The following is a 57,671-nucleotide window of genomic DNA, read 5'->3' on the forward strand; positions in this document are numbered from 1 at the left end:
TTCAGCCATAACCAGCGTGCCATTTTCAATTGTTTAATCTTGAACCATATAAGCTTCAATACCAGCTTGCAACCGTTTTAGACCATCCGTTAATTCTGCCGTTGGACAAGCGATGTTAATTCTCAAGAAGTACTTGCCATCACCACGATAGACATCTCCCGCAGAAAGAAATAACCCAGTTTCCGAGCGAATAAATGTGGCTAACTCACTCGCATCCGCTGCGACCGCGCTGATGTCTAGCCAGATTAAATAGGTTGCCTGAGCTTCGATGACTTTAACAGCTGGTAGATTTTTAGCCACAAAAGTCTGCAGTTGACGCTGATTGTCTGCAATCTTAGTCCGTAGTTCAGCAACCCACGCATGTCCCTCACGATAAGCCGCGATACTCCCCGGAATCGCAAATGAGTTGGGCTCAGCGAGTTCGTCATTGTTAATGGCTCGACTCACACGCTCGCGAATTGCCTGGTCTGGCATGATCAAAGTCGCCGCATGAAGTGCCGCAACATTGAAAGTTTTGCTAGGTGAGATGCAGCTAATGCTATTTGCGGCCACTGGCGCACTTAATGATGAAAATGGCGTATAGTCCTGACCATTCAACGTTAAATCACAATGAATCTCGTCAGCTAATATTAAAACGTGATGCTTCAAAGCCAGTTCACCAATATGTTGTAAGTCGGCGCGGGACCACACGATTCCAATCGGATTTTGCGGATTGCACAGAATCATCATCGTTGTTAATGGTTCCGCCAACTTTTGCTCTAAATCGGTAAAATCAATCGTGTACTGACCATCATTTTCAACTAAATCACTGGAAAGTGTGTGTCGGCCATTATTTTCAATTGAATGATAAAACATGTTATAGACTGGCGCCTGTACCAGCACGTTATCCCCTGGTGCAGTCATTTTGCGCACAATTGATGAAATAGCTGGCACAACCCCAGTACAAAACATCAGCCAGTCCAATTGTGGTCGAAAATGGTGCTCAGTTGCCCACCAATCAGCTACTGCTTCATAATAACTCGTTGGAATTTCTTCATAACCGAAAATGCCAAAGGCCGCCCGCTTTTTCAGTGCTGTGATAATTTCTGGTGCCGTTTGAAAGTCCATGTCGGCAATCCACATCGGTAATTCCCCAGGCTTGACGTTCCACTTAGCTGAATTCGTATGACGCCGATCGATAATTGTTTCAAAATCATACTGCATGGCGCACACCGCTTTCATTGTCCACTGAAATAGTCGTTTGTTTAGGATCATCCATAATCACTTGTTGAATCGCCTGAGCATGAATCTTACCACTGATTGGATTCTTAACGCTGTCAATACTTGAAACGATGTCGGCATCAATATCTTTACAATATTCAAAGGCCAAGTCAGTATTTAATAATGTGCAGTTTTCAAGCGTCAGTCCATCCATGTAACAGAGGCCTTGATCACTTTCAATCGTACAGTTCACAAAACGTACATTCTTTGAGTTCCAGCCTAAATATTCACCAATAATTTTTGAATCATAAACCGTGACGTTTTCACAATTCCACAAGGCATCTTTCGTCATCAACGTGGCGTTGTGAATTTCGATGTTTTTAGCCCCATCAAAGGCATAGTTGCCGACTAGATTAAAGTCACGAATCTTGATATTTTCACTGTTCATCCCAAAGTAGTTACCGGCAGCCTGAACATCATGAATATCGATATCCCGGCTATTCCATAACGTTTCTTCTGCATGAGGCATGTGAACGTGATCTAACTTAATTCGACTTGCCCGCCGGAATAGTTTAGGCGCTTGTAAGGTACTATTCGTAATCGTAATGTCATCGGTATACCAAATCCCAGACCGTGACATTTCTTCAAAAATCGAGTTATTTACTCGAATATGACGACTGTACCAAAGTGGATATTTCCACTTAAAAATCGATTGTTCTAATTCGATATTTTGGCTTTCCTTTAACGGCGACTCACCGTCTGCAAAAGTACTATTTTCAATGTGTAAATCGCGTGCCTTAAATAAGGCCCGTTCACCGGTTAATAATTGTTGATTAATCATTTTCATTTAATTAAAACTTCTTTCTCTAAGTAACGATGCTAATTAAGATTCAATGATTATTTTAATAGCTTCGAGTTGGTCTAAGGCAACCCCTTTAGCAAAAAAAGTTCAAAAATTCAATCCACCACTCGCTCAGTAACCCTTTGACGACGAAATTCAAGCTGAATTGCAGCAGTCATTAGGATAAGTCCGCCACTCAAAACTAGTAGTCCCCAAATGCCCCACCATTGGACTAGCTGTGGTGCTAAATAAGCGCCCAGCGCGGCAGTACCATCTGTAAAAACCAAGGTTAATGCCAGCAACCGACTGACAAAGTTAGCCGGTACTTGTGTTTGAAAATAGGTATAAAATTTCAGATTAAAACAACCACGTAGACTTCCCAGCAACCATAAACCAACCCCAAACAACGGTGGTAGTGGCACTAACATTAATAGACTTATTAGTGCACCATAGCTCAGTTGAACGGCAGTTAAGCGCGGCAACCAGCGTTTAAGCAGTGGTGCCATAATGATGCCACCCGCTTCACAACCGAGATAAAGTGATAGCGCAAGCTTCGAGTGCCAAGTCGTTAAAACTAGCCACGGTACAAAGACCGCGACGACCGCATCCACTAAACAGCCGATGATTGCTAAACTTGTCAACTTGATTAGGTCTGGCCGTTGCCGAAATAACCGCCAAGCTGGTGACAGCTTTGGTCGTTTCACTGACTGTTGAACTGCCAAGGGCCGCAATTGGAATCGCTGATCTAACCATGCCGAACATAAGAAAGCGCCCCCCATTATCAGGATCAAACTCCGGGCGGGGACCCAGATCAGCAAACTCGCAATTAACATCGAAGCACTAATAATTGCGACTTGGCGAATTTGGGTTTGAAACCCATTGACACGGGTAATCTGCTGCGGGGCAAATAAGCGTGGCACGATGGTCTTATTACCTAATTTATAAAAGACACCAATAGCTTTATTCACGACCGAAACCGTCGCCAACGTGACCACTTGCCAAGTTGGATTCGTCATCACTAACGCCGCAGCAACAAATAATAATCCCGTCAGCAGATCAGTAACGAGCATCACAATTTTCGGATTGGTCCGTTCAATCAGCACTCCAGCCACTAAATTTAATATTAATGCTGGTGCCATCGTCAGTGCTAAGACCTGCCCTAATAACTTAGGACTGCCAGTCGCTTCAATTAATTGGACCGATACTAAATACATAAACCCATAAAAACCAAAGAATGTAATTGCCATACTGACTAAGTAGTAACTGAAATTATGTGAATGTGTTTCTCGCAACCACTTTTCATCCCCTTTGGCTGAATACTCATGAAACTATTACCAGTGTTGTACATGAGTGAGTCAAACAACTAATTTGTTTTATCCTAATTGTACCCGTCTCGACTGCCGAAAACTAGCGCGTTTATTTTTATATTCTTTCAATTTTTTAATAATTAAAGTTTGAAAGACTCAAAAGCATCACAAATATTGCAGTAACAGTAACCAGTGCGCCTAAAGTAGACTCACCTAAATTTTAGCGCTCCGTCAGTCAAAACCGGTGTGCTGTGAGGGGACGGCGCCAGCCAAGGTACGGTCTCAAAGCCGACAAAACACGTCTTTGAATTGCCCCGCGAGATTAGTCAGCCAGGAACGCAGACTAATCTCGCCGACACTGCACACCGATTTCGACTGACTCCGCTAACCGTAACTAACTGATTGATTGGAGGTCATTGCCGATAGTATCGGACGTGCAGGTGGCGTTTGACCGGCGTTCCTTTTGCCGGCCTTACACCATGGACAGCTCGGAGATTTGCGGTCTTGGCAAAGCTTCTGGGCGAGGTTCAAGACGTTTCTTAGGCTTGGACCGGTTCCTCGTCCGCATGCTATCGACAACAACCGGAAGTAGCAGTGATCGACTAGTTTTCATTACCTGATTGTTGACTTAATGGTGCAGACCAGTAATTTTCAACTTTCAATTTTTTGATAATAAAAAAACAGCGACCCATTAATGCAGTCGCTGTCTTAGCTTACTTCAATTTGATTTTAATTTTTAACTTTTTAGGATACGCCGACTCACGAAGTCGTAAGACCGCAATCACCAAATTCAACCCACTCAACAAGCACATTAAGCCAGCTGTTAACACAGCACCTTTTCGTAACATGTGCGCCACCTCGCGTTTATTTACATTCAGCTTAACACAGTTTACTTGGCATGCGCCGAATTTTGTAATTGAATCATATCATAGTAGTACCCTTGTTGGGTCAGTAACTCATCATTTGTCCCACGTTCCACAATTTTTCCTTGATGTAACACTAAAATCAAGTCAGCATTTTGAATCGTCGATAACCGATGAGCAATCGCAATCGTTGTCCGATTTCGTTGAATGCGACTCAATCCAGTCTGAATCATTTCTTCGGTTTCCGTATCCACATTGGCCGTCGCTTCATCCAAAATTAAGATTTTGGGATCAGTGACGATCGTCCGTGCAAATGAAATCAGTTGGCGTTGACCAGAGGAATAACTTGCCCCGCGTTCAATCACTCGCGACTCATAATTTTGTGGCAACTCATCAATAAATTCATTGGCCGTCACAAACTTAGCCGCCGCTTCAACTTGTTCATCTGAGATTGACTCGTCAAACATCCGAATATTTGATTTAATATCACCATAAAACATGAATGGCTCTTGTAAAACCAGCCCCAGTTTCTGGCGTAATTCTTTCGCTGGATAATCACGAATATCACGATCATCAATTAAGACTTCACCAGATTGGAATTCATAGAACCGCATTAAAACATTGATAGTTGAAGTTTTGCCACTCCCAGTCTGACCAACCAAAGCAACCGTTTGACCAGGTTCAGCGACAAATGACACATCATTTAAAACTGGATGTACCCCATCATAAGCAAAGGTCACATGTTTAAACTCAATCTTCCCACGCGTAATTTTTGCATCCGGATCGGCATGTTGCGCTGGTGCGATCGTTTGATCATCCATAATCCGCAAAACCCGTGATCCCGCAACGACCCCATCTTGAAAATCGGAGAGATTATCCATCATTTGAGTCATTGGATTGTAAAAGTTATCCAGGTAAGTAATGAACGCGTAAACAACCCCAGCCGCCACGTAACCATTTAAGCCACGAACACCGAAGAAACCTAGAATCATGACCGTTCCTAAAGCGTAAAACAAGTTGATGATGGGACTCAAAAGTAACGAATTGGTTCGAATCATCGCCTGTCGCGTCTTAAAATAAGCATCATTGGTGTGATCAAATTCATCGTTGATTCGCCGTTCTTGTCGGAACTGCTGAATAACGCTAATGCCAGTAATGGCTTCACTTAACTTCGTATTTAATTCACTCAACCGTTCCCGCATCCGTCGATAAACGCGTGAACTATACCGTTGATAATACCAAATCGAAACAGCCAAAAATGGCATGAATACGAGTAACCACAAAGCAATCTCGTGGTCCGTAAAATACATGGCTAAAAATGACGAAATTACGGCAAAAAAGGCCGTAAATAAGGTATTGAATAGCGCCCAGAAATTAGAAAATGACATCGTATCGTTGGTCAACCGTGACAAGATTGAGCCACCAGGTACTTGGTCAAAATACCGCATGCCCATCCGATGCAACTTCTGGAACAACTGACGCCGGACGTTTTCCAACATGTACTCGGCACCCATCGTACTCGTGTAATTCTGGAAGAACTGCATCGCCGCACGAACGATCATGCCAAAGAAGTACAGGCCAGCAAAATACCACAGAATTGCAATCGTTGCCTGACCCGTTCGTAAATAACGGTCAATAAACAGTTGCAGTACCTTTGGTAAATAGATATTAACTAGGCTAATGAGGCCTGACATCATAATCGTCGTGATAAAGAACCATTTGAATGGCTTGGCATAGGGCAATAATCGCCGAATGACCGTCAACTGTTCCTTGACCGGCATGCTTCGCGCCCAAACTGATTGACGTTGTGCCATTATTGCACCGCCCCTTCCACTTTAGTTTCTAATTGTTGGCGCTCAAAAATTTCTTGATACCAACCATGTTGTTGCATTAATTGTGAATGCGTTCCGCGTTCGACAATCCGACCTTCATCCATCACGATGATTTCATCCGCGTTCATGACCGAACTCAAGCGATGAGCGGCAATAATCGTGGTCTTGTCGGCCCGTTCCGCCTTCAAATTAGCGAGAATCTCCGCTTCCGTTTCTGCATCCACGGCTGATAACGCATCGTCTAAAATCAATAACTCTGGGTTAATCAACAGGGCCCGCGCAATGGCTAATCGCTGCCGTTGTCCACCAGAAAGCGAAATTCCTTGTTCGCCGACTTGCGTATCATAGCCTTCAGTCATGCCAGCAATTTGACCGCTCAGATCACTTTTGTCGGCAACTGCCTCAACTGTCTCCTGTGAAACCTTAGGATCAGCGAATCGAATATTCTCTCGAATTGTATTAGAAAACAGAAAACTATCCTGTGGCACATAGCCAATCGCTGGCAAATAACTGTCGAGTGCATAGTGCTTGATATCATGACCACCATATTGAATCTGACCGTCATAATTATCAAACTCCCGCAAAATCAAGCGCATAATCGTCGACTTACCAGAACCGACTCGACCAACGATTCCAAGAGTCTGGCCAGCTTTCAAGTCAAAATGCACTTGGCTCAAGCTAGTTCCGGCATCGTTAGGATAATTAAATTTATCAACGGCATAGTGCATCCCACCGGTTGGCCGTTGTTCAAGACCGTTCTTACGGTCAATAATGGCACTCTGCTGATTCAATAATTCCATGACGCGGTCGTAAGACGCATTCCCACGTTCCATCGTGTTAAATAGCATGCCGACCGCAAACATCGGCCAAACCATCATGCCCAGGTACGTGATAAATGAGACCAGATTACCAATCGTAATCACGTGATTCATCACATACATCCCACCTAAAATGATTGTCGCTGCGTATGATAACGCAATAATCAAGGTGATGGCAGGGTCAAATAATGAATCTAGAAAGTTGACGTGTCGATTAATTTTAATTGTTTGATCAATCTGATCGTTAAAATCGGCCACATCGGCTTTTTCTTGACCGAGCGCTTTAATCACTTTGATACCACTAATACTCTCTTGCGCTTTATTGTTTAATCGTGAAAAAGCGGCTTGTGAAGACCGGAAAGCCACATGGATCTTCTGACCTAAATACCATGAAACCACGGCTAATAATGGAAATGGTACGACCGCAATCAACGTTAAACGCCAATCGATCAGCATCATCATGGCAATCAGCGTCGTCCCACCAGTAATGATGGAATCGGCAAATTGTAAGATTCCCCCGCCAGCGACCCGTTCAACGGCGGTCAAGTCATTAGTAGCATGGGCCATCAAGTCCCCAGTACGATACTTTTGATAGAAAGTGGCGTCCATTTTCATAAAATGCCAAAAGAGTCGTTCCCGCAACGTGCGTTCAAGGCCGGCCGCGCCGCCCCAGATGGCATTTCGCCATAGGTACCGTGTTAAGTATTGTCCGACCGCTGCGGCGGCAATAATGACTAAATAAATTGTCAGTGATTGAGCCGTCAACTTATGCTGGTTAATGCCATCCACGACATCCCCAATGATTCGTGGCGGCACAATCCCGATAACGGCCGTCAAAATAAGACCGATAACCCCCGCCAGATACAGCTTCCATTCGCGGCGGAAATACCAGCCTAACTTCAGAAATATGCTCACAATTGCGCCTCCAAAATAAGAAAATTAAAATTCACTGTGATATTGACTAATATAACACACTCAACGAACAAACGACGCTTTGCTGTTCGTATCGGGCCAAACGAAAAACGCCTTAGCAGATTTGCTAAGACGCTTTTGATTAACCCTTATTTGCCAGCTTTCATTTGAATTGGTGCTTCAGCTGGTTCTTGCATGTTATGCTTCTTCAAGAATACCATTGATGCCCATAAGAGGATCAAGGCCACGATAGCAAAGATCGCTAAGATGACGATTGATGACACAAACGTCTCGTTGCCCCAGCCACCAGTTAAGGATTGCCGGAATGCGAGAATCGAGTACGTCAATGGTAAGAATGGATGAATCACGTTGAAGAAATGGTTCGTGATTTCCATTGGGAAGGTCCCACCGGAACCACCCAGTTGTAACATCAGTAAGACCATGGCCACGAATCGACCAGGGTTATCGAATAGCATCGACAAGAACATGACTATAAACATCGACGCCAGTGCAATCATAATCGCCGTGGTAAAGTAACCAGCCATGCTGATTGGCTTCAAGCCAACGATGAGTAAGGCTACACATTCGATAATTGCCATCAAGACGGCAACCGGTGCACCAACCGCAATCTTGCTTAAGAACCATTGTGTTGGTGTTCCATCATCGTCAGACATCCGCCGAATTGGGTAAGCGAAGTTGAAGACGATTGCGCCAACATAAAGCGCTAATGACAAGACATATGGTGCTAACGCATGACCATAGTTAGGCACATAACTGTAGTTAGAATGTGTCAACTTAGAAGGCGTTGCAAACATTTGCGCATTCGCATTCTTCAATGGCGTAGCATTAACCTTGTCTGCACCACTCTTCAAAGACTTAGCTAAAGTTGCATTACCATTCTTAATCTTCTTGTTACCACTCAATAATTGTGGTGTGTTTTCATGTAATTGGTCCGCACCATCTGTCAACTTTTGAACACCGGTAACTAACGTTGGTACTTGAGCATTCAAAGCATTCAAGCCCGTTGTAACTTGGCTAGAACCTCTGAATAACTGTTGTACACCACTAACAAGTTGTGGGACTTGTGTGTTCATCGAGTTCAGACCGCTTGTTACTTGACTAGAACCATTGAACAAGGCTTTAACACCAGCAGCTAACGTTGGTACTTGACTATTCAATGAATTTAACCCATCACTAACTTGAGTAGACCCAGCAAATAACGCTGAAACACCTGAAACTAGAGTTGGTACTTGTTGTTGCAGTTGAGTTGTCCCAGCCTCAAGCTGACCTGCACCACTATTTAAAGCAGCAGACTTATCTGTCAAAGCTGTACTACCCTTAAATAGTTGTGCAACACCACTCGTCAAATCAGGTACTTGGCCATTCAATTGATTCAGACCAGCATCAAGTTGATCCGCACCAGTATTTAATGAACCAGATTTTCCAACCAATGTATCAGTTCCAGTGGCTAGTCCACCAATACCACCGACTAATGCTGGAACTTGACCGTTTAAGGCATCTAATCCACTACTTAATCGAGCCGTACCGGATTTTAATTGTCCCAAACCAGCAGTTAAGTTACCAGAGTATGTTGTCAAAGTATTTAAACTGGTTGTCATTGCATTAACATTTGCAATTAGCTTATTAACGCCATCTTCAATTGCCTGGAAATTTTCAGCTAAACTAGTTGCTTTAGTATTATCTGTCGAGCTTGAACTTGCAACAGCTGACTTCAAATTGGCCATACTGGTCTTTAGGTCATTTGCGGCTTGTGTGTTAGTGTTAGTTGCACTTACACTTGCCAAACTATCCTCTAATGCGCTTACTTGTGCATCGGTCAATCCTTGAGAATCCTTCAACCCTTCGATCTTAGCATTTATTTCCTTCGTCAAGGCCTCATTATCATTTGAGCCACTATCAGTTAGAGTATTTACATTCGTCTGCATTGTATCAACTAAACTTGATAGCTTGCTAGAATTAGTAGCAGATTGTGAACTAGCCGAAAGTTGTTTATCAAGTTCGGTCAAAGCTGCATTCATTGCAGTCATACCTGCTTGAAGTTGCTCAATTTGTTGGTTGTTTTCATCGCTTGTCCCCGTAGCATAAAGCTGATTCAAGCCATCAGTAATCTGAGAACTACCATCTTGCAAACTCTTAATACTCTTATCAGCATCAGTGGCACCTTTGTATAAATCATTTGCTTGCTGAGGCAATTCTGACGTTTTTGACTTAAGTTCATTTGCACCATCGTTAGCTTCTGCAACACCAGCGGTATACCTTGCCACGCCATCTTTCAAACCATTTGAACCATCAACCAACTGTTGAACACCAGAAGATAGCTTACCGGTCTTACTATCTAAAGTTCTCAACCCTGTTGATAACGTATAAACACCGTCAGTATATTGGGCAACACCGACCTTTAATGCTTTTGAGCCATCAGCTAACTGAACGACCCCCGATGACAGTGCACCAGTACTGTTATTCAAAACGTTAAGACCACTAGTGACTTGACCAGAACCATCAGCTAGTTTCGCAACACCAGTTGTCAGTGCACCAGTACTACCATTCATAGTTGCTAAACCATTGGTGACTTGGCCAGAACCACTAGCTAATTGTGAAACACCAGAAGCCAATGTTCCAGTTTTACCATTTAAAGTGGCCAAGCCGTCAGTAACTTGACCAGAACCATTAGCTAATTGGTTTACACCACTAGCCAATGCACCAGTACTACCGTTCAAGGTCTTCAAACCATTATCGACATCAGCAACACCATTTGTGTAAGTCACTAAACCAGCTTGTAAGGTTTTACCACCTTTAGCCAATTTCTTGGACCCATCTGCGGCTTTACTAAAGCCTTTACCAGCTGTTTTCACTTGGTCAAACATTGCTAAGGCATAAGCTTTGGTAACTGAGGCCCGCACGTTTTGGTTCAGCTGGGTCGCACCAGCATCACTAATCACTTTAGCAATGTAATTCAGCGACGCGTTGGTTGAGTAATGTAACTTCATCTTTTGTGGATGCTTACTCGTTACCGTCGTTGCGTGTTTTGAGAAATTAGCTGGAATGGTCACAACTGTATAATACTTGTGATCAGCTAAGCCGGCTTGGGCTTCGTCCGCCGAAACGAAATGCCATCCAAGTTGGTCATTTTTCTTGATGTTCTTGACCATTTCTTCCCCGACTGCTAAACGTTTACCCTGATAATTTACCGGTTTATCTTCATTAACTACCGCTACCGGTAAATTCTTTGTATCTCCGTATGGATCCCAAACCGAAGTCAGGAAGAATACACTATACAAAAATGGAATTAAAATCATGACTGCTACCGAAATCCACAAAATCTTGCTGTGGAAAATCGACCGCCATTCCCCACGAATCATTTTCACAACCTGAAACCTTCCTTCAAAAAAATTAAATATGTTGTTCAAGTGAGAACAACGATGCTAACGTTGTCTCAATTGCTGCCTGAATCTTTGGATCGCCACCGTCACGGCGATCGCTGCTTAACCACTGTACGATACTGGTAATGGCCCCGCTGACTAAATATGCCGTCAAATCCGGCTGGCGGGCATTTCGAATCATGACAAATACCCGATCCGTGGCCCCAGAGTGCGCAATTGTTAGAAAACAGTCATTGATAACCTGCTGCGAGCGCGCATTGTCGCCCTCAGTATTCGTCACCAACAAGTGTCGTAATATTTGCGTGTGCGTGCCGATAAAGCGCGACATCACCGCAGACCCTGCGGCATCCGACTGTTCAGCGGCCAATAACTCTTCTAAAGCCTTCATCACCATCTGCGCTAACAAATCAAACTTGTCAGTATAGTAACGATAAAAACTACTGCGATGAATCAACGCACGTTGGCAAATTTGCTCAACGGTAATCTGTGAGATTGACTGCTGTTCCAATAACTCGTACATCGCACGCTGCAAATCTAGCTCCGTCCGAATTGAAATTGCCACCACCCCTTTTTATGGTATTCGTTCATTCGAATATAGGAATATAACAGGCCCAAAACAACGTTGCTCCCGCGGCAACGACTTTAATCCCCTAATGCAAATATGGCTTTAACTTTAAGTCTTCTCGTAAAGTGTGAATTAAGTGTTCAACCTTAGTTAATGGACCATCAAAGGTGACACGATAGTAGTTACGTGTTCCTTGATGCTCGACACTAACAAAGTGATGATCCTTCAACGTTTTCAGTTGATGGGACACAGCTGGCTGCGAGATTTTCATAATTGTGGTCAATTCCCCAACCGTTAATCCTTTAGCATGCTGCGTCAATTCAATCATGATCTGTTGCCGACGCTCATCCGCTAAGACTTCAAAAATCGGAATCGTATCGCGGAATTCTTGCAAAGCTGCTTCGTTTGGATTCATAGCGCTCCTCCTTATATTCTTATATTCAAATATTAGAATATATCAATATTACAGCGATTGCCGATTTTTTGCAACACTTAGTTTAAACTGTCTGATTCTAAGTCAAATTAGTCCAAATGCTCTTCTATCATTTCTAGATAGCGCTTACAATTACATTAAATCTAACTGGGAGGCGCATTCAAATGAAACCATTAAATCAAGATGCCATTATTTTACGCTTAGGCCTGGTCACAGGCTGTTGGCTACTCGTCCAACTGCTATTATTGCCCTCAGTTCTGACTGCGAATGCCACCGTCCTACAATTTTCAGGGGTCGCCTTACTTACAATCATCGGGGCAATTGGCTTATTTGATTGCTACCGCGCCTGGAAACAACGTCTGAATTGGTGTTACAGTGTCACCGATCTTGTTCTACTAATCTTAGTTGCAATTCTATTATGGTAAAAGTCCAGCCAAAAAGTCTCGAGTCTAACTATTTTCAGGTTTAGACGCGAGACTTTCTCTGTTCATTTAATGATTATTTTACATATTCGGCCAAGTAGCAGTCTATTTTCAAAAATCTGAAAAAGTGATGGTTTGCTTGAGCGCATCAACTGCTACCTGTGATCCCAGTGGCGTGCTAATCATCGGAATCGTATGGCAGCTATCGTAATCATAAACAATTGGTAACTGCTGTGCGCCCAAAACTTCTTGTAAAATATCAATAGGACGATAGTCAGTTCTAGCTGGATCAAAGCAAGCATGCTTTCCCAAAATAATTCCTTTAACTTGGTCAAACACACCAGCCAACTTCAACATTGAGAAGTTCTTTTCTACCGTGGCGGCATCTTTTTCAGCATCTTCAATGAATAAAATATCGTCAGTCGTTAACTTAGGAAAGTAGTCAGACTTAAAGAAACCATACATCGTGTCCAAATTACCACCAATCAAACGACCACTCAACATTGACTTGCCAATGTAATGCCACGCATTAGCGTGCTGTTGCTTAGGATGGTCAAAATTTTCCCAATTAGCTTGTTCATCAGTCCAAGTTTTAGGAGCCGAGACTGTCACTGGACCAGTGGCGCTCACAATTTGTTTGAAATAAGCCCAAGTCTGTTCCACATATGGGGACCAATCGCCCAATGACGCTACTAATGCTGGGCCATAAATCACTCGGCAACTTGGCGCCTGCGTCTGCACGGCCAATAGTAAGGCGGTGGCATCTGAGTAGCCCACAACCGTTTTCGGATGTTGTTCCAGATAGGCATAATCTAAATAAGGCAACACGGAACTGGTCACCGTACCACCAATCGTCGCCATGATTACATCAATGGTCGGTTGATGAATCAAAGCATTAATCTCATCAGCTCGTGCTTGAATTGACCCCGAACGATACCCATCTTGCTTTCCAGTCAGGCTACCAGCAACTAACCGGACTCCCCGTTGTTTTAAAAATTTTTGGGCTCGTTGAAACCGTTGCGGCGACAATGCCGTAATCGGCGTTGATCCTGAAAAATAACCTATTTCCATCACACTACGCCTCTATTTCTAATCTTTATTTAATCATACACTTATTTTTCGTGTAAAAAAACGCCTGACAAATTGTCAGACGCTACAAGGGTCTTAATTCCAATCAGACTGATTGAATAGCAATAACATTGGTTGGGAACCAAGTTATTATATGGAAAATCACAGGATTCTGGGAAGGAATGACCAGTGATCAGAGTCTAATTTACTGACAAGCGTTACTTGCTAATTATAAGAGAAAAAAATTGCAATTAACGGCGGTTAAGCAACGCTATGGCATTAGTATAGCCGGTTTTGACTGTTTTGCTAGCACGGAGTCAGCGCGATTGTCGCAGAATACGACAATTTTCAAAGATTGTCCTAATTTTCATAACTAAAAGCCCAATTTGTTGCTAATGGAAACGGTTAATGCGACAATTTGAGGGCAATTAAGTCTATTTCGGAGATGATTACTCATGCAAACTCAATTTTATCCTTACTTAGCTTTTGATAACGCCAAAACCGCTATTGATTATTACCAACGCGTCTTCGGTGCTACCGATGTTTATCGTTTAAGTCCTAAGCCTGAACAAGCTAAAATGTTCGGCTTAGCTGACGGGACTGATCTAAATAATCTCACCATGCACGGCGGCTTCACAGTATTAGGCGTGAAAGTCGAATGTGCTGATGACTTCCGTCACACAGCCAAACCTACCGATCAGATTACGCTGATGATTGATGTCAACAGTGAGGACGCAACAACGGCCCAAGCTGCCGATGAGTTCTATCAACGGCTCGTTGACTCCGGCGAGGTCAAAATCACCATGCCTTTCGCCGAGCAGTTCTGGGGTGGTAAGATGGGTCAGTTCACTGACAAATTCGGTGTCAACTGGAGTCTACACTCCTCCCCTTGGTCCATCGCTTACGATCATCAAAACGACTAATATCGACTAAATCCCGGCTAACCAATTTCAAGTTAGTCGGGATTTATTTTGCTTAATTCAAGGCTTTTTTGACCGTCTTATAACCATATTTAATCAGTTCGCGTTCCACTTGCTTAGACGTGGTCGTGCTACTAGAATGTCGACTCGCTTGTGTATCCGCCGTGCTGGTCACTTTATCTGCGCCAGCGACTTGCATGCTACTATCGGCTTTGCCACGACCAGTTGCATAGTCAAAGCTGACCCCAGGTTCAACGTTCCAAATATAAACGTTGAAGTTGACACTTCCATCCGTCGAGACCGCCTGTGACCAATACCCTCGTGGCATTAGCTCGTTGCCGCGAAAAACGGTCGTCACGCGATAGATCACCTTTTTACCTTGTTCCAGAGCGGTCCGCACTTGATCTTCATAGATCTGCATCGTACGCTGATTAGAGTAGGCCGTTTGGGTGGCCAAATTCTTGGGATTATCCAAGCTACCGTCTTGCCCACTTTGAAATTGGCCATCTTTCGTTAAATTAAATGAAATTGTGTACGCAATTAAATGGCCGCGATTCTGTGGAAAGACCCGTTTGCCATTGACCGTGACGGGCTGATTATGCCACCCCGTCGGACTCCAGGTCTGGGCCGCACGTCCAGCTGAGCGACCCAGATTATCTTTACTCAAATAAGCCGTATCGGTCGTCGTTCGGTTCAAACTGTCCAAATTACCATAATCAATCTTTGAATTCTTCCACAAACTTGACTGTAAGGTACTTTTACCACTGTTAACCTTAATCGCCGCCGGACCGCCAGATTGATAGGTCTGCTTGGCTAAGTTCGCATAAGTCGTCTGATCATTACCACTGGTGTTCGTTGCGGTGGTTTTCTGACTGCTAGTACTCGACTGGCTGACCGAAGTCAGCTGATTCACCGTACTACAGCCACTCAACAAGGCCACTAATCCCACAAGCCCCATTAAACGCGCTAAGCGCATTCGTTTCATCATTTCAATTCCGCCCCATCCGTTTTAGATTACATCATCCATGATAACGTACTTTTGTGAGGGGAACAAATGTTTTTTGATTAGATTTTGGGGTGGTGACTCAACCAATCTGAACGCAAAATACCATACTTTACGGAATCATAATACTGGCCTTGCCAATATCGGACTTGGGGAATCCGTGCTTCTAAATTCAAGCCAATTGCCGCAGCTAAATGACTCATTCGCGTATTGCCAGACCAAGTCGTTAAGCCAATATGCGGTAAGGTCGTTTCGACCGTAAATAGCTGTGTCAACCATTGCGTTAGGGCCTGTTGCCCAACGTGTTGCCCCCAATGTTGCTCATCATAAATTAAAATGCCAACTTCTAGCCAGCGTCTTAAATTCCCATCCACAAAATGCTGATTGACGTTGCCAACGATCTGGTCATCCACGGTGATCACCCAATTTTTCGGTTGAATTAGCCAATCTCTGGGTCCAATCACGGTTTCAAAATCTCGTTGACTCGGCAACACATCGTGAAAATAGGGCCCGTTCCATTTGGTCCAAGCCGCTTGTGGATTACTAAAGCCACGTTGCCAGACTTCGGTTAATTCAGTCTGCTGAACCGGCCTAATTTTGACAGTCAACATGAATTCATCTCCGTTTTTAAATTAAATTTAGTATAACGCGTAGAGCTAGTATAGAAAAAAGCCACTCTAGTAACAACTAAAGTGACCGTTGGATTAACTTGCATGATGCATTAAGACCGTTTTTTCGACAGGCCGAATGTGCTTTGTCCGCGCCGGCCGAAAGACAAAGATGTTGACTGCCACCCCAATAACCAGCAAAACAAACGCCAACAACATAATATGATGTAACCCAGTGTGCAAAATCGTGCGCATCGCTGGCAACAACCGAGCTGGCAGCCCTTTGGCACTATTCGCATCGCTCAGCTGATTCATCATACTCATTGAGATCTTGCCATCAGATTGCGCCACGCCTTGCGTTAAGGATTGATTCAAAACCACACTGTAAATCGACGACATGAAGGTTTGGCCCAACATCCGCACCAACAAACTGAACGACGTCGCAATTGGAACATCTCGATGCGCAGCCTGTTGTTGCACGCTGACTTGAAGCACGGTAAAGCAAATCCCAATGCCGCAGCCTTGAAACGCTCCTGCCAACAATAACAGCCAATAATTGGCTTGTCGACCAGCCAAGGCGAGTAGCCCGGCGGCAATTAGCATGCCCGCAAAACCAATCATGACGACGGTCCGTGTCGACCATTTACGCTCCAAATTCGAACTCCACTGCGCGCCCATAAAATTAGTGATGGAACCCGGAATCTGCGTCACGCCACCAATCACGGCGGTTGTCCCCAACAAACCTTGCGCCCACATTGGCACATAAACGTTGAACCCGACGAAGAACCCATAAATTAAAAAGAACATCACAAATGACGCCACAAGATAACGATTTTTAAATAAGCGACTCGGAATAATTGGATCAACTGCCCGCGATTCTGCCACCAGTAATCCTGCCAGTAACACTAATGCCAACGCCATAATTGCCCCGACTCCTAGCAGTGGCAATTTACCAATCATTTCAATCCCAACTAGTAGACTGACTAAGCCAGTCGTCAATAACGCAGCACCAAGATAATCGACTTTTGACGCGACCACCTTGATCTTGGGTGCCTGATACAACCATTGGATAATGGCAATCGATGCTAGACCAATTGGTACATTGATATAAAAGACCCAGTGCCAGCCGAAGTTATCGACAATAAAACCACCGACTAACGGTCCAATGATGGCAGCCGTACTAAAGCTGGCGGTAACATAACCGAAAACTTTCCCACGTTTAACGGGATCTTGATAGATTTCCGCATAGATAATGTAAGGAATCGCGGTCATCCCGCCGCTCCCAATACCCATAATTGTCCGAGCAATGATTAAGAAATAAATATTCGGCGCTAAACCTTCAAATAACGCACCCAATACAAATATTGTTGTTGAAATCTGATAAGCACGTTTGTTACCAATCCGTTCGCCAAGCTTACTCCACAGCGGTGTTGTCACCGCACCACCGAGTAGGAAGACGGCGACAATCCAGCCCATCAGTTGAATCCCATGTAAATCACTAATAATTGCGGGTAACGCCGTACTGATAATCGTACTATCCAACCCATTCATCGCATTTGATAGCAGCAACGCTACCGTCACGATCATAACTACTTTCTTGGACACCCTTAATTCCTCCATCTATGTACTAAAAACTAATCTTGAAATAACAACCCTCTACTAGATTACACTATTTAGTGACTATCGACCATGTCATTTTCTGAAAATCGACTAAACAAAAAGTCCCTTCAATCCGGCTGAAGGACTGAAAGGACAACTATTTAGGGCGATTCACTAAAGATTGAAAAGCTCAAAACCATTACAAAGACTGTACTACCAGCAACAGTTACGTCTGAAATAGACTTGCTAATTTCAGCGCTCTGGCAGTCAGAATCGGTGTGCTGTGGAGGACGGTGCCAGCCAGAGTACGGTCTGACACCTCAATTCCAAGCCGATAAATCACGTCTTTGAATTGCCCCGTGAGATTAGTTAGCCTAGAACGCTAACTAATCTCACCGACACTGCACACCAATTCTGACTGACTCCGCTAAGCAATAAATAACTGATTTATCTCTTAAAAAGCACTGATTAGCCGGAGGTTGTTGCTGATAGCATCGGACGTGCAGGTGGCGTTAGGTCGGCATGCTTTTTGCCGATCTTACCCCACGGACGGTCCGGGAGATTTGCGGTTTTAGCAAAGCTTCCGGGCGAGGCTCAAGACATTCCTGAGGCTTGAGCCGGTCCCACGTCCGCATGTTATCCGCAACAACCGGAAGCGACTCAATTTTTAGCTCACAATCCTTAAATGATTTCAGTTAAAGCATACTTCTTGAAACGCGTTCCAGGTCAAGCACTTTTTGCTACTAGCCAATCCTTTTTCGAGAGCACATAACGCATCACGTGCACGACCTCACCGGAATCTAGAGTTTTCGCATGTAGTTCACCTAAATCATGCATCCCCATTTTGGCCATGACGCGACCGGAACGCGGATTGACACTGGCATATCGCGCCTCAATCTGCTGATAATTTAACGTTTCAAAACCATAGGCCATTAAAGCCTGCCCCGCTTCGGCGACATAACCATGTCCCCAAGCAGCCGGACTCAGTGCGTAAGTCAACAAACCGGTCGTGTCCTCGGAATGAAATTCATAAAAGCCGATCAACTGATGATCACTTTTGCGCTCAATTCCAAAGACAGTGTTCGCATCTGCTAAGAAGTGTGTATCAAAAATGGTTTTAAACTGCGCTGGTGTTTTAATCGTCCGATAGCGTAAATACGCCACCACTTGCCGGTCCAAAATAATGGCTTGTAATGCATCCTGATCAGTTGGTTGGATTGGACGCATCAACAAGCGGGCTGTTTCAAATTGGGTCATTTTTTCATCTCCAAAATAAGGTTACAAAAACAAGCCTATTTCAAGCACGCCATTTTTTCAAAGATTTTGTTTGCTAAACGCCCAAAGTTAACCGAGCCGCCCGTGACATCCGCGCAATCGACCAAGCTGGTGACCACACTAAATTAATTTCCACGTGTTGCACCCCCGGCAAGCCTTGCAGTGCCGCAGTAATATCATTAGCCAGCACTTCTGTCAGTGGACAGCCCATCATCGTTAAGGTCATCGTCACCACGCACTCACCGGCATCATCAAGTGTCACGTCATAAATCAAGCCCAGGCCGACGACATCCACGCCTAATTCTGGGTCAATGACTTGTGCTAACGCCGCCATACCTTGATCTTTAAAAGTTGCCATTAGCCAATCGATCCTTCCATTTCAAAACTAATCAACCGGTTCAGTTCCACCGCATATTCCATCGGGAGCTGTTTCGTAAAGGGTTCGACAAAACCCATGATAATCATTTCCGTAGCTTTTGCTTCTGAAATACCACGACTCATCAAATAATACAATTGGGCTTCCGAAACCTTCGAAACTTTGGCTTCATGTTCCATCGAAACATTGCCGTTCAAAATTTCATTGTACGGAATCGTATCACTGGACGACTGATCATCCATAATAATCGTATCGCATTCGACATGCGCGAACGAGCCATCCGAGTGCCGGCCGAAGCGCACCGTCCCACGATAATCCACGGCGCCGCCATCCTTAGCAATCGACTTGGAAACGATCGACGAGGTCGTATTTTTCGCATTGTGAATCATGCGTGCGCCGGTATCTTGATCGACATTATGTCCCGCGACCGCAATCGACAACATGGTCCCGTGCGCGCCTTCACCGTTCAGGTACACCGATGGATATTTCATCGTAATCTTCGAACCTAAGTTACCATCGACCCATTCCATCGTGGCATTTTCCAAGGCTTGCGCGCGTTTCGTTTCCAAACTATACACATTGTTCGACCAATTTTGAATCGTGGTATAGCGGCAAGTGGCATTCGCTAACACGTTCACTTCAACGACCGCCGCATGCAAACTATCCGAATCATAGCTCGGCGCCGTACAACCTTCCACGTAATTGACACTCGCGCCCTCATCTACAATAATCAGCGTGCGTTCAAACTGCCCAGTTTTCTCCGCGTTCAGTCTGAAATAAGCTTGAATTGGGGTCGTTACTTTGACACCCTTGGGGACATAGATGAATGACCCGCCAGACCAGACTGCGGCATTCAAGGCCGCATAACAATTGTCCGTTGGTTGGACCAGTTTGCCAAACCATTTTTTAAACAGGTCTGGATATTTTTGTAATGCCGTGTCGGTGTCGGTAAAAATAATCCCACTCGCTTCAAACGCCTTTTTCATCCGATGATAGACCACTTCTGACTCATACTGGGCGCTTGAGCCCGCTAAATACTGCCGTTCAGCTGCCGGCACGCCTAACCGGTCAAAAGTTTGTTTGATTTTATCCGGCACATCTGCCCAATCACGATACTTTTTGTCCGTCGCTTTTTGGAAATATTTCATATGTGCCATGTCCAAGCCGGACAAGTCTGGCCCGAACTTGGGCACCGGCATTGTTTGATAAATTTTGTAGGCGTTGAGTCGATAATCAAGCATCCATTGTGGCTCGTGCTTTTCAGCCGAAATTTGACGGACGACCGCTTCGCTCAAACCCTCGCCCGTGGAATAAACCGGCGTTAGGTCGTCATGAAAGCCATAATCATACTTTTCAGTCCCACTAACGACAGCATCTACTTTATTGGTCATCGGTTGTCACCTCCGTCAAGGCTTGTGCGGCCGCATGCCAAGCCAGGGTCGCACAACGAATGCGCGTTGGGAATTGAGCGACACTGCCTAAAACGGCGGCGTCACCCAGCTGGTCACGATCATGCTTAGCAATCGGCGTCCCCATAACTAGTTTTGAAAAGGCGGCAATTAAGGCTTGAGCCTCGGAAACTGACTTCCCCAGCAAGACATCCGTCATCACACTCGCCGACGCCTGTGAGATCGTACAGCCGGTACTACTAAACTGCAACGTCGTAATCTGATTTGCCGTCACGACCAACTGAACTGTCAACACATCGCCACAAGTCGGATTGTTCAGCGTCGTTGCTGGCAAATCAGGTTGTAACCCATAATGATGCGGCGCTTGGGCATGTTCTAAGATCACCGTTTTATATAAATCGTTCAGATTTAACAAACTCATTGCTGAAAAAACTCCTTTACTTCCCGCAAGACCACCAAAAAACGGTCAATTTCAGCCGTCGTATTATAAAAGGCCACACTTGCTCGCACTGTGGCGGCAACGCCCAGCGTTTGCATCAATGGTTGAGCACAGTGATGACCGGCCCGCACTTCGATGCCAGCTAAATCTAACCCGGTCGCGATGTCGTGCGGATGGACACCGTTCACATTGAACGCCACCACTGGACCATGTTTCGCCACGGACTCAGGGCCATACACCGTGACTCCTGGTAGGTTCAGTAATCCGTTGAGTAGTTGCGCCGTCAATTGGTTTTCTTGACGCTGAATTGCGGGCCAACCAAGCTGCTGAATCGTTTTGAGCGCCGCCCCCAAGCCGATGACGCCACTAATGTCTGGCGTCCCCGCTTCAAAACGCTGTGGGATCGGCGCAAATTCAGTGCGTTCAAAGGTCACGTTACTAATCATTTCACCGCCAAATTGGACTGGTGTTAACTGTTGCAATAACGCCAACTTACCGTATAACACCCCAACACCGGTCGGCCCATACAGCTTGTGGCCCGAAAAGGCATAAAAATCGACGTCCAGTTCCTGGACGTTAACCGGTTGGTGGGCTACCGTTTGTGCACCATCGACCACGATTACCGCCCCGCGTTGATGTGCCAATTGAGCCAGTTCTCGAATCGGTGTCGTCACGCCAAGCACATTAGAAGTCTGAGCCACCGCCACAATCTTGGTCTTGGCAGTGATTTGTTCCGCCGCGGCCGCTAAATCCAGTTCGCCGTTTGGCCGTAACTGAATCACTTTTAATTGTGCCCGCTTACGCAAGGCCAATTGCTGCCATGGCACCAAATTACTGTGATGTTCAAGGGCAGTGACCACAATCTCGTCACCGGCCTGAATCGTCTGTTCGCCATAAGTCTGGGCCACCCAGTTCAAACTCTCAGTCGTTGACCGGGTAAAAAAGACCGTATCACGTCGCGGCGCCTGAATAAACGCTGCCACTTGATCCCGAACTGCTTCATATTGGTTGGTTGCGCGGGCCGCCAACGTGTAAACACCGCGATGAACATTGGCATTGTCATAAGCATAGTAGTGGCTAATCGCTTCAATCACGGCCTGAGGCTTTTGCGTCGTCGCCGCGTTATCCAGATAAATCAACGGTTCACCATTGACTTTAGTCGTTAAAATTGGAAACGTCCTACGATAATCAGTGCGTGTCATCCGTTAGCCGCCTTTCAATCAGTGCGTTCAGTTCTGTTCGCAATCGTTTTGACTTTAGTTCAGTAATCACGCCAGCTAAAAAGCCGCGAATGACCAATCGTTCTGCCTCAGGTCGCGGAATCCCACGACTTAGCAAGTAATACATCTGCCGTTCATCGACACGGCCAACACTCGCCGCGTGCCCCGCTTCCACATCGTTTTCATCGATCAACAAGATCGGGTCCGCATCTCCGCGGGCTTCGGACGATAACATTAACAGTCGATTTTCCTGATCAGCCTTGGCGCCATGCGCGCCTTTGACAATGTGACCAATCCCATTAAAAATCAGGGCCGCCGCATCTAGAATAATGCCACGTTGGACGATTTTCGCCGTTGTTTTTTCACCGTAATTCGTCATCCGCGTATCAATGCCCTGCGTCTGTTGCCTGTTAGCAATCGCAATTGTTTTGACTTGGGCAGTCGATCCACGCCCTTTTAATTCCGAATCAAAATCTGCGACGACATCACCGGCATTCATTTCCGCCAGTTCCCAATTCAATTGCGCATCCGTGCCTAAAACGCCCCGCCGATTCAAGTACGCCGTCGTGTTGGCACCTAAAGCATCCAGTCCGGCAAAGTCCACCTGCGCGTTTGCCGCCGCGACGACTTCAACTAAGAGATGCACCGCCGTGGCCTGCGTGCCAACTGAACACAGACGCTGAATAACTTGCACCCGACTGTTTTCAGCCGCAAGCATTAAACTGTGATTGAAAAAATTTTGTGTTTGGCGACTATCAACTAATTGCGTAATCTCAATCGGGTCCTGCAGCTGAACATTTGCCGGCACATACAGAAAAAAGCCATTAGTCATGAGCGCCGTATTCAACGCCGTTAACTTGTCAGTACCAAGTTGCAATGCTTTTTTCATCAAAGCTGATTGGACCAAGTCTCCATGAGTCCGAATTGCTGAGCGTAAATCTGAAAGGATGACCCCTTGTTGGATGGCTTCGGTTGGCAAGCTCAGTTGCATCGTCGTATCGCCGACACTATAAAAATGCTGCCCGGCACCTAAATCGCCAGCCGGTTCTGCACTCACCTGCACCCTAGGAACCTTGAAATCAAATAAGGGCCACGAGGCATAATTGATTTTTTCAAACTTAGGCAAAGGCAATTCGTCATAGACTGCAACGGCCTGCTCACGCAATGCCAACAACCAGGCTGGTTCTGCCTGTGAATGCGAATATTCTCGCACAGCCGCTAATAATGTTGTTTTATCCAAATTCAGCCCCCTATGACTCGAGCTCATCATCTGTCAGTGCCACGTCTAACCCAAGTTCGTCACGTAATCCCGCGTAACCTTCTGCTTCCAAAGTCGTTGCTAATTCAGCACCACCAGTTTTCACAATCCGACCGTCCATCATCACGTGAACAAAGTCGGGAACGATATAGTTCAGCAAGCGTTGGTAATGGGTAATCATCAAGGTACCAAAGTCTGGCCCCTGCATTGAATTAACCCCTTTAGCCACAACCTGTAACGCATCGATGTCCAAACCCGAGTCGATCTCATCTAAAATAGCAAATTTAGGTCGAATCATCAGCAATTGTAAAATTCCGTTCCGTTTCTTTTCCCCACCTGAAAAACCTTCGTTCAAGTAGCGTTCAGCCATCGCATCGGACATATTCAGTAAAGCTAAGTTCTTATCTAGTTGCGCGAGAAAGGTCGTCACGGGTAGTTGATCATCCTTAGCACGGCGGGCATTGATTGCCGCTCGTAGGAATTCAATATTAGTCACGCCTTTAATCTCGGCTGGATATTGCATGGCTAAAAATAAGCCGGCCCGAGCGCGCTGATCGACGGTTTGACTTAACAGATCAACACCATCCAAGGTCACGCTACCACTAACGACGTGATAGGCCGGATTGCCCATAATCGTTTCTGATAATGTTGACTTGCCAGTCCCATTTGGTCCCATAATCGCATGAGTCTCACCCGTCTTGAGGGTTAAATTAACGCCTTTGAGGATCAAACGTTCTTGTTCATTTTCGGTGACGGTTACCTTTAAATTTTTGATGACTAATGTTGACATCGTGACTCCCCATTTCTAGCAACGACTACTTTATGTAGTTATTTATTTAGTTTCAACTACTAGTGATTGTGTTTGAGTTAATATTTCTAGTATACGTTATTGTCAGCCATTCTGGTGACTCAATTGCAAACAAGTTACCCGTCTCTAGCCAACACTTTACCCGGTTAGACAAACTCAATCGACAGTCAGTTGTGAGTCAATTGGTGGCCGATGACTGCATGGTTTGGCGCCCCAATCCTAAACTAGTCTAACTATGATCAAAAAAAAGACCGGCAAGATTGCCAGTCACTTTCACGATCACGCCACCGGGTCAGTTGCTAAGGGTTGAAAGACCAAAAAGCATCACAAATATCGCAGTACCAGTAACCGTCACATCCAAATTCAGCGCTCCATCAGTCAAAATCGGTGTGCTGTGGGGGACGCCGCCAGCCAAAGTGCGGTCTGCCGCCTCAGGTCAAAGCCGGAAAACACGTCTTTGAAGTGCCCCGCAAGCTTAGTCAGCCAAGAACACCGACTAAGCTTGCCGACACTGCACACCGATTTTGACTGACTCCGTTAAGCGGAAATAACAGATTCCCCCAAAAAATCACTGATTAGCCGGAGGTTGTTGCTGATGGCATCGGACGTGCAGGTGGCGTTTGACCGGCGTCTTCTTAGCCGGCCTTACACCACGGATGGTCCGGGAGATTTGCAATTTTGACAAATCTTCCGGGCGAGGGTCAAGATGTTTCTAAGGCTTGAACCATTCCCTCGTCCGCATGTTATCAGCAACAACCGGAAGCGGCAGTTTTCACCACCTGATTACTGACGTAGTGGCACAGAGCGACGATCCTTTCTGAAGCCAACAAAAAAGACTTAAGCAATCTGCTCAAGCCCTTACCAACAATGATCGGTTATTCGACTACCAACTTAGGTAGTTGCTATATGTGCCCCGTCATGAATCCTGCCCATTCCGAGAGGTTATTAAGCTGCCGCCAAACTTAACTTGTTCCATCTATGGGGGACCGATCCAACCCAGTGATAGCTAAAATGTTTGGTGCAAAATATGTATAGACCTTTTTTTAACTTAAACTCAGTATAACCGGCTTATATTGCTAAGGAGTGACACAAATGTTACAAACAGATTACATTCTGTATAAAACTCTTAAGAATGAGGTAAATCACTTGCGATTAATTGTTCGTTTTTTGTCAAGTGCCACACGCCATGAAAAAAGGCCCCACCAAAGTGAGACCACTTACATTTCGTTTGTTATGATCCTAAACTAATGTCACCGTCACACACCTATTTCAAGTCTAAAGGTGCTAGATAACGATCGACCTGTGCTTGCATAACCTGGCGCCGTTTACCGGTTAAGAAGAAAATAGTGAGCAAACCGAACACGATTACGGTGAAGAGAATCGTTTGCCACTCAAAAGCATCTGGCTTCGCCATGCTTTGTGAACCAGAAGCCATCATGCTTAAAATATCGACGCCGGCATGAATCAACATTGGGACGAGCAAACTCCCTGAGTATAAATAACTCACCGCTAAAAAGGCCCCAAGTGATGCCGCAAAGATCATTTGTTCCAGTGTCGCCGACCAAGATTGTCCCGCCAGCGTATTCGTGACATGCCAGAGGCCAAATAAGGCACTGCTCAAAGCCACAGCCCAGTCCAGCTGATGACGATGCTGGTCGAACGCTTTCAACAGCAAGGCTAACACCGCAAACCGATAGAGCCATTCTTCCGCGATACCGGGTTCCAAACCCGTCAAAAACATTTTCCAAGAGGCCGCCTGCATTTTAAAGTCAAATTGCGTAAACGTCGTCCGCCAAGAATCACCGACCCCAAACGCATTCCAGATAACAAAAGCTATCCCAGCAATCGCAATCAGGGCAAGCCAGTACCAATTTACCTGCCGATTTAAGCGCCAGGTTGGCCAACGAAAGCCCCAAGTCATCAGCAGGATGCCGACTGTTAGGACAAACCCGAATGCTCCTAAGATACCACTGTCACTGACCATGCCAAACACAGTTGGGGCCTTTAGCACTGGCAAGGCCAAGAAGGTCGCTTGGGCGCCAATCAAACCACTGAACACCGTGGTAATTAGCAATAAGATTCGGCCGATGACGGCCTGCACCGGTCTCATAGTGATATAGATCACCGGCACAAACATAAAAATCATGTAGAAAAACGCCATCGCGATGAGTCCCTGCTCATCCAGTCCTGGTAATTGGCGTAACAAGTCTACTAGCACCATAAGGAAAAATGGCAGAAAAATCAATTGAAAGCTGGCTTGAAAATAATGATTAAAACGCCGAAAGCGGGGCCAGTCACGCTTAGTTGCGTCGAGTTCAAACGCCGGAATCAGACCGCCTAAATACAGCAAAATAATGATCAAGCCACCGCTAGCAAAGTAGGCCCCATTTTTAACGATGAACAGTTCTCCCAGCATGGCCCCCATTAGAACACTCAACTGACCTAGATACCAGCGCCGCAACAGCCGGTCCACTTCTGTGGTCATAAAAAATCCCCCAATCTCGTTATGTTGTAATCATAACAGATTGAAGGATTCAGTTGGTCAGGATTTGTTTGATTTAAGTTTCGCGCTTACTAATATAAATCTTGGACCCGGCCTTGCGTGGCTTCATGGTTCAAATATTCGTCATAAGTGGTGTCGCCACGGTCAACGACCCCTTTGGCACTCACTTCAACAATATGATTTGCAATCGTTTGAATAAATTCGTGGTCATGCGACGTAAAGATAATCGCACCCTTGAAATCAATCAAGCTATCATTCAAGGCAGTGATCGATTCCAAGTCCAAATGGTTGGTTGGGTCGTCTAGTAATAAGACGTTGGCCCGACTCAACATCATCTTCGACAACATCCCACGAACCTTTTCGCCCCCGGAAAGCACGTTGACTTTCCGCGTGACATCTTCGCCAGAGAATAACATCTTCCCTAAGAAGCCTCGCAAGAAGGTATTGTCGCTTTCTTCCTTTGGTGCGTATTGCCGTAACCAGTCGATGATTGTTAAACTGTCATCAGCAAATTGGTCATTGATATCACGTGGCAAGTAAGTCCGTGACGTCGTTTGACCCCAAGTGACGGTCCCAGAATCTGGTTCCATGGCCCCCGCAATGATTTGCATCAATGTGGTCGTAGCCAAGTCACTGCGACTAATTAAGGCCGTTTTTTCATTAGGCCGTAACGTAAAACTAATGTTGTCTAAAATCTTGACGCCATCAATCGTTTTTGACACATTTTCCACCCGAACCAAGTCGTTCCCAATTTCACGGTCCGGCGTAAATTTAATAAATGGATATTTACGTGATGATGGTTTGATATCATCAAGCGTAATCTTTTCCAATTGTTTCTTACGTGACGTGGCTTGTTTCGATTTCGAGGCATTGGCACTAAACCGAGCCACGAATTCTTGCAATTCCTTGATTTGGTCAGCCTTTTTAGCGTTCGCATCCGTCTTTAACTTCGCAGCTAATTGGCTAGATTCCATCCAGAAATCATAATTTCCAACAAATAACGTAATCTTACCAAAATCGACGTCACACATATGCGTACAAACTTGGTTCAAAAAGTGACGGTCATGAGAAACCACGATGACGGTCTTGTTGTAATCAGCCAAGAAATTTTCCAACCAGCTGATTGATTGAACGTCTAACCCGTTGGTTGGTTCATCCAAGAGTAAGACATCAGGACTACCAAATAAAGCTTGTCCCAATAAGACTTTAACCTTTTGAGGTTCAGTTAATTCACTCATTTTTTGGTGTTGCATTGATTCATCGATGCCTAAGCTTTGTAACAGTTGGTCGGCCTCAGATTCAGCATTCCAGCCGTCCATTTCAGCGAATTCGCCTTCTAGTTCAGCGGCCCGAATCCCATCGGCATCGCTAAAATCAGGCTTCGCATAGAGGGCATCTTTTTCGACCATGATGTCATAAAGTTTTTGATAACCACGAATCACCGTTGACAAGACTTCTTCATCTTCAAAGGCGAAATGGTTTTGGTTCAGGCTAGACATCCGTTCGTTTGGACCCATTGACACGTTCCCAGAAGTTGGTTGTAGCTTACCTTCCAAAATTTTCAAGAAAGTAGACTTACCGGCACCATTCGCACCAATAACGCCGTAACAGTTGCCCGGCGTAAATTTCAAATTAACTTCATCATAAAGTTTGCGAGTTGAGAACTGCATACTGACATTACTTACGGTTAACATTCATATACCTCACTTTTTTAAGAGTGTTCTGATCGGCGGGTTGCCAGCGAGCATAGCCTAGCAGCCAAATGACTCGGCGGTTTCCCGAGTGGTTTGGTTGCGTAGCTAAGCGGAGCTGGTAGCCGGTCAGAACACGTTTCGACTATAAAATAACTATTAGCTAGGCCAAGCGGAACCCGCTGGCGCTGCTAGCACGTTTCGACTATCAAATTAAGGACGAGCTTCAACCACTAACTTCCAAAAGCTCAAGCACAAACTAAAAGAGGTCAGGATATCGAATCCCAGCCTCCGTTCGTTTCCATCTAGTTGAAGTGTAGCATGGCGCAAGCCCGTTTGGCAATCAAAACACCGGACTATTTTCAGAAACCAAACGATTATTTTCGTAAAATCTCATTTTCAATGTAAGTTAAGACACCATCTTGTTCATTCGTTTCCGTCACGGTATCGCCTTGCGTTTGCATGCTCATTGGGGCGTTGCCCATGACCACACCGGTTTCAACATAGCGAAGCATTTCCAAATCATTGGTGCCATCGCCGAATGCGACCATTTCTGTTGATCGAATTCCCAAACGATTGCCTAATAATTTGAGCGCACGCCCTTTGTGCATCCCTGGTTGAATCAAGTCCATACTCCCCTGACCGCCAGAAGCTGGGACTGCAATGCCCGCTAATTTAGGCGTTAATTCATAAACCAATTGATCCGTCATCGCTGGTGCACAAATAATATCGAACTTCACCACTGAATCGGTGACGGTTCTTAAATCAGCCACCTTCTCCAATTGATAGTAATAATTTCCCATATCCGCAATAAAACCTGGATCAGCATGCTGCAAGACGTGCACTGTTTTAGTACCACAGAGAGCAATCTGAATTTCAGGATAATCTGCCAAAGTCGTCAGAATTTGTTGCGTGGCTTCGGGAGAGAAAGTTTCCGCCGTCAAACCGGCCTCAGCATTCATTAATTCGGCGCCGTTTCCCCCAATCAACCACATGTCGGGATAATCTTTAAAGAAGTCTATCAATTCAACGGCCTGGTGACCACTCGCAATCACAAATTGAATTCCACGGCGACGCAACTCCGCATATATTTTAGCAAACCAAGTTCGATTATAATCCCCCTGATTATTAAGAAAAGTACCGTCCATATCTGTCGCTATTAATTTGACTGTCATTAACCTCATCCATTCGTTTCCATTTATGTAAGCCTTTACTTTCACAGCGTACCGTTAATTGAACTGGACCGCAAGTCTTTAAACCAATTTCACACTCAAAAAATATTTATGACTCATGGTTTGGTTACTCATTAGGTCAAGGTTATGCCATGTACATGCCTTGATTGAACGATTTATTAGACCAATCACAATTACGGCTAAATCCTCCTAATTAGTACAAATTTCCGTGACGGTTTCGACCTATTTTTATGATTACTAGTGTAAACTATGTATAGAGTCACAGATAGGAGTTTCAGCCTTTTTCTGTCTGCAACTCATCGTTAAAATCAAAAGGAGTGTTGTCATTTTGAAAAAGTCCAAGTCAATCGCTACCACGGTTCTAATTGGGATTGCAGCTGCCGGTGTGGGGGTCGCACCTAGTCTGCAGGCTAACGCCGCAACCACAAGTCATAACAATCGTATCGCGAGTCTGACAACGATTGACGCTACCACACAAGAACAAGCTCAGGCCAATGTCAACCAAGCCAAGGACAATTTGAATCAGTCCCAGGCGAACTTTGATGCCAAGACGCAAGCGGCTAAAGATGCTCAAGCTAACACCAACTTGACTCAACAATCTGTCCAGGACAAACAGAATTCCGTAACCGCTGCTCAAGCCAAGGTGAATTCCGCCCAAGCCATCAAGGATGAAGCGACGCCTGAGAATATTTTAAAGGCTAAGGACAAGGTAAATACTGCAAATACCAACGTCACTGCTGCTCAGAACACGCAAAATACTAATCAAGACGTAGTTAACCAAGCAACTGATGCAGTCAATGCCCAACAAGGTAAGACAGATCAGGCTCAAGCCACTATCAATACCGCTCAAGCTGCCGTTAACGCTGCACAACAAACCGTTGATGACAAGACTAACACTTACAACCAATTGACCCCTGACAATTTAAAAGCTAAGCAAGACCAAGCAACCCAAACGGTCAATCAAACTGAGGCTGCTCAATCTGCCGCCGAAACAAATTTAACCACGGCCAACGCAAATGTTCAATCCACCCAGCAAGCGTCCGACAAAGCTAAACAAGACGCCAGCGCCGCTGCTTCCACCACTGCGGATGCTCAACAAAAGCAAACGGATGCTCAAACAGCTTCTGACAAGGCCGATGCTGACAAGAACACTGCCCAAAGTTCACATGATGGTGCAGTTGATCAAGCAAACAACGAACAAAAGAAGTTAGATGAACTGGACACCGGCAAATTAACCCAAAAGGTGACTGACACCCAAAATAGTATTACCCAAGACAACTCAGATATTGCTACCACGCAACAACAACAGCAACAAACTGAGACTGATAAAGCTAATGCCGATAAAGATGTTCAAAACAAGACTAACAATCAGAACACCGCTAACACCAACCTTTTAAATGCCCAAACTGCGGCTAACACCGCCAATGATAATCTGGTAAATGACCAAAACGATTTGAATCATAAGAACCAAACCGTTAATGACATTCAAAGCCAAATTGATGCTGTGCCTGTTTTGAACGTAGACAAGGCAGCGTGGGAAAAGGCCGTTCACGGCTTGCTTCCATACGACCAATTGGCCAACATGTCACCAGAAGAATATGCGGCCTACGAAAAAGAATGGAATGCGTATTGCAATGACTTCTTGGAAAAGACTGTCTCGGCTAATAAGTTCCAATCCTCTTCCAGGGACCAAGAGACAACAATTAAGAATATTTCTGACTTAACAGATGCTCAATACCAAGAACTAGCGAATTATGCTTTGATTCTAATTAATCAAGCTCGCAATATCTGGCGTGGTGATAACAATGAACTGTTATCTCAAGTCGTTGACATGAATGCAGCACATGACGTTGCTCAAGCGTATTCAGATGCGAACGTTGATATTTCCAAAGACAAGACCCATCTCAGCTCACAAACTCAATCTGTTGCTGATAAATACCATGTCGGTGCTGACAATGAAACATTCTTAGCAGAAAACTGGGGTCAAACTTTCATCAATGGTCTGATTGCGCAAAATGGATATATTTCAATTACTCAAATCAAAGGTCAAATGGTGACAGATATTGAGCTAATGTTATTTGGTGATGGTGGAAATAATGGCTGGGGACATTTCTATTCACTGATGGGTGGTGCGGATACTGATGATACTTATAACAAACAATATTACTTGGGATTAGGATTCGACAAATTTGGTCAACTCCACTTTACAAGCAGATCTGATGCCAATATTAACGGCACCACTCCAGACACAACACCAATTGCAACTACCCCATCTTTGAGCGAATTGAAGACTAACTTGGGTACAGCGACCACCGCTCGTGATTCCGCACAATCTACTTTAGACGCAGCTAATGCCGCTAATGTAACTGCAACCCAACAGCTTCAAGATGCAAAAACGGCACGGACCAATGCACAAAGTGACTTAACTACAGCTCAAAACACTCAGTCAGCTCTGGCCAACAAAATTCAAGCCTTATCAGTGCAACTGCAACAACAGTCAGACAAGTTAAAGACCGATCAGACCACTTTAACACAAGCTAAGTCTGACCTGAATAACCTGCAAGCAGCTCGTGAAGCTCAAATTAAGGTTGTAGCTGACGCACAAGCCAAGGTGAAATCAACTGAAAATACTTTAGCTCAGGCAACTGCTAACGCTGACAGTAAGGCTAAATTACTAGCGGCTGCTAACCAAATTTTAGCTACTGCTAAGCAGACTCAAGCGACTGCGGATGGGAATGCACAATCTGCCGCCACTGCCGCTAAGGATGCCGTGACTAAGGCTCAAAGTGCGACTGATGCTTTAGCTGCCGCCAACCAACACGTTATTGACGCCAAAGCCGAATTAGCAGCCATCACGGCTGAACTAGCTGATTTTACGAACGTGAAGGCCCACGCATTATCTGAATTGAACAGCGCTAAGGAACTTTTAACCAACGCTAAAAGTCAATTGGGCAGCGCTAAGTCTACCTTTAACGATCAACAGAAAGCATTAGATGCCGCTAACCAGACACTTGCCAACGCCAAGACTAGTTTAGAAACTGCGACTCAAGCTGTGAAGGACCGTCAAAACGAATACGAAGCTGCTAAGGCCAAGTTATCACAACTTGAAAATGCGGATGCCAGGCTAGCTACCGCCAAAAGTGCCTTGAATGACGCTCAGGCTGACTCAAAGCAAGCTGAGGATAATTACACTTTAGCTGTTCAAAAACTTAGTGTTGCCCAATCAGCTCTCGCGGAAGCAAGAACAACTTTGTTCAGTGCAAACGCTGATTACAATCACGCTTTAGCCGTGCTTGAAAACTTACAACTAGACGCTAAACTGGCTCAAGAACAAGCCAATGAAGAAGCTGCGGTTCAAGATGCATATGCAAAAGCCAGGACGCTTTATAATCAGTATAAAACTGGAAAGAGCGAATCCAATAATCTCAATCACTCGGCAGCCAACACTTCTGATAAATCAGTGACCTTTATTGGCAATCAAGTTGGTATCGTTCTGCCAACCGCCACTGGTAGTCATCACAATCTCACCCGCTTGCCACAAACGAATGAAACTGATGGTTCGCTCACCACAATCCTAGGATCGTCCATTTTGGGATTATTGTTAGGCGTATTATCATTGGGTGCTATCAAGTCACGAAAACGTCATCACAGCTAAAAGTTTAACAGCCCATTAATTTCACTAAAAAGGCAGCGATGGATTTTCACTTTCCGTCACTGCCTTTTTAGCAATCTATGATAATTTTTTATCTTTAGACCAATTTAAAATGCGCCACCACCGGAACCACCACCAAAGCCACCCGAGCTACCGCCTGAGAAACCACCGGAACCGCCAGATGGTGAACTGGCATTGCTAGAAGCATCCAACGCACTCGAGAAACTATTGCTCAATGACCCTGACAGATCAAAATCAAGTCCATCGTTAGCGAAGAAGATTGGATAGTAAATACCAATTCCAGCGGCCAATGCCGCAGTGCCAAAGTCGACCGCTAACTTATTGGCGACTTTTCCGGCTAAGCCAAACGCTGCCGCATAGGGTAGAATCTGTTCCCAAAGGACTAAGTCACCTATTTCGGCGGTATTAAAATGACCGATATCCTTTAACATTTGACGGAAGCCATTAATTTGATTGACTAAAGTCAGCCCTTCGTCAGTGTTAATAGTAATTTTACGGTAATTGGTAATACCAACAATCCAAGTTCCAGCAGCGATAATCAAAGCGACCACACCGGTAATGGTCGTGACCATTGGGCTAATGAACATGGCCGCGAGAGTTGCCACAATCCCGAGGAGCGTTACTGCCACTCCCATGCCGTTCCAAGTATTACGAATTTTATAGTTGGTCTTATCTTGATAAGTCGCCACGTCTTGGTCAACCGTGGCTTGCCATTCACCGAACCACTTATTCAGCCGGCCTTTTTTATCCTTTTTACCGAACGCTTGTAACTGATCCAAACGTAGTTCATCACGAACCGCGATTTTATCAAAACAATGTGCCAAAAACGAATTTGAAATTGGCCCTAGTTTCGTGATTTTAACCGTGGGCTTCCGCTTACCCGCGATTGGTTCCAAGGTGATCTCTTTCGCCGCCGCGGCTTGTAAAATTTCGGCCGACATCGCTTTCGTATCTGGCGAAGCCGTCTTCCACAACGATTGCGCCACCGCTGGCCCAACCGTTGGCACTTCAAACCAATGATTGATTGGCGTTGGTTTGACATGTACCTGCGCCGGATGCCGCCGTAGCCACCAAGCGAAGCCGATGAAGACGCCGAAAAAGATGGCGACGGTTAGGCCATAGATGCCCCATTTGACGATGATTTGTCGTTGCCGTTTTTGATTAGCCGCGTTGGCTAGTGCGGCTTCTTGTTTTTGAACCGCCGCTTTACGTTTCTTCGAACTCTTCCGAGCATTGAATGGCGTTACGTCTGTTGGAAAAAGCATGTGACTTTCCACAAACGAATTCTCCGGATTACGTGCCAACGTCATGGTTACACGCGCATTTTCTCGATCAACAGTCGTCCGGCCAGCTTGTGGGCCATGTGTCCAAGCCTGTAAATCACCGACCGGCTTGACTGGTAACTGGATGGTTAACCGGACATTTTCCAAAGGTTGATCCCAGCCAGTCCCAATAATTTTCCAGTTCAATTCAGCGGTATCTTGATAATTCGTCACCAAGCCTAATAGCCGATAACGGTAAGTCACGCGTAGTTCATCGCCGTCGCTGACCGATCGATAAAGTTTGACCTGAAATTGTTTTTTAGTTTGCGTTAATTTGTACGTGTTATTGGCACCAGTGTCTGCGGCGCGTACCGTTTCCGTCATGCCACTATTAAGTCGAGTGGTTGCACCTTGAAATTGGGCGCCCTGAATCCCGCGCAAGTCTTGCTTATTAAATACCCCGTGATAGTCATCATCGAAGCGATAAGTCATTGCCTGAGTGACTTCCGCACTGCCGTCTTTTTGGACATCAACGTGCACGTCGTAATCACTGATTTTATAATCCGCGTGAGCCGTTAGCGGCTGCCAGCTGAGTGTGACGACTGCTAAGAAAACACTCGCAATGATCGTCCACCAAAGTCGTTGTTTCATATGCCACCCCTCGTTTCCCTGATTTAGCTTAATTTTACCATACCAATTATGAGTGACCTAATCTTACGATAAGAGCGTTGTGCCCCGTTCGGTAACTGCACAATCTGACGCATATCGGTAATCTGATTGACTTTCAGCCATCAGATTAGAATTAGATTTGAAATTAATGAGAACAAAGCGTATTTTTAGCACTATCCTAATAAAAGGTGGGTGGCAATAATCATGCGTAACGTTACACGAATTTTAACTCTCAAAAATGGCTATCACATTTGGACCCATACCAATAACCTTGGTGGCAAGACCAAATTACTCTGTCTCCATGGTGGCCCCGGTGACACTCATGAAGTCTTTGAACGTTTCGGTCCCGAACTGGCGGATCTAGACATTGAGGTCACAATGTATGACCAACTCGGTTCTTGGTACTCGGATACGCCCGACTGGGATGACCCGGCCGTTAAAGCAGAATACCTCACTGAAGATTACTACCTCAGCGAAGTCAACGAAATCCGTCAGTTACTCGGCTACGACCACTATTTTTTAGCGGGACACTCCTGGGGTGGTATGTTGGCCATGTCATACGCCGCCCTACATCAGGCCCAACTCGAGGGCTTGATCATCATCAGTATGGTCGACAATATTCCAGACTACGTCGAGCACATCAAAGCTATCCGTGCCGCCGAATTTTCACCCGCGGAGAATGCTTTTATGCTGGATATTGAGCGCCGCGGGCAGTGGTCCAATCCACATTATCGGAAAATGATTACACAACTCTATCATGACTATATCAATCGACGACAACCAGCGATGATGTCACACAACGTCGATATTCAATCCAAACCAGTTTATAACCATTTTCAAGGAGATAACGAATTCGTCGTCGAGGGTGATCTCGGTAAATGGGACTTTTCTAATCAGCTCAAAACGATTCAACTCCCGACATTACTCTCATTTGCAGATCATGAAACCATGCCGCTAGCAACTGCGCAACGCATGCAACGTGACATGCCAAATGCCCAGCTGGTTGTGACCCCCGATAGTGGTCACAATCATATGGTCGATAATCCCGCCGTTTTCTTCACTAATTTAAAGAATTACTTCTTAGATTTACGTCATGGCACGTTTAATCAATCAAAAGAGGGATAGCTTATGGCAGTTAATCACGTTCCAAGCAACCACGTCGCGCAACTAAGCGACTTTGGTTATAAACAAGAGCTTGACCGGACCTTATCAGTCAAAGATTTAGTTATTTATGGGTTGATTTTTATGGTACCCATCGCACCCATGGGGATTTATGGCTCCGTCATTTCCGCTTCTCGTGGGATGATCGCCCTCACCTATGCCATTGGGATGGTTGCCATGTTTTTCACGGCTCTCAGCTATGGTCAACTCTCACGCGCCTTTCCAATTGCTGGTTCCGTCTACGCTTATGCTAAGCTCGGCATTAACAAAACGATTGGCTTTTTATCTGGTTGGATGATTATTCTGGATTACATTTTTGTGCCTGCCCTCTTATATATTATCTCTGCCAATTCGTTGAAATCATTGTTACCCGCAGTACCAACTTGGATTTGGCTGGTCGTTTTCATCACGATCAACACCCTGATCAATGTGCGTGGGATTGAGTTCACCGCCATCACTAACCGCATCTTCTTAATCGGTGAACTGATCGTCCTCGCCTTCTTCGTCATCATGGGAGTCTATGGCTTAATGCACGGCGTCGGTAATGGCTTCACGATGAAGCCTTTCTATGATGCCAAGCAGTTCAACTTAAACTTTGTCATGACCGCGACCTCCGTTGCCGTCTTGAGCTTCCTGGGCTTTGACGGCATCAGCACCTTGGCCGAAGAAACAACCGGTGGCAACAAAACCGTTGGTCAAGGGATCATGTGGTCGCTACTGATCGTCGGCGTGCTCTTCATCGTTCAAACCTATTTGGCTGCTTTAATCGTGCCAAACTGGCAGTCATTTGGTGATTTGAACACCGCCTTCTACGTGGTTGCTAGCAAGGTTGGCGGACCATTCTTAATGTACCTGACCACGATTGCGACCATCTTGTCGTGGGGCTTCGCGAACGCTTTAGCCGCCCAGGCAGCGATTTCTAGAATTTTATTCGGAATGTCACGGGATCACAATTTGCCAAAAGTTTTAGCCAAAGTCCATCCTAAATATAAAACGCCCTATGTCAGCACCCTGTTAGTGTCGGTAATCTCACTCATTGTTGGTTTAATCTTCATGAATAACAGTGGCGTGCTGTCCGAAATTGTCAACTGTGGCGCGTTGACAGCCTTCTTGATTATCCACGTAGCCGTTGTTAACCACTTCCTGATTAAGGAACATTCACACGACTACTGGCACCATCTGATCGTGCCGATTATCGGGTTCGCCGTCATTCTCTTTGTCATGATTAATTTGAACATTTTGGCCAAGGAGATCGGCGCCGCTTGGTTAGTCATTGGCCTTGTGTACTACGGAATCTTACGCCTGACACAGCGCAATACTGAAATGGATTTATAATTTAAAAAACCGGTTGATTGCTTAAAAACAATCAGCTGTTTTTTTGCGTAACTAGTCTATGTAACGCTTCAATAATCGGGTGACTTAAAATGCAAGTTTCAAAAGCCTTTCAATTGCGTACGTCAAACGCGTACGTTAAAATTGAATCATTAAAACTAACGGAGGTCCAAATAATGCAAGAAACCTTTACACCAACTAGCGCTCGTAAAGATCTTTATCAGATTTTAAAGCACGTTGCGACTGACCACCAACCAGTTACCATCCAGCAAAAAGACGAATCGCTGGATACCGTTATCCTCAGCAAAAGTGATTATGACGCCTTACAAGAAACACTATATTTAGCCAGTACCGGAACACTTGCTAAGATTGCCGAGCGTGAACAAGACCATTCTGGCTTTACAAATGTTGATGACATCGACTGGGCTAAGCTTTAATGTATACAGTCATTTTGAAAAACTCAGTCAAACATGATTTAAGAAAAATCAAGCAATCCCAATTAGTTGCCAATTTTGAAGCAGTCGTTGATCAATTGAAGCGTGATCCTTACTTTCCGAACCAAAGTCTAGAAAAACTAACCCCACCAGCATCAGGAAAGTATTCACGTCGACTTAATATCCATCACAGAGTTGTTTACACAATTGATGCCCAAAACAGAATTGTGACCATTTACGCTGCCTGGAGTCACGATAATTAATCGTATCGTTCGACCTTCAAACGAACCGTATTTCTTTTTCAAACAACTTATTACTTAATCACTTCACTTTAATTGACGCCCCTCATCTTAGTCGCTACGCTAAGACTATCAATCATATTGGAGGAGATTTTATGCCAATCGCACCAAGCCACGCGCAAGATGTCTGGAAAGATGTCGGTGAACATGCTCAATTCACTGTTTTGAAATTAACTCGTGATAACCAACAACAAGCCCAGGAAGTGTTCCAAGAATTTGCCGATCGTTCTCAGGCCATCATTCGTTCCTTACGCATCCGTGATGCTAAACCCGAAAGTGGTTCACAACTCAAAGTCAGTATTGGGATCAGTAACGCGGCTTGGGATTATCTCTTTCCCGATGCGCCTAAACCGAAAGAATTAGCCACTTATACGACATTAACCGGGCCAAAGTATGAGATGCCGGCTTCCGCTGGCGACTTATTCTTCCATATCCGCGCCAGTAATGAAGCCGTCGTTTATGAGTGTCAAACTCAGTTCCGTCGTGTCCTGGCTGACATCACCACCGTTCTCGACGAGACGAAAGGCTTCCGTTACTTTGAAGGTCGCGCCATCATCGGTTTTATTGATGGCACCGAAGCCCCCGCAGTTGAAGACGCCGCTGACTATGCTTTGATTGGCGACGAAGATCCCCAATTTGAAAATGGCTCATACGCCTTCGCTCAAAAATGGCAACACGATATGCCAGTCTGGGATCATTTGCACACCGAAGAACAAGAAAAAGCCGTTGGTCGTGAAAAGTTCAGTGACTTTGAACTCGCTGACGAGGACAAATTCAAGAATGCGCATAACGTTGCCTCTAAATTCGAAGTCGACGGCGTTGAGCAAAAGATCGTACGCATGAACGTGCCGTTTTCAGACCCAGCAGCTGGTCATACTGGGACTTATTTCATTGGCTATGCGCGCCACTGGACTGTGACTAAAGGAATGTTGCAAAACATGCTGGATCAAAACGACTTTTTACTCACGTTTTCAACCATTTTATCCGGTCAACTCTTCTTCATCCCATCTCGTGATCTGCTCGCCAAGATTGCCGCTGATGACTTTCACTAAAATCAATTAATTTAAAAAGGGCCAATCAAATCGTCAGCTAAACTGACGACCTGATTGGCCCTTTTTGACTAATTACAATTTTTCACCGTTAGTCGCGATGACCTGTTGGTACCAATAGAACGAGTCCTTCTTGGACCGATCCAAGGTGCCTTGACCTTGGTCATCTTTGTCGACGTAAATAAAGCCGTACCGTTTTTCCATCTGACCCGTGCCAGCTGAGACCAAATCGATCACACCCCAAGGCGTATAACCCATTAAATCGACACCATCTTCATCAACCGCCAATTCCAGTTGCTCAATGTGCCGTTTCAGATAGTCGACCCGATATGGATCATGGATACTGCCATCCGCTTCAACTTTGTCCGGGGCACCCATCCCATTTTCTACAATAAACAATGGCAAGTGGTATCGGTCAGTCAGCCAATTCAAACTATAGCGCAGGCCCACTGGATCGATGGGCCAACCCCATTCGGTTGCGTGCAAATTCGGATTCTCGACGTTGAGCGCCTCATTGCGGGTCATAAAGTTGGCTGGTTCATTTTCAGCGGCCTTGATTACGCCGGAAGCATAGTAGGACAGGCCAATATAGTCGACCGTCCCCGCCGCTAACGTCTGTAGATCCGCCGCCGTAATATCCAATTCAAACCCTTGTTTCTCCTGGTAACGCCGCAACCAGTTTGGATAATGTCCCCAAACATGGACGTCTGAGAACCAATAGTTTGCCTGCGCAAAACGTTCGGCTTTCAGCACATCACGCGGATCTGATGAAGCCGCATAAGTCGGCCAAACCGCCATCATACACCCAATTTGCATGTCCGGATTAATGGCATGTCCAATCTGAACAGCCTTCGCACTGGCGACTAACTCATAGTGTCCCACTTGGTAAAGCACCTTTTCCGGATCTTCATCATCTTTCAATAAAACACCAGAGTTGGTAAACAAAGCCCATTTATTTAAACCATTTTGATTATTAATTTCATTAAAAGTCATCCAGTACTTAACTTTATGCTGGTAACGTTCAAACACCGTCGTCGCAAAGTGGACGAAGAAATCAATCACGCGGCGATCACGCCAACCGCCATACGCCTTCACGAGATGATAAGGCATCTCAAAATGTGAGAGCGTCACGACTGGTTCAATGCCATGCGCTAACAAATCATCAAATAACCCGTCATAAAAAGCTAACCCAGCTTCATTCGGCGTCGTTTCGTCGCCATTTGGAAAAATCCGCGTCCAGGCAATCGACGTCCGAAAACACTTCAAGCCCATTTCAGCGAACAGTTCGACATCCTCGTGATAACGATGATAAAAATCAATGGCTTCGTGGTTTGGATAATTTTTTCCTGGAATCACACCATCCGTAATTTGACGATCGACCCCATTAGCTCCGGCAGTCATTACATCCGCAATCGAAACCCCTTTGCCATCAGCGTCACTGCCACCCTCTAATTGATGAGCGGCCACCGCGCCACCCCATAAAAAGCCTTTTGGTAATTTACTCATGCTCAGCCTCGCTTTCCAACTGTTTCTTGATTTGATAAGCCGCGCCAATCAGTCCCGCGTTATTCCGACACTTGGCTGGTTGAACGTGCCCCAACGCAATGTTCTTAATCCGATTCAAACTTTCGTGCCGCGCAATCATTTCATCCAACTTGGCCTGTAACAATTTGATAAAGTCCTCATTGGCACTGATGCCGCCACCAACCAAAATCAACTCTGGATCAAAATTTGCAAACAAATTCAACAACATGATCGCCACGTCTTGAATAAAGCTAGCCACTTCCGTCTGGGCAATCGTCTCGCCAGCTTTTGCCGCCGCTAAGATTTCCCGCGCATCCGTTACTGGAACCGCCGTTGCGTCCACCTGTTGTTTGCTTTGATTGTACCGGTTAACTAAACCGCTTACAACTGCCGCGTGTTGATTTAACGAAAAACTTTCTAGTTCATGGGTTGGATCAATATCATGAATGACATTCCATCCAAATTCACCGGCCATCCCGTGACTACCACGGTAAACATCGCCATTGATGACGATGCCACCGCCAACACCGGTACCTAACACGACCGTCAAATAATTCTGACAACCGATGGCGTTACCCTGCCATTGTTCTGCGATAGCTGCTGCATTGGCATCATTTTCCACAGCCACCGGCAAGCCCGTCTTAGTTGCCATCGTTTGGGCTAACGGGTAGCCATTAAAAGTTTGAATCGCCCCACCTGTGACCATATACCCGTCGTGACGCACGATCCCAGGGGCTGAGAAACCAATTCCTGCTAACGGTTGCTTGGCGGCATAATCTTTCACCACAGCGACCATCTGATTGATCAAGGTCTCGGCATTATCCACGGTTGGAAACGCATTTTTGTCGGTGACCAGCCCCGCATCATCAACCAGTGCATACTTGATGGTCGTTCCACCAACATCAAAACTCATATAAGTTGCCATTGTTAAGCTCTCCTTTTTAAACTAAAATCGCTTGTATTTTCTTGTTTCGTTATAAATCATGATTTGTCCCTGCCACTCTGGTTAACTTACTTTGCCGCCTGCCGGTTGGGACCTAAAATGCTGGAACGCCGCAGGCCATTTTGAAGCCAAAGAACGGTCTTCAAAACTGACCTTGATCTAAGTCCGGACAACCCACCCGAACTTAGATCAATTTCACGGCTGAGCATTTTTGGCCCCAACCTCTCGGCTAAACTTGAGACTCAAGATCAAGCAAAAACCAATTTATGTCCACTCAGACCTTCCGTCAAGACAGCAGTAAAGCCAGCGACGGTCGGTTCAGAATTGGCTCAGTGGTGTCGTTTATCTTAGGTGGTGACTTAAAGCCCGGCTTGTGAGACCGCACTTTGGCTCACAAACGTGGCCACCACGTTCCAGCCAATTCTGGACCGACCAGAGCGCCAACACTAGCACTGTGCCGTTGAGTCTCTGAGCTTTAATTCACCGGGTAAAACTTGTTGCTGCCCCCACTGTTTGGTCGTCAACAACCGAATCAATTCGGTCACGGCGAGTTGCGCTTGCTGGGCAATCGGATTGTGAACTGTCGTCAATGCCGGCTGGAAATAACTGGCAATTTCAATGTCATCGAAACCGATCACACTATAGTCCGTCGGCACATGTTGTCCCGCAGCTTGAATCGCTTTAATTGCACCAATCGCACTCAAGTCATTGCCGGCTAGAAATGCCGTGACCGGCTGCGCAGTGGCCGTCGTTAAATAAGTTTGCATCGCCTCAAAAGAAGCCTTTTCTTCAAATAATCCCTTCAAAACAACCATATCTTCCAAATTTAACCCGGCTGCCAAAATTGCCTGTTGAAATCCCGAAAAGCGTTCGTGGTTATCACGGTTGTTGTCATAACCGGCCAAATAGCCCAGTCGCCGGTGCCCCAATTTGAGCAAATACTGCGTGGCTAAATAACTTTCATTAAACGAATCAAAGACAATACTGCTGAGCCGCTCACCAGACACCGGTCGATCCAACATGACAGCGGGGATTCCTTGACCGGCTAGATGTTCTAAATCGCGATCGTCGACCCGATGATCAAAAATAATCGCCCCGTCACAGGTGTTTCCCAACAATGCGTTCATCAACGCGGTGTGATTATTAGCGAGTGTCACACTGAGTCCATAGTGTTTAGCCGCCACCGCTTGCGAAATTGTTTCAATCAATTGATAAAAATACGGTCCGGCAACACTATCCGTGAAGACGCCAATCGTATTTGTCTGCCCTGAACGTAACTGTTTTCCCATCAAGTTAGGCGAATAGTTCAAATGATGGGCCGCTTTTAAAATTCGAGCCTTAGTCTGTGGCTTAACGACATTGACCCCGTTTAACGCGTTCGAGACCGTCGAAATTGAGACTTTGGCTAACTGCGCCACATCCTTAATTGTTGCTTTTTTCAAATTAATCACCTTAAATAAAAACGTTTTTATAACTATCATTGTATCCGGTTCCATTACCAAATACAAGAACACAAAAAACGTCATTTCAACAATTTGCCGAAATGACGCTTGCTTAATTCTTTTTTTCTGTTAAATGCGGTAACGCTAAGAAAATCACCAATCCAATCAAGAACAAGATGCTTAATGAAGCCGCACCAATTGTTGATTTACCGGTCAATTGGGTGACAATTCCAACTAACACCGGTCCCATCACTGCTGAAAACTTTCCTAAAATATTATAGAAGCCGAAGAACTCACTCCCCGATTGCTTTGGAATCAACCGGCCAAAATAGGACCGACTCAAGGCTTGAATCCCACCTTGGCTCGTCCCCACTAATACGGCCAGAACCCAGAAATCGGTTACGGATTCTAAACGTAAAGCATACAAACAAATTCCGAGATACACGATAATCCCAATCAAAATACCAGTTCGCGTTGATGTCTTACGCGCAATCCAACCATACAGAATCGAGAACGGAAAGGCCACCAACTGCACGACCAATAATACAATCATCAAGGTCGTGGTCGTAATGCCCATATCCATTCCAATCGAGGTCGCCATTGTAAAGATTGTGTCAACGCCATCAATATAGAAGAAGTAAGCCACTAAGAACCACGCCGCGGCTCGATATTTTTTAAGATGTTTCAAGGTTGACCACACCCGTTTAAAACTATCCGTTACCGGGTGAGCATTAGGCTTCAACGCATACACCTGATGGACATTTTTCAACAATGGGATGTAGAAAATAATCCACCAAACTGCGGCCAACACAAAACTCCAACGGGCAACCCCGTAGCTCGACAATTGACCAAATCCACTCGTCAGTTGCAACACTAGGAATAAAATGAACGCCAGCACCCCACCCAAATAGCCGAAACCATAGCCATAGGACGAAATGCGATCCATTTCTTCATTAGGCGCCACATCGGTCAGAAAACTATCGTAAAAAAGATTGCCACCGGAGTAGCCAATAATCGACAGGATATAAATACCAAGTAAAAGTTTCCACGCACTCGTCGGCGCAACACTCAATCCTAGCGTCATCAACATTCCGACAATGGAAAAGACATTCAGCCAGCGTTTCTTAGCTTTGGGATAATCGGCTAATGCCCCTAAAACTGGGGCCAAAATTGAGACCAATAACGTCCCAATACTATTCGCATACCCCCAGTAGGCAGTGGCATTCGCTGCCGAAACACCGTTGTTTTGGGCAATCGCTTTGAAATACACCGGTAAAACAGCGGTCGTGACAATAATGCCATAGCCTGAATTGGCCCAGTCATAAAAAATCCAGCTCCACTGTGATTTGTTAAACTTCATTCGCGGTCCTCCTTAAAAATGCCATCTAAACACTGCCCTGGCATCGGACCGTCAAACTGTAGTCCCAATAATCGGGCAAAAGTTGGTGCTTCGTCAACTAAGTTAGCTGCCTCAATCCGAGCACCCGCTTTAACTGCCGGACCATTAAATAAAAGCGTGGTTTGATAATCCGGCTTAGTTGGATCATAGCCGTGCACCCCATGATACCGGTCAGGTTGGCCTAATGTTGCTGGGTGCACTGGTTCGACAACTAATGGCCGCCGACTTTCATCCGTAAAGTAATAGCCTTCCTTAGCTTCAACCATCAACGCACATGCCGGGTCAGCCCCCCGTTTAGCGGCCTCGTCACCAGTAATGACCGTTTCGACACCTTCAACACCCGCAATCAAGGCTTTCAGCTCAGCTAGGTCATCAAAATGGCGCGTATAAATATACGTCGACCCATCCGCAGTCTTCGCCATCACGGACCAATCATCTTCAAACGTTTGATCCTGGCGTGGCGTCAACCATCCTTTTTGAGCAAATAAGGTGTTTAAGTGGATCATGTGGTCCACGTTGATTTGATAGTGGTCCCCGAGAATCACAAAGTTAGTATCCGCAAAAGTCCCTGCTTGTTTGGTGGCATCAATTAATTGCCCAACATGGTGGTCCAACCGATGTAACGCTGCCATGGCTTCCTTCGACCGCACCCCATAACGATGCCGCATACTATCCATATCAACCAGATGAATCAGCGTCAAATTGGGCTTTTTGTGCGTTAACGTATCCACCGCACAAGCCGTAATAAAGTCGTCCAATTGTGGTTGCTTAATGCCATTCCGCAGATGACCGTACTTTTGATTCATTTTTAACAAAAACAATGGTGAACTGGCTTTAATTGAAACCAGAACCTGATTCGTCCAAATTCGATTTGGAAAGATTTCTGCTAAATTATAAGTAATTTTACTACCGGCCGTCACTGGCCACAAAAAAGCCGCGGTCGTTAATTTTTGTTGCCGTGCCAAATCATAAAGTGTTGGGACTTTGACATCCTTTTGATACCAGTACCAGTCTGGTGAACGTCGTTTTGGCTGCAGCTTCGTATTATTCACAATTCCATGAACCTTGGGGTATTGCCCCGTAATAATGGTCGTGTGTGACGGATACGTCAATGTTGGGTAAATTCCTGTGACTGACTTGACCCAAGCACCACCGGTCATTAATTGATTTAATACGGGTAACTCGCTTTGATGTTCACGTAAATCGCGAAAACCCAGTGCATCTAACGAAATAATCACTAAATGCTGATTTGTTGCCATGGTTACCGCCCCTTTTTTTATATTAGCTAAAAGCTCAAAAGCATCACAAATGTATTACTACCAGCAATAGTCCCGTCCAAATTCAGCGCTCCGTCAGTCAAAACTGGTGTGCTGTGAGGGACGGCACCAGCCGAAGTGTGGTCTGGTTTCTCAATTCATAGCCGACAAACCACGTCTTTGAATTGCCCTGCAAGATTAGTCAGCAAAGAACGCTAACTAATCTTGCCGACACTGCATACCGATTTTGACTGACGCCACTAAGCGTAAATAATAGATTTATTAAAAAAGAATTCCTGATTAGCTGGAGGTTGTTGCTGATAGCATCGGACGTGCAAGTGGCGTTTGACCGGTGGCTTTTGCCGGTCTTACACCACGGACGGTCCGGAAAATTTGCGGTTTTGGCAAAGCTTCCGGGCGAGGTTCAAGACGTTTCTAAAGCTTGAATCGGTCCCTCGTCCGCATGTTATCAGCAACAACCAGAAGCGGCAGCATCTTGCGACCTTTGACTGTTAGTTTGACATTTGTTATCGATACATAAAATTATACCGCAGAATTTCAACCACTGTCAGCAGTTGATTGACCAGCCGGTTTACTAAAAGTGGTCACAAAAACGCCCGAGTCATTTCACTCGGGCGTTTGGGGGTTAGCTTAATTTTCATCGTGCAAATAACCTTGTAACTGTAACCAGCGCACGGCTAATGATACCCAGTGTGCGGCTTGATCATTCAGATACTTGGTCTTATGAGGCTTTTTCGTGACATGGTTGGCTAAAGCTAATCCATGGATTCCGGAGCCAAATAAATGATATTCGGTTTCAATGCCTAATTGCATCAACCCTTGCACATACATCATCGAATTAATCGGCGGCACTAATTCATCGGTCACCGTTTGCCAAACAAACGCTGGCTTACTATTCGCATTCAATAGCTTTTGTGCCGCAAATAAGCGTTCGTCTTTAGTAATCTTATCGCGTTCCGCAACGCTACCTGGGAAACCCGCATCTAAATCAATTACGGGATATCCCAAAATTGTGGCGGCATGCTGACCATGATACTGATCTAAGTGATATTCAGCACGTAGTTTTGCATTTGTGGCGACACCATTATAGTCCGCCACAACGTGCCCACCAGCCGAAAAGCCAGCCAAAATAATCCGCTTTGGATCAATATGCCGCTTTTCCGCCTGTTGCGTGACCCAGTCAATCGTCGCGCCCAATTGCTGCAGCGCCCACGGATACACCTGACTCGTCGGCGTTTCCAATTGATAATTTAAAACCACGGCATGCATGCCTTCCGCAACAAATCGTAAAGCAATCGGCGCCTCTTCCCGACCAGAATGATAAGTAAAGCCGCCACCAGGACAGATAATGATCACTGGATAATCAACCGCTTCTCCAAAATCTGAAACTTGATCTAGCCAGTAACCCGTCACCTTAAATGGATGTTCTCGTGTTACCAATGTCTGTTGCTCAACTTGCATCATTAGTAATCCCCCCATATTATTATGTTTGTTAAGACCCCAAAATAACCTTGCCCTTGATGTGTACGCTTACATTATAAGCATTTCACACATCATTCGTCAATTTTGTTCGAACAAATAATTTAATTTGTTCGGATATTTATCACAACCAACTTAAATTTTGTTATAATAAGACTAACAATTAAGGGTATGAAGGTGATAACTATGGCAAACAATACATTTGAATCAATCTACCAAACCTTAAAGAAACGCATTCTAAAGGGAGACTACAGTATTAAGATGCGTCTGCCGATTGAAGATGATCTCATTACCGAATTCAGCAGTAGTCGGTATGCCGTCCGCAAGGCGATTAAAAAATTATCCGAAGAAGGGTTAGTCTATAGTGTTAAAGGACGCGGCGTGGTTTTATTGGAACACACGCCACAAACGCAGCAGTTCAATCTTAACTTAGGTGAACTTTCTGGGATCCACACAGCTAGTCCTGATGCGCCCTTCGATTATCAGACCGATCTCGTCAGCTTCGAACAGATTATCGTTGACCAAGCGTTAAGTCAGCAAACCGCTTTTGAAGTTGGCATTCCCGTTTACGCGTTAAAACGGGTGCGCAAAATTAACGGGACTCGCGCCGTCATTGATATTAACTACTTTAATGCGCAATTAATTCCTGGAATCACCCCTAAAATTGCACATGACTCGATTTACAATTACATTCAGAAAACGTTGAAAGTTAAAATTGCAGTCGTTAAACGAATGTTACGCGTTGATTCTGCACAATCGGTCGATACGGAGAACCTCGCGCTTGGCAAGAATAACTGTGTTGGCAACATGATCAGTATCGCATTCAACGATTCTGGTCGGCAATTTGAATACACAGAATCGCATTTCATTCCGAACGAACTGGTCTTCAACCAACTGATTCGTAATTAAACTTTACCAACCACTATTGACCCGGTCATCTTAAGATGGCCGGGCTTTTTGCTTGTCGCTCTAAGTATTTCCTGACTTCCATTTATTTTATAATAAATAGTCACAATTGTTTCACATCATTATTGCAAATATATTCGAATAAATATTGACTATTTAGCTGGTTAGATTATAATGATACTTATAAAAGCTAATGGGGGTTAGCCTTTGTACCGTTGACAATTGGTGTTAACGGATCAACTGATTCGGTCAAAGAATTAGGTGTGGTCACTAGGAGTAAAAAACTAAAAATAGCCGCTGAACAGCTAGGTGTTCAGCGACTATTTTTGTTTCACCACACTCTTTCTAAGCCATTGCTAACGTTCTCGCCGCAACCGAATTGCACCAACTAGCCCAATCATGGTTAAGGCTAAAATGCCCCAAATATTGGTTGGCCGTTGTTCACTCGTCTGTGGCAAAGTACCAGTAGTCACCTTTGCCATTGAATGAGTGACTGGGCTCAACCGATGCTGAACTGGTGGTGCAAGCTGGATTTGTGTTCGTACCGGCGTCGGTGTTGTGGTTGATTCAGTCCGGACAAACGACCCGCGGTTTGGCGAAGAAACCGTCCAGCCTAATCGATGGGTAACTGGCGTTGCAGTCTCAGTTGTCACACCTGGTTGACTCGTTGCATCTGGTTCATAGTAGAAGGCCACAGTCGCTGCTGGGTCTGAATAGTCACCAGTTGCCGAAGCAGATTCATCCGTTACCAAATGGTACCCAGCGATTGTTGGTGCCATCACATCATAAGGCGTCGCGACACTTCCAGTTAATTCCGTGCTTGGCTTGAGCGCTTTGGCCGTCCGTGCCAGATAATAATCAACGGTCACGGCACCAGCTTTAGGCGTATAAGTAACTGTCCGCATCAAATTGCTGCTTTCACCCGTCACAACTGTACTTGGCACCTGCGTCACATCAGCTTGATAATCTTCAATCACTGGGACTGAATAAGCAGCAAAACTGCTGGCACCAGTTGGTTGCCAAGTTGTTAATTGGGTCTCACCGGTCACGGCATCTTGGACTGCCCGCCGCGTAAACATTAATCTGCGCGTCACACTCGGTGCAGCCGTCTGTCCATCGGCGTATTTAAAGTTGATCGTTTGGGTAACATTGTGTGTCAAGACCACGCCAGCTGGCAAAGTATCACCAGGATTCAACGTAACGATCTCATGTGTGAACAATACCCGATAGTCTCGAACCAATGCCGCCGAGCTAAAGGCGGAACCATCTGCTGGATAACCATTGCTGACTAATTGATAGCCTTTGGCTGCATAATCGGCAATGGCGGCCGCAGTCGGATCTGGAATTGTTCCCTTGTATGGTACGGTTAACGTCGTGCTACCGATATTTTTATTTGCAATCGCATCGACATAATTAATCACACGAGTGACCGTCACCGGGTCGTACTGATAAGTGATCGTGCCCTTGGCCAAAGCAAGGGTTCCTGTCGTGGCAACACTATCTGGCAACACTGCCTTGCAGACATAATTGCCAATCGTTGCCGGTGTCGCGGTGTAACTATCCCCAACATCGCCGTTGATCTGTTCTGGTGGCACAATTGGTTCGCCATCTGGATCAACATAGTTGATGGTAATTCCACCAGCCACCACAGCTTCCTTTTCAAAGCGATATTCTAGATACTGTGGATTTTGCGAATAAGTCCCAGTCGTGGCACTGCTAAATCCTGGTAAAAGTTCGTACCCTGGTAGATCTGTCTGACTAGAAAAATCAAACGAATCACCAATCTTAGGACTGGTCTCTGATACTTCTGGTTCCACCGGTTGTCCAGTTGCTTGATCTACGAAAGTTGCCGTGACACTCGGCTTAGTTTGCCAATTTGCACCCTGGTAGACCATACTGTCATAAATAAACTGAACCTGGTTAGGATAGGTCACTTTAATATAATCATTGGTGTTGCCGAGCGTATTCTGAACACCCACGAAACCATATGAGAACCAGTTAGCACCACTCATAGTTGGATAAGCCGTTGGAATTTCAAATTCTCCGTTACCAAGTGCTGTCAACGGTGTTTCAGTCGCCGCGGCGGTGCTAGTGTCAGCACCATTCCAAGTGGTTTCATAGTGGGAAGTTAAGTCCTCACCTTGAACCCCTGTGATTGGAATCGCTTTAAAACTGGCCGGTTGCCCAATCACTAAATTAACTGCCGGTGCCACAGTGATACTCTCACCACCAGCAGCCACCGTTGCGGGTTTGGTAAAACCTTTAAGTGGTGAAAAATCAGTTAGTGAATTTTCACTGAAATCAAAATACTTTGGGAAACCATTCCGCGTGACATCATTATTATCAATTTTAGTTAACCATGGTCCTAACATTGCCAATTGCGCATTAGTCATCCCTTGCGAATTGAGTTGATAAGGATTCGTATCGGTTGCCCCAATCAAATTCACTTGACTGATGTGACTAGGATCAATCTGGGTCAATGGCTCAAGGTTAGCGGCACTCATGTCCTCAAGGTCGACCGTCACCATGCTAAACCGTAGCGGAATCAGTGGCGTCAAATCAATCGACGCATTGGCAAAATTAACATCCATACTAATCAGTGTTGTTGCTGGTAAGTATTGCAAGTACTGCATGCCAGCCAGAGTCCCTGTAACGGTTAAATCACTACCACTCACGTTAAAAGTATTGCCTTTGAAGGCACGAATTTCACCGACCGTTACTGGTCCAGTGACACCTAAACTCTTTTCAACAGCCGCTGCAATCCCCGTATCACCGAATGTGACAACGGTTGAATCAGGAACCGTTGGTGCCGTACTGGTCGCACTCGTAGCTGCAGAAGTAGCAGCTGAGCCAGTACTTGTGGCGACGGAAGTGGCACTCGTGGCAACTGAATCAGTACTTGTCGCTACAGAAGCGACACTCGTGGCAACCGAGCCAGTACTTGCGGCGACAGAAGCAACACTCGTGGCAACTGAATCAGTGCTTGCCGCTACAGAAATCGTACTTGTCGCAGTGGATGTGGCACTTGTCGCGACTGAATCAGTACTTGCAGCCACAGAAGCAACACTCGTGGCAACTGAGCCAGTACTTGTCGCTACAGAAGCAACACTCGTGGCAACTGAATCAGTGCTTGTCGCTACAGAAGTCGCACTGGTTGCAACTGAATCAGTACTTGCAGCTATAGAAGCGACACTTGTTGGCGTTGAGCCAGTGCTAGTAGCTATTGGCGCACCACTCGTGGCAGTGGAATCGGTGCTTGCAGCTACAGAAGCAACACTTGTTGGCGTTGAGCTAATGCTAGTAGCAGACGAAACTGTTGCACTGGTTGCGGTTGAAGCCGGCATTGAAGCAACACTGGTTCCATCACTTGCAACGCTCGAATCAGAACTAGTTGAAACAACACTTGCAGGCGCATCGCTAGCCACTGAAGTCGGACTTGCGACTGACTCAGAACTAGTCATTGCCGAAACGGCCGAGGCCGGCTCACTGCTAGTTGCACTCAAAGTTGGTGATGAACTTGGCGCTGCCGAAGTAGTTGCACTAGTCAACGGTGCTTGAGTAGCCGAAACACTACTGGTCGCAGTTGATGCCGTACTAATCGCCATCGAGGGACTACTCGTTGCTGCTGAGGTGCTCCCACTGGTTGTGGTTACCGTCGTCGTTGGTGTCGTCTCGGCGGCATTGGCTGTCACTGGTTTCACTAACAACGTTGCCCCCAGAGCACTGCTACCCATCAACATAACTAATGCCGTACACCACCGTTTACCAGATTTATATAATCGATAATGCGTCCGAACCGTTTCGGATCGCTGTAATTGTTTAAAACGCATCCCAAACACTCCTCTTTTTCCAGCCAGGATTTTTAGTCCTAGCTAATGCCGTTTTCTCACTAAAATAGGCCCTACGAATCCGAAAAGTAATAATCCTAATAATTTCCATATTGCTGGCGGCTGTTGTTCACTCGTCTGTGGCAATTGTCGTGGTAATAACCGTTGTGCAACTTGAGGCTGCGTACCTTTTTTTAATAATACTGGTCCAGTTGACTTAGAATGGACGGTCATTGGACGACCCGTTGCTGATGGTAGCGTACTTGCCACCGGCACATAATCAAAAACAAGCCTAGTCGGTTCCACGCCAAATTTACCGGCAAGTTCACGGGTAACCACCTGATAACCAGCAATTACCGGGGCCGTGACACGATAAGCTTGGCCAACCTCGCCAGTTAAATCAACAGCTGGGTGCAATTGTCGCTGAGAACCAGCTAACTGATAGTCAACCTTGATCGTGCTCTGTATTGGATGGTAGGAGACCGTCTCCGCCAAATCCGCGCTCAAAGCAGATACTGGAACGGCACTAATTCGAGCCAAGCTTGAACGATACGTTGCAAACTCGGGAACAGTAATGGCAGTAAAAGTCGGCGTTTCCACGGCTTGCCAAGGCGAATATTGGGTTGCCCCTGACACTTGGTCAACCGTCGCTGTTCGTTGAAAAGTAATTTTCCGACTCAAACTCGGTGCAAGTTCACGACCACTTGCAGTCCGAAAACTAACTGTTTGTGTGATCACTCGAGTCAAGTTCATCCCAAGTGGCAACGACTCATTAGGCTGCCAAGTCACTTGACGATGTGCCAGTTGAACCGTGTAATTCCCGGTTAACTGCGGTGAAGCGAAGGGTGATGAAGTCGCTGGAAAATCACTAGTGACTAGCTGATAGCCGGCTGCCAAATACGTCTTGATTGGCGCTAACGTTGGGTTTACCGGTGTGCTTTGATAGTCACCCGTCAGCTTTTGTTGCTGTAAAATTTTTTGCGTAGTGGTATCCAAATAAGTCACCGTTCGTTGCACCGTCACTGGCACATATTGGTAAACCACTTTGCTAGCAGTCACTGGTAATGTCCCAGTTGTGGCTAAACTCCCAGAACCCAGTTGCTGATAACTGTAATTAGGAATGCTGATCGGCGCGCTTGTATAAGTGTCACCCACATTGCCGGTAATCGTCTTGGCCGGCGCAATCGCTTGACCAGTCGGATCAACATAGGAAACGGTCACCCCTCCAGCCGGAACCGGTAGTTTCGCAAAGGCAAAAGTCAAATACTGCGGATCTTGCGTATAACTACCAGTCGTCGGACTACTATCCGTTGGTAAGAAACGATATCCTGATAGTTGCGTTAATTTGGTAAAATCATATGCTGTGCCAATCGTCTTCCCAGGATTACTCGTAAACGGCTGGATCAGCTGATTAGTCGCCGAATCAAGATAACGAATGTAAACTTGTGGCGCCGTTTGCCAATTGGCAACTTGATAAATCATACTGTCATATCTAAAAGTAATATTATTGGGATAATTAACCGTAATAAAATCGGCACGATTACCGTTAAAATGTGCAATCCCATTAAAACCGTACGTAAACCAGTTGGCGTTGGGAACGGCCTGATACGCAGTGGGAATCTCAAAACTGCCATCCGCTAATTTAGTTAGCGGTGTCTGGGTCGGTCCGGCGGAAGTTGGTGCAGCGCCATTCCAAGTCATTTCGTACTTAGAAGTCAGTGATTCCCCTTTTAAACCAGTAATCGGTGTCGGCTGAAACACGGCCGGTTGACCAATTACCAGATTGACCGGTTCCGCCACGTTGAGTCGTTGACCAACGGCCACAATGTATGCCATTTTTGTAAACCCGCTTAGCGGTGAAAAGTCTGTCAACGACCCTTCATCAAAGTTAAACGACTTATAGGTATCATTATTATCAATTGCCGTCAGCCAAGGACTCAATTCGGCCAATTGCGCATTCGTTAAGCCATCAGCATTCGTTTGATAGTCCGTAATCCCAGGTGTGATCGACCCAACTAGCTGAATTTCATTGAGTTGGCTCGGATCAACTTTCAGAAGTGGTGCTAAATTGACCGCATTCATGTCATGCACCATAATCCCAATTTCAGAAAAATGAACTGGAATCAACGGCGTCAAATCAATGTTGGCACTTGGATATTGCGTCACTAATTGGACGAGCGCTTTCGCCGGCAAATATTGCAACGCTTGAATCCCCGCTAACGTGCCGTTGACCAATAAAATGTTACTATCAGTCCCAATGCTTACGATGGAACCTTTAAACTGGCGAATGTCTCCAATCGTTACTGGCCCAGTCACGCCCAAAGAAGATTGCACAGCCGCAGCAACCCCGGCATCGCCAAACGTCACGACGGTTGAATCTGCAGGGACCGTACTGGTTGAACTTGCAACCGTCGAGCTTGCCGCAACGGCACTGCCTGGACTGGCAGAAGTTGGGACGCTAGTCGAACTTGTCGGAGTTGTCGTAGCCGCTGAAGTAACCGAACCACTCGCAACCGGGGCAACAGCACTGGTTGCCGGCGCTGATAGCGCACTAGTTGCTGACATGGCCGAACTCGCTGAACTGGTTGTAGCCGACATTGCCGAACCAGTTGCACTTGTAACAATAGCTGCCGAGGTTGACGGAACAGCCACCGAACTGACCGGCGCTACCGAAGTCACTGTGGAATCAGTTGTTGCGCTTGAAATACTTGTCGTAGTGGTTGTCGCAGCATTGGCTGTGATCGGTTGCGTTAGTAGCGTCACCCCCAGACAACTCCCGCCAACCAGTGTCACCACGGCCACACACCATTTTTTACCAGACTTGTATAGCCGATAGTGAGTCTTAACTAAATTGGCTTGTTGTAATTGCTTTAAACGCATCTTATTCCCCTCCTTTGTTTACCGAAAAAACACCGCCAAGCAGCTTCTAGTAGTTACTTGACGGCGACTTTAATCAACTAAAACTTATTAAAACCACCAGAATAAGCGCCAAAAGCTATGCCGCTGCGGCGTATAGTGATGGTGACTGACAGTACTGGTTGCCACATGATGCGTCGCCTGTTGTGATGCAAAGAAATGAACGATTGGCCGGAAAATCCAACTAATGATTTGCTGGAAAACTGTAATCACTCGCTGAATGAACCTGACAACTTTGACAATTGCTCGATGACTAACTACAGGCCTAGTTGTCGCGCTTCCAGCAGTAGAGGCCGCAGAAGTTGCCGTGGACGATGCAGCACTGGTACTCGTCGACGTCGCTGTACTTGAACTACTGCTTGCTGTTGAAGCAGCTGCCGAAGTTGGCGCACTGCTTGATACAGTTGCAGCACTAGTGGCTGTACTTGTTGGTGTCGTTGAGACTGCGGTACTGGTTGCCGGCGCGCTGGTTACACTAATTGGTGTCGTTACTGTCGAAGTCGCTGAACTAGCCGTACTTGCAGCACTGGTCGAAGCGGTTGAGGTTGCCGACGTGCTTGTTGACGCCGTTGATGATGCCGCGCTCGAAGTTGCAGCGCTTGCTGGTGCCGTTGAAGCTGCCGTGCTTGTTGATGCAGTGCTCGAAGGCGCCGTACTTGTTGGCGTCGTTGAAGTTGCCACACTCGTTGTTGAAGTGCTTGAGGTTGCAGCGCTTGCTGGTGCTGTTGAGCTACTTGAAGAAGTACTTGTTGGTGCAGTGCTTGAAGGCGCAGCACTTGCCGGTGCCGTTGAAGCTGTCGTGCTTGTTGATGCAGTACTCGAAGGTGCAGTGCTTGCCGTTGAAGCTGTTGTGCTTGTTGATGCAGTACTCGAAGGTGCCGTACTTAGTGGTGCTGTTGAGGCTACTGCACTCGTTGGTGAAGTCGTTGCGCTCTTAGCTGGTGCTGTCGAAGTTGCTGCACTCGTTGGTGAAGTACTTGTAGGCGCCGCACTTGCTGGTGCCGTACTTGTCAATGCAGTGCTCGTAGGTGCCGTACTTGCTGGCGCTGTTGACGTTGCTGTGCTTGTTGGTGAAGTACTTGAAGGCGCCGCACTTGCTGGTGCTGTCGACGACGCCACACTGGTCGGTGAAGTGCTTGAAGGTGATGCACTCTTAGCCGATGCAGTCGATGCTGGTGCTGTAGAAGCTACCGCACTCGTTGGCACCGTTGATGCCGCCACACTTGTCGATGAAGTGCTTGAAGTTGCAGCACTTACTGGTGCTGTTGAAGTTGCCGCACTCGTTGTTGAAGTACTTGTAGGTGTCGTACTTGCTGGTACTGTTGAGGTCGCCGTACTTACTGGTGACGTTGAGGTCGCTGCACTTGAAACCGGTGCTGTGCTCGTTGCACTCGTTGTTATCGCTGAAGTTGCCGTGCTGGTGGCTGTTGCTGGGGCCGCACTCGTGATGTCAGCCGTACTCGTCACAATTGTCCCAGCGCTCGAAGGTAGAATCGACGCCGTGGACACGATTGGCGCTGGCGTTGTTGCTGGTGACGTATCCGCGTCCGCCGGTTTCGCTAAACTTGCACTACCAATTAAGAGTCCCCCACAAGCGATCACTAGTGATAATAGCCACCGTTTACCACCTTTATATAACTTATAATGTGTCTGAGCATCTTTAGCTTTCTGAAGTTGCTTTAATCGCATACGCAATCTGCTCCTCTCTTAAAACCTGCAATCTGAAATTGCACTTTAGGTTTAACACGAGAACTTTGACGCAACAATTGACTTTCTCGACACCAACAACTATTTATTGAATTTGTACCTGGACAGTGTTAGTAAGCTTTCCTTAATATTCTGACCTTGTAATCAGTATTTTTATGACACAATGCGGCAAGATCGATTGTCACTTAGATAGGCAATTTCTTCATCCATTACAAAATTAATCAATACGTTTTATCGAGATGAAAATAGCAACGCTTATGTTTATATTTCTGAACAGTCCAATAATTTCGTTAATTATGATACTTTTTAATTCAGTCGCTCAAACTGATTTGATAAGTTTAACAATCAAACCGTTTTCAATATGCCATCATTAATTTTCAAAAACACTATAAGAATTCTTGCCGACAA

The 57,671-nt window shown here is 45.7% G+C and carries 42 protein-coding genes and 1 pseudogene; 9 read left to right on the forward strand and 34 right to left on the reverse strand.

Annotated features, from left to right (window positions below):
• Positions 1–33: 33 nt before the first annotated feature.
• The 9 genes from FFM64_RS11300 to FFM64_RS11335 form a co-directional block, all read right to left on the reverse strand.
• The gene (locus FFM64_RS11300) at positions 34–1,203 is read right to left on the reverse strand and encodes a MalY/PatB family protein (protein WP_137608137.1); all 1,170 of its coding nucleotides are present in this window, start codon (positions 1,201–1,203) and stop codon (positions 34–36) included.
• Entirely contained in the window at positions 1,193–2,047 is an 855-nt protein-coding gene (locus FFM64_RS11305) for a DUF3737 family protein (protein WP_137608138.1), read from the reverse strand. The genes FFM64_RS11300 and FFM64_RS11305 overlap by 11 nt, the downstream gene beginning before the upstream one ends.
• 110 nt (positions 2,048–2,157) lie before the next feature.
• On the reverse strand, positions 2,158–3,333 hold the full coding sequence (locus FFM64_RS11310) for an MFS transporter (RefSeq protein WP_137608139.1): 1,176 nt from the start codon (positions 3,331–3,333) through the stop codon (positions 2,158–2,160).
• Between the two features lie 728 nt (positions 3,334–4,061).
• Positions 4,062–4,196: a hypothetical protein gene (locus tag FFM64_RS12480; protein WP_263390201.1), complete on the reverse strand. Its 135-nt coding sequence runs from the start codon at positions 4,194–4,196 to the stop codon at positions 4,062–4,064.
• Between the two features lie 41 nt (positions 4,197–4,237).
• Positions 4,238–6,025: an ABC transporter ATP-binding protein gene (locus tag FFM64_RS11315; protein WP_137608140.1), complete on the reverse strand. Its 1,788-nt coding sequence runs from the start codon at positions 6,023–6,025 to the stop codon at positions 4,238–4,240.
• Positions 6,025–7,776, reverse strand: coding sequence for an ABC transporter ATP-binding protein (locus FFM64_RS11320; RefSeq protein WP_137608141.1), 1,752 nt, complete (start codon positions 7,774–7,776; stop codon positions 6,025–6,027). Before FFM64_RS11320 ends, FFM64_RS11315 begins: the two co-directional genes overlap by 1 nt.
• Positions 7,777–7,922: 146 nt before the next feature.
• The gene (locus FFM64_RS11325) at positions 7,923–11,153 is read right to left on the reverse strand and encodes a YhgE/Pip family protein (protein ID WP_137608181.1); all 3,231 of its coding nucleotides are present in this window, start codon (positions 11,151–11,153) and stop codon (positions 7,923–7,925) included.
• 31 nt (positions 11,154–11,184) lie between these two features.
• The gene (locus FFM64_RS11330; RefSeq protein ID WP_137608142.1) at positions 11,185–11,736 is read right to left on the reverse strand and encodes a TetR/AcrR family transcriptional regulator; all 552 of its coding nucleotides are present in this window, start codon (positions 11,734–11,736) and stop codon (positions 11,185–11,187) included.
• A gap of 88 nt (positions 11,737–11,824) precedes the next feature.
• Entirely contained in the window at positions 11,825–12,154 is a 330-nt protein-coding gene (locus FFM64_RS11335) for an ArsR/SmtB family transcription factor (RefSeq protein WP_137608143.1), read from the reverse strand.
• A gap of 182 nt (positions 12,155–12,336) precedes the next feature.
• Between FFM64_RS11335 and FFM64_RS11340 the strand changes: the two genes are divergently transcribed.
• Positions 12,337–12,597: a hypothetical protein gene (locus tag FFM64_RS11340; RefSeq protein WP_137608144.1), complete on the forward strand. Its 261-nt coding sequence runs from the start codon at positions 12,337–12,339 to the stop codon at positions 12,595–12,597.
• Between the two features lie 108 nt (positions 12,598–12,705).
• Here the strand turns inward: FFM64_RS11340 and FFM64_RS11345 are convergent, their stop codons facing one another.
• Positions 12,706–13,665, reverse strand: coding sequence for a S66 family peptidase (locus FFM64_RS11345; RefSeq protein WP_137608145.1), 960 nt, complete (start codon positions 13,663–13,665; stop codon positions 12,706–12,708).
• A 452-nt stretch (positions 13,666–14,117) separates the two neighbouring features.
• Here FFM64_RS11345 and FFM64_RS11350 point away from each other — a divergent pair, with 452 nt between their 5' ends.
• Positions 14,118–14,585 (forward strand): VOC family protein, encoded by a 468-nt coding sequence (locus tag FFM64_RS11350; RefSeq protein ID WP_137608146.1) that lies wholly within the window; start codon positions 14,118–14,120, stop codon positions 14,583–14,585.
• Positions 14,586–14,637: 52 nt separating this feature from the next.
• Here FFM64_RS11350 and FFM64_RS11355 read toward each other — a convergent pair whose 3' ends face one another.
• The 13 genes from FFM64_RS11355 to FFM64_RS11415 form a co-directional block, all read right to left on the reverse strand.
• Entirely contained in the window at positions 14,638–15,570 is a 933-nt protein-coding gene (locus FFM64_RS11355) for a DNA/RNA non-specific endonuclease (protein WP_137608147.1), read from the reverse strand.
• A gap of 77 nt (positions 15,571–15,647) precedes the next feature.
• Positions 15,648–16,196 carry a GNAT family N-acetyltransferase gene (locus FFM64_RS11360; RefSeq protein ID WP_137608148.1) on the reverse strand — a complete coding sequence of 183 codons (549 nt, stop codon included), beginning with the start codon at positions 16,194–16,196 and terminating at the stop codon, positions 15,648–15,650.
• A 93-nt stretch (positions 16,197–16,289) separates the two neighbouring features.
• Positions 16,290–17,798 (reverse strand): MFS transporter, encoded by a 1,509-nt coding sequence (locus FFM64_RS11365; RefSeq protein ID WP_137608149.1) that lies wholly within the window; start codon positions 17,796–17,798, stop codon positions 16,290–16,292.
• Between the two features lie 720 nt (positions 17,799–18,518).
• On the reverse strand, positions 18,519–19,049 hold the full coding sequence (locus FFM64_RS11370) for a GNAT family N-acetyltransferase (RefSeq protein ID WP_137608150.1): 531 nt from the start codon (positions 19,047–19,049) through the stop codon (positions 18,519–18,521).
• A gap of 73 nt (positions 19,050–19,122) precedes the next feature.
• Positions 19,123–19,425 carry a metal-sulfur cluster assembly factor gene (locus tag FFM64_RS11375; protein WP_137608151.1) on the reverse strand — a complete coding sequence of 101 codons (303 nt, stop codon included), beginning with the start codon at positions 19,423–19,425 and terminating at the stop codon, positions 19,123–19,125.
• Positions 19,425–20,834: a Fe-S cluster assembly protein SufB gene (sufB, locus tag FFM64_RS11380; protein ID WP_137608152.1), complete on the reverse strand. Its 1,410-nt coding sequence runs from the start codon at positions 20,832–20,834 to the stop codon at positions 19,425–19,427. The genes FFM64_RS11375 and sufB overlap by 1 nt, the downstream gene beginning before the upstream one ends.
• On the reverse strand, positions 20,824–21,273 hold the full coding sequence (gene sufU, locus FFM64_RS11385; RefSeq protein ID WP_137608153.1) for a Fe-S cluster assembly sulfur transfer protein SufU: 450 nt from the start codon (positions 21,271–21,273) through the stop codon (positions 20,824–20,826). The genes sufB and sufU overlap by 11 nt, the downstream gene beginning before the upstream one ends.
• Positions 21,270–22,493 (reverse strand): aminotransferase class V-fold PLP-dependent enzyme, encoded by a 1,224-nt coding sequence (locus FFM64_RS11390; protein WP_137608154.1) that lies wholly within the window; start codon positions 22,491–22,493, stop codon positions 21,270–21,272. The genes sufU and FFM64_RS11390 overlap by 4 nt, the downstream gene beginning before the upstream one ends.
• On the reverse strand, positions 22,480–23,751 hold the full coding sequence (gene sufD / locus FFM64_RS11395; RefSeq protein WP_223876958.1) for a Fe-S cluster assembly protein SufD: 1,272 nt from the start codon (positions 23,749–23,751) through the stop codon (positions 22,480–22,482). The genes FFM64_RS11390 and sufD overlap by 14 nt, the downstream gene beginning before the upstream one ends.
• Before the next feature lie 10 nt (positions 23,752–23,761).
• The gene (sufC, locus tag FFM64_RS11400; protein ID WP_137608156.1) at positions 23,762–24,559 is read right to left on the reverse strand and encodes a Fe-S cluster assembly ATPase SufC; all 798 of its coding nucleotides are present in this window, start codon (positions 24,557–24,559) and stop codon (positions 23,762–23,764) included.
• A gap of 1,282 nt (positions 24,560–25,841) precedes the next feature.
• Positions 25,842–27,062, reverse strand: coding sequence for a CPBP family intramembrane glutamic endopeptidase (locus FFM64_RS11405; protein ID WP_137608157.1), 1,221 nt, complete (start codon positions 27,060–27,062; stop codon positions 25,842–25,844).
• An 89-nt stretch (positions 27,063–27,151) separates the two neighbouring features.
• Entirely contained in the window at positions 27,152–28,774 is a 1,623-nt protein-coding gene (locus FFM64_RS11410; protein ID WP_137608158.1) for an ABC-F family ATP-binding cassette domain-containing protein, read from the reverse strand.
• 374 nt (positions 28,775–29,148) lie between these two features.
• A complete protein-coding gene (locus FFM64_RS11415; RefSeq protein WP_137608159.1) occupies positions 29,149–29,946 on the reverse strand; it encodes a Cof-type HAD-IIB family hydrolase in 798 nt (265 codons plus the stop codon).
• Between the two features lie 346 nt (positions 29,947–30,292).
• Between FFM64_RS11415 and FFM64_RS11420 the strand changes: the two genes are divergently transcribed.
• Positions 30,293–33,619: an SEC10/PgrA surface exclusion domain-containing protein gene (locus FFM64_RS11420; RefSeq protein ID WP_137608160.1), complete on the forward strand. Its 3,327-nt coding sequence runs from the start codon at positions 30,293–30,295 to the stop codon at positions 33,617–33,619.
• 104 nt (positions 33,620–33,723) lie between these two features.
• Here FFM64_RS11420 and FFM64_RS11425 read toward each other — a convergent pair whose 3' ends face one another.
• Positions 33,724–35,550, reverse strand: a complete 1,827-nt coding sequence (locus FFM64_RS11425) for a DUF2207 domain-containing protein (protein ID WP_137608161.1) — start codon at positions 35,548–35,550, stop codon at positions 33,724–33,726.
• 222 nt (positions 35,551–35,772) lie between these two features.
• On the opposite strand from FFM64_RS11425, the gene FFM64_RS11430 reads away from it, so the two are divergent.
• The 5 genes from FFM64_RS11430 to FFM64_RS11450 all read left to right on the forward strand — a co-directional run bounded on the left by FFM64_RS11430 (position 35,773) and on the right by FFM64_RS11450 (position 39,846).
• Positions 35,773–36,693 (forward strand): proline iminopeptidase-family hydrolase, encoded by a 921-nt coding sequence (locus FFM64_RS11430; protein ID WP_137608162.1) that lies wholly within the window; start codon positions 35,773–35,775, stop codon positions 36,691–36,693.
• 3 nt (positions 36,694–36,696) lie between these two features.
• Complete coding sequence (locus tag FFM64_RS11435; RefSeq protein WP_137608163.1) at positions 36,697–38,064, forward strand: APC family permease; 1,368 nt, start codon at positions 36,697–36,699, stop codon at positions 38,062–38,064.
• A 173-nt stretch (positions 38,065–38,237) separates the two neighbouring features.
• Positions 38,238–38,498, forward strand: a complete 261-nt coding sequence (locus FFM64_RS11440) for a type II toxin-antitoxin system Phd/YefM family antitoxin (protein ID WP_137608164.1) — start codon at positions 38,238–38,240, stop codon at positions 38,496–38,498.
• The gene (locus tag FFM64_RS11445; RefSeq protein ID WP_137608165.1) at positions 38,498–38,758 is read left to right on the forward strand and encodes a Txe/YoeB family addiction module toxin; all 261 of its coding nucleotides are present in this window, start codon (positions 38,498–38,500) and stop codon (positions 38,756–38,758) included. Before FFM64_RS11440 ends, FFM64_RS11445 begins: the two co-directional genes overlap by 1 nt.
• A gap of 131 nt (positions 38,759–38,889) precedes the next feature.
• Positions 38,890–39,846, forward strand: a complete 957-nt coding sequence (locus FFM64_RS11450) for a Dyp-type peroxidase (protein ID WP_137608166.1) — start codon at positions 38,890–38,892, stop codon at positions 39,844–39,846.
• A 72-nt stretch (positions 39,847–39,918) separates the two neighbouring features.
• On the opposite strand, the gene FFM64_RS11455 is transcribed toward FFM64_RS11450, so the two are convergent.
• The 6 genes from FFM64_RS11455 to FFM64_RS11480 form a co-directional block, all read right to left on the reverse strand.
• On the reverse strand, positions 39,919–41,349 hold the full coding sequence (locus FFM64_RS11455) for a 6-phospho-beta-glucosidase (protein WP_137608167.1): 1,431 nt from the start codon (positions 41,347–41,349) through the stop codon (positions 39,919–39,921).
• Positions 41,342–42,292, reverse strand: coding sequence for an ROK family protein (locus FFM64_RS11460; protein ID WP_137608168.1), 951 nt, complete (start codon positions 42,290–42,292; stop codon positions 41,342–41,344). Before FFM64_RS11460 ends, FFM64_RS11455 begins: the two co-directional genes overlap by 8 nt.
• Positions 42,293–42,756: 464 nt before the next feature.
• Positions 42,757–43,752 (reverse strand): LacI family DNA-binding transcriptional regulator, encoded by a 996-nt coding sequence (locus FFM64_RS11465; RefSeq protein WP_171000397.1) that lies wholly within the window; start codon positions 43,750–43,752, stop codon positions 42,757–42,759.
• A 112-nt stretch (positions 43,753–43,864) separates the two neighbouring features.
• Complete coding sequence (locus tag FFM64_RS11470) at positions 43,865–45,112, reverse strand: MFS transporter (protein WP_137608170.1); 1,248 nt, start codon at positions 45,110–45,112, stop codon at positions 43,865–43,867.
• The gene (locus tag FFM64_RS11475) at positions 45,109–46,410 is read right to left on the reverse strand and encodes an alkaline phosphatase family protein (RefSeq protein WP_137608171.1); all 1,302 of its coding nucleotides are present in this window, start codon (positions 46,408–46,410) and stop codon (positions 45,109–45,111) included. The genes FFM64_RS11470 and FFM64_RS11475 overlap by 4 nt, the downstream gene beginning before the upstream one ends.
• A gap of 648 nt (positions 46,411–47,058) precedes the next feature.
• Complete coding sequence (locus tag FFM64_RS11480; protein WP_137608182.1) at positions 47,059–47,889, reverse strand: alpha/beta hydrolase; 831 nt, start codon at positions 47,887–47,889, stop codon at positions 47,059–47,061.
• A gap of 204 nt (positions 47,890–48,093) precedes the next feature.
• Here FFM64_RS11480 and FFM64_RS11485 point away from each other — a divergent pair, with 204 nt between their 5' ends.
• Positions 48,094–48,816 carry a UTRA domain-containing protein gene (locus tag FFM64_RS11485; RefSeq protein WP_137608172.1) on the forward strand — a complete coding sequence of 241 codons (723 nt, stop codon included), beginning with the start codon at positions 48,094–48,096 and terminating at the stop codon, positions 48,814–48,816.
• 353 nt (positions 48,817–49,169) lie between these two features.
• Here the strand turns inward: FFM64_RS11485 and FFM64_RS11490 are convergent, their stop codons facing one another.
• From FFM64_RS11490 to FFM64_RS12520, 4 genes and pseudogenes are all read right to left on the reverse strand, one after another.
• Positions 49,170–52,643 carry a MucBP domain-containing protein gene (locus FFM64_RS11490; RefSeq protein ID WP_137608173.1) on the reverse strand — a complete coding sequence of 1,158 codons (3,474 nt, stop codon included), beginning with the start codon at positions 52,641–52,643 and terminating at the stop codon, positions 49,170–49,172.
• A 42-nt stretch (positions 52,644–52,685) separates the two neighbouring features.
• Positions 52,686–55,520: a MucBP domain-containing protein gene (locus FFM64_RS11495; RefSeq protein ID WP_137608174.1), complete on the reverse strand. Its 2,835-nt coding sequence runs from the start codon at positions 55,518–55,520 to the stop codon at positions 52,686–52,688.
• Positions 55,521–55,607: 87 nt separating this feature from the next.
• Complete coding sequence (locus tag FFM64_RS12400; protein ID WP_223876961.1) at positions 55,608–55,769, reverse strand: hypothetical protein; 162 nt, start codon at positions 55,767–55,769, stop codon at positions 55,608–55,610.
• A 1,380-nt stretch (positions 55,770–57,149) separates the two neighbouring features.
• Positions 57,150–57,245: pseudogene (locus FFM64_RS12520) on the reverse strand (KxYKxGKxW signal peptide domain-containing protein); the annotation flags it as partial.
• Positions 57,246–57,671: the final 426 nt, after the last annotated feature.

It is taken from the genome of Lactiplantibacillus daoliensis, assembly GCF_005405005.1.
GTDB lineage: Bacteria > Bacillota > Bacilli > Lactobacillales > Lactobacillaceae > Lactiplantibacillus > Lactiplantibacillus daoliensis.

Bases quoted from the DNA above. Each gene is read 5' to 3' on its own strand.
- FFM64_RS11300 (WP_137608137.1), bottom strand. From the start codon at position 1,203: ATGCAGTATGATTTTGAAACAATTATCGATCGGCGTCATACGAATTCA.
- FFM64_RS11305 (WP_137608138.1), bottom strand. From the start codon at position 2,047: ATGAAAATGATTAATCAACAATTATTAACCGGTGAACGGGCCTTATTT.
- FFM64_RS12480 (WP_263390201.1), bottom strand. From the start codon at position 4,196: ATGTTACGAAAAGGTGCTGTGTTAACAGCTGGCTTAATGTGCTTGTTG.
- FFM64_RS11315 (WP_137608140.1), bottom strand. From the start codon at position 6,025: ATGGCACAACGTCAATCAGTTTGGGCGCGAAGCATGCCGGTCAAGGAA.
- FFM64_RS11325 (WP_137608181.1), bottom strand. From the start codon at position 11,153: ATGATTCGTGGGGAATGGCGGTCGATTTTCCACAGCAAGATTTTGTGG.
- FFM64_RS11335 (WP_137608143.1), bottom strand. From the start codon at position 12,154: ATGAATCCAAACGAAGCAGCTTTGCAAGAATTCCGCGATACGATTCCG.
- FFM64_RS11340 (WP_137608144.1), top strand. From the start codon at position 12,337: ATGAAACCATTAAATCAAGATGCCATTATTTTACGCTTAGGCCTGGTC.
- FFM64_RS11345 (WP_137608145.1), bottom strand. From the start codon at position 13,665: ATGGAAATAGGTTATTTTTCAGGATCAACGCCGATTACGGCATTGTCG.
- FFM64_RS11350 (WP_137608146.1), top strand. From the start codon at position 14,118: ATGCAAACTCAATTTTATCCTTACTTAGCTTTTGATAACGCCAAAACC.
- FFM64_RS11355 (WP_137608147.1), bottom strand. From the start codon at position 15,570: ATGATGAAACGAATGCGCTTAGCGCGTTTAATGGGGCTTGTGGGATTA.
- FFM64_RS11360 (WP_137608148.1), bottom strand. From the start codon at position 16,196: ATGTTGACTGTCAAAATTAGGCCGGTTCAGCAGACTGAATTAACCGAA.
- FFM64_RS11370 (WP_137608150.1), bottom strand. From the start codon at position 19,049: ATGACCCAATTTGAAACAGCCCGCTTGTTGATGCGTCCAATCCAACCA.
- FFM64_RS11375 (WP_137608151.1), bottom strand. From the start codon at position 19,425: ATGGCAACTTTTAAAGATCAAGGTATGGCGGCGTTAGCACAAGTCATT.
- sufB (WP_137608152.1), bottom strand. From the start codon at position 20,834: ATGACCAATAAAGTAGATGCTGTCGTTAGTGGGACTGAAAAGTATGAT.
- sufU (WP_137608153.1), bottom strand. From the start codon at position 21,273: ATGAGTTTGTTAAATCTGAACGATTTATATAAAACGGTGATCTTAGAA.
- FFM64_RS11390 (WP_137608154.1), bottom strand. From the start codon at position 22,493: ATGACACGCACTGATTATCGTAGGACGTTTCCAATTTTAACGACTAAA.
- sufC (WP_137608156.1), bottom strand. From the start codon at position 24,559: ATGTCAACATTAGTCATCAAAAATTTAAAGGTAACCGTCACCGAAAAT.
- FFM64_RS11405 (WP_137608157.1), bottom strand. From the start codon at position 27,062: ATGACCACAGAAGTGGACCGGCTGTTGCGGCGCTGGTATCTAGGTCAG.
- FFM64_RS11410 (WP_137608158.1), bottom strand. From the start codon at position 28,774: ATGTTAACCGTAAGTAATGTCAGTATGCAGTTCTCAACTCGCAAACTT.
- FFM64_RS11415 (WP_137608159.1), bottom strand. From the start codon at position 29,946: ATGACAGTCAAATTAATAGCGACAGATATGGACGGTACTTTTCTTAAT.
- FFM64_RS11425 (WP_137608161.1), bottom strand. From the start codon at position 35,550: ATGAAACAACGACTTTGGTGGACGATCATTGCGAGTGTTTTCTTAGCA.
- FFM64_RS11430 (WP_137608162.1), top strand. From the start codon at position 35,773: ATGCGTAACGTTACACGAATTTTAACTCTCAAAAATGGCTATCACATT.
- FFM64_RS11435 (WP_137608163.1), top strand. From the start codon at position 36,697: ATGGCAGTTAATCACGTTCCAAGCAACCACGTCGCGCAACTAAGCGAC.
- FFM64_RS11440 (WP_137608164.1), top strand. From the start codon at position 38,238: ATGCAAGAAACCTTTACACCAACTAGCGCTCGTAAAGATCTTTATCAG.
- FFM64_RS11445 (WP_137608165.1), top strand. From the start codon at position 38,498: ATGTATACAGTCATTTTGAAAAACTCAGTCAAACATGATTTAAGAAAA.
- FFM64_RS11450 (WP_137608166.1), top strand. From the start codon at position 38,890: ATGCCAATCGCACCAAGCCACGCGCAAGATGTCTGGAAAGATGTCGGT.
- FFM64_RS11455 (WP_137608167.1), bottom strand. From the start codon at position 41,349: ATGAGTAAATTACCAAAAGGCTTTTTATGGGGTGGCGCGGTGGCCGCT.
- FFM64_RS11460 (WP_137608168.1), bottom strand. From the start codon at position 42,292: ATGGCAACTTATATGAGTTTTGATGTTGGTGGAACGACCATCAAGTAT.
- FFM64_RS11470 (WP_137608170.1), bottom strand. From the start codon at position 45,112: ATGAAGTTTAACAAATCACAGTGGAGCTGGATTTTTTATGACTGGGCC.
- FFM64_RS11475 (WP_137608171.1), bottom strand. From the start codon at position 46,410: ATGGCAACAAATCAGCATTTAGTGATTATTTCGTTAGATGCACTGGGT.
- FFM64_RS11480 (WP_137608182.1), bottom strand. From the start codon at position 47,889: ATGCAAGTTGAGCAACAGACATTGGTAACACGAGAACATCCATTTAAG.
- FFM64_RS11485 (WP_137608172.1), top strand. From the start codon at position 48,094: ATGGCAAACAATACATTTGAATCAATCTACCAAACCTTAAAGAAACGC.
- FFM64_RS11490 (WP_137608173.1), bottom strand. From the start codon at position 52,643: ATGCGTTTTAAACAATTACAGCGATCCGAAACGGTTCGGACGCATTAT.
- FFM64_RS11495 (WP_137608174.1), bottom strand. From the start codon at position 55,520: ATGCGTTTAAAGCAATTACAACAAGCCAATTTAGTTAAGACTCACTAT.